The 57,131-nt window shown below is 60.8% G+C and carries 51 protein-coding genes and 1 pseudogene (2 of these 52 only partly in view); 30 read left to right on the forward strand and 22 right to left on the reverse strand.

What is annotated here, in order from left to right; translation table 11 throughout:
• Together C0V97_RS00285 and C0V97_RS00290 are read right to left on the reverse strand one after the other, a co-directional pair.
• Positions 1-46, reverse strand: the 5' end (the start) of a protein-coding gene (locus tag C0V97_RS00285) for an SDR family oxidoreductase (protein ID WP_127099590.1). The gene continues 905 nt to the left of window position 1, outside the view; only the first 46 of its 951 coding nucleotides appear in the window; it begins with the start codon at positions 44-46; the stop codon falls past the left edge of the window.
• Complete coding sequence (locus C0V97_RS00290) at positions 43-627, reverse strand: DedA family protein (RefSeq protein WP_199751559.1); 585 nt, start codon at positions 625-627, stop codon at positions 43-45. Before C0V97_RS00290 ends, C0V97_RS00285 begins: the two co-directional genes overlap by 4 nt.
• A gap of 106 nt (positions 628-733) precedes the next feature.
• Between C0V97_RS00290 and C0V97_RS00295 the strand changes: the two genes are divergently transcribed.
• On the forward strand, positions 734-2,686 hold the full coding sequence (locus C0V97_RS00295; protein ID WP_233581834.1) for a S9 family peptidase: 1,953 nt from the start codon (positions 734-736) through the stop codon (positions 2,684-2,686).
• A gap of 47 nt (positions 2,687-2,733) precedes the next feature.
• Here C0V97_RS00295 and C0V97_RS00300 read toward each other — a convergent pair whose 3' ends face one another.
• The 3 genes from C0V97_RS00300 to C0V97_RS00310 form a co-directional block, all read right to left on the reverse strand.
• Positions 2,734-3,669 (reverse strand): S1/P1 nuclease, encoded by a 936-nt coding sequence (locus C0V97_RS00300; RefSeq protein WP_199751561.1) that lies wholly within the window; start codon positions 3,667-3,669, stop codon positions 2,734-2,736.
• Positions 3,670-3,794: 125 nt separating this feature from the next.
• A complete protein-coding gene (locus C0V97_RS00305; protein ID WP_127099594.1) occupies positions 3,795-4,664 on the reverse strand; it encodes an aldose 1-epimerase family protein in 870 nt (289 codons plus the stop codon).
• A gap of 98 nt (positions 4,665-4,762) precedes the next feature.
• Complete coding sequence (locus C0V97_RS00310; RefSeq protein WP_127099596.1) at positions 4,763-5,623, reverse strand: tetratricopeptide repeat protein; 861 nt, start codon at positions 5,621-5,623, stop codon at positions 4,763-4,765.
• 104 nt (positions 5,624-5,727) lie between these two features.
• On the opposite strand from C0V97_RS00310, the gene C0V97_RS00315 reads away from it, so the two are divergent.
• Both C0V97_RS00315 and C0V97_RS00320 read left to right on the forward strand, forming a co-directional pair.
• The gene (locus C0V97_RS00315) at positions 5,728-8,100 is read left to right on the forward strand and encodes a TonB-dependent siderophore receptor (protein WP_233581838.1); all 2,373 of its coding nucleotides are present in this window, start codon (positions 5,728-5,730) and stop codon (positions 8,098-8,100) included.
• Positions 8,101-8,285: 185 nt separating this feature from the next.
• Positions 8,286-9,218: a rhodanese-related sulfurtransferase gene (locus C0V97_RS00320; RefSeq protein ID WP_127099598.1), complete on the forward strand. Its 933-nt coding sequence runs from the start codon at positions 8,286-8,288 to the stop codon at positions 9,216-9,218.
• Positions 9,219-9,243: 25 nt separating this feature from the next.
• On the opposite strand, the gene C0V97_RS00325 is transcribed toward C0V97_RS00320, so the two are convergent.
• On the reverse strand, positions 9,244-9,462 hold the full coding sequence (locus tag C0V97_RS00325) for a hypothetical protein (RefSeq protein ID WP_127099600.1): 219 nt from the start codon (positions 9,460-9,462) through the stop codon (positions 9,244-9,246).
• A gap of 317 nt (positions 9,463-9,779) precedes the next feature.
• On the opposite strand from C0V97_RS00325, the gene C0V97_RS00330 reads away from it, so the two are divergent.
• The gene (locus C0V97_RS00330; RefSeq protein ID WP_127099602.1) at positions 9,780-10,700 is read left to right on the forward strand and encodes a LysR family transcriptional regulator; all 921 of its coding nucleotides are present in this window, start codon (positions 9,780-9,782) and stop codon (positions 10,698-10,700) included.
• 33 nt (positions 10,701-10,733) lie between these two features.
• On the opposite strand, the gene C0V97_RS00335 is transcribed toward C0V97_RS00330, so the two are convergent.
• From C0V97_RS00335 to C0V97_RS00345, 3 genes are all read right to left on the reverse strand, one after another.
• Positions 10,734-11,552, reverse strand: coding sequence for an alpha/beta fold hydrolase (locus C0V97_RS00335; RefSeq protein ID WP_127099604.1), 819 nt, complete (start codon positions 11,550-11,552; stop codon positions 10,734-10,736).
• Between the two features lie 45 nt (positions 11,553-11,597).
• Positions 11,598-12,017: a DoxX family protein gene (locus tag C0V97_RS00340; protein ID WP_127099606.1), complete on the reverse strand. Its 420-nt coding sequence runs from the start codon at positions 12,015-12,017 to the stop codon at positions 11,598-11,600.
• A 289-nt stretch (positions 12,018-12,306) separates the two neighbouring features.
• Positions 12,307-13,341, reverse strand: coding sequence for a CorA family divalent cation transporter (locus C0V97_RS00345; RefSeq protein WP_370264772.1), 1,035 nt, complete (start codon positions 13,339-13,341; stop codon positions 12,307-12,309).
• Positions 13,342-13,601: 260 nt separating this feature from the next.
• Between C0V97_RS00345 and C0V97_RS00350 the strand changes: the two genes are divergently transcribed.
• The 3 genes from C0V97_RS00350 (at position 13,602) to C0V97_RS00360 (ending at position 16,220) form a co-directional block, all read left to right on the forward strand.
• Positions 13,602-13,973 (forward strand): hypothetical protein, encoded by a 372-nt coding sequence (locus C0V97_RS00350; protein ID WP_127099610.1) that lies wholly within the window; start codon positions 13,602-13,604, stop codon positions 13,971-13,973.
• 145 nt (positions 13,974-14,118) lie between these two features.
• Positions 14,119-15,408: an adenosylhomocysteinase gene (gene ahcY, locus C0V97_RS00355; protein WP_127099612.1), complete on the forward strand. Its 1,290-nt coding sequence runs from the start codon at positions 14,119-14,121 to the stop codon at positions 15,406-15,408.
• A 140-nt stretch (positions 15,409-15,548) separates the two neighbouring features.
• Positions 15,549-16,220: an SCO family protein gene (locus C0V97_RS00360; RefSeq protein ID WP_127099614.1), complete on the forward strand. Its 672-nt coding sequence runs from the start codon at positions 15,549-15,551 to the stop codon at positions 16,218-16,220.
• Here the strand turns inward: C0V97_RS00360 and C0V97_RS00365 are convergent.
• Together C0V97_RS00365 and C0V97_RS00370 are read right to left on the reverse strand one after the other, a co-directional pair.
• Positions 16,206-17,582, reverse strand: a complete 1,377-nt coding sequence (locus C0V97_RS00365) for a PepSY domain-containing protein (protein WP_158625309.1) — start codon at positions 17,580-17,582, stop codon at positions 16,206-16,208. The two genes, C0V97_RS00360 and C0V97_RS00365, sit on opposite strands and share 15 nt — an antisense overlap.
• A gap of 9 nt (positions 17,583-17,591) precedes the next feature.
• Positions 17,592-19,928, reverse strand: a complete 2,337-nt coding sequence (locus C0V97_RS00370) for a TonB-dependent receptor domain-containing protein (RefSeq protein ID WP_127099618.1) — start codon at positions 19,926-19,928, stop codon at positions 17,592-17,594.
• A 232-nt stretch (positions 19,929-20,160) separates the two neighbouring features.
• Between C0V97_RS00370 and C0V97_RS00375 the strand changes: the two genes are divergently transcribed.
• From C0V97_RS00375 to C0V97_RS00385, 3 genes are all read left to right on the forward strand, one after another.
• Positions 20,161-20,382, forward strand: a complete 222-nt coding sequence (locus C0V97_RS00375) for a hypothetical protein (protein WP_127099620.1) — start codon at positions 20,161-20,163, stop codon at positions 20,380-20,382.
• A gap of 447 nt (positions 20,383-20,829) precedes the next feature.
• Positions 20,830-22,056, forward strand: coding sequence for a hypothetical protein (locus C0V97_RS00380; RefSeq protein WP_233581839.1), 1,227 nt, complete (start codon positions 20,830-20,832; stop codon positions 22,054-22,056).
• Between the two features lie 265 nt (positions 22,057-22,321).
• Entirely contained in the window at positions 22,322-24,388 is a 2,067-nt protein-coding gene (locus C0V97_RS00385; RefSeq protein ID WP_127099622.1) for a M1 family metallopeptidase, read from the forward strand.
• 56 nt (positions 24,389-24,444) lie between these two features.
• Here the strand turns inward: C0V97_RS00385 and C0V97_RS00390 are convergent, their stop codons facing one another.
• From C0V97_RS00390 to C0V97_RS00405, 4 genes are all read right to left on the reverse strand, one after another.
• Positions 24,445-24,636 carry a hypothetical protein gene (locus tag C0V97_RS00390; protein WP_127099624.1) on the reverse strand — a complete coding sequence of 64 codons (192 nt, stop codon included), beginning with the start codon at positions 24,634-24,636 and terminating at the stop codon, positions 24,445-24,447.
• A 170-nt stretch (positions 24,637-24,806) separates the two neighbouring features.
• On the reverse strand, positions 24,807-25,961 hold the full coding sequence (locus tag C0V97_RS00395) for a GNAT family N-acetyltransferase (RefSeq protein WP_127099761.1): 1,155 nt from the start codon (positions 25,959-25,961) through the stop codon (positions 24,807-24,809).
• Positions 25,962-26,138: 177 nt separating this feature from the next.
• Positions 26,139-26,603 carry a RidA family protein gene (locus tag C0V97_RS00400; RefSeq protein ID WP_127099626.1) on the reverse strand — a complete coding sequence of 155 codons (465 nt, stop codon included), beginning with the start codon at positions 26,601-26,603 and terminating at the stop codon, positions 26,139-26,141.
• 35 nt (positions 26,604-26,638) lie between these two features.
• Positions 26,639-28,198, reverse strand: coding sequence for a vitamin B12-dependent ribonucleotide reductase (locus tag C0V97_RS00405; protein WP_127099628.1), 1,560 nt, complete (start codon positions 28,196-28,198; stop codon positions 26,639-26,641).
• A 218-nt stretch (positions 28,199-28,416) separates the two neighbouring features.
• Here C0V97_RS00405 and mlaD point away from each other — a divergent pair, with 218 nt between their 5' ends.
• The 7 genes from mlaD (at position 28,417) to C0V97_RS00440 (ending at position 33,426) form a co-directional block, all read left to right on the forward strand.
• Positions 28,417-28,917 carry an outer membrane lipid asymmetry maintenance protein MlaD gene (gene mlaD, locus C0V97_RS00410; protein WP_127099630.1) on the forward strand — a complete coding sequence of 167 codons (501 nt, stop codon included), beginning with the start codon at positions 28,417-28,419 and terminating at the stop codon, positions 28,915-28,917.
• Positions 28,914-29,120, forward strand: coding sequence for a hypothetical protein (locus C0V97_RS00415; protein ID WP_127099632.1), 207 nt, complete (start codon positions 28,914-28,916; stop codon positions 29,118-29,120). Before mlaD ends, C0V97_RS00415 begins: the two co-directional genes overlap by 4 nt.
• On the forward strand, positions 29,117-29,950 hold the full coding sequence (locus tag C0V97_RS00420; protein WP_127099634.1) for a DUF2155 domain-containing protein: 834 nt from the start codon (positions 29,117-29,119) through the stop codon (positions 29,948-29,950). Before C0V97_RS00415 ends, C0V97_RS00420 begins: the two co-directional genes overlap by 4 nt.
• Positions 29,951-30,061: 111 nt before the next feature.
• Positions 30,062-30,805: a trehalose-phosphatase gene (otsB, locus tag C0V97_RS00425; RefSeq protein WP_127099636.1), complete on the forward strand. Its 744-nt coding sequence runs from the start codon at positions 30,062-30,064 to the stop codon at positions 30,803-30,805.
• Positions 30,805-32,148 carry a trehalose-6-phosphate synthase gene (locus C0V97_RS00430; protein ID WP_127099638.1) on the forward strand — a complete coding sequence of 448 codons (1,344 nt, stop codon included), beginning with the start codon at positions 30,805-30,807 and terminating at the stop codon, positions 32,146-32,148. The genes otsB and C0V97_RS00430 overlap by 1 nt, the downstream gene beginning before the upstream one ends.
• Entirely contained in the window at positions 32,145-32,645 is a 501-nt protein-coding gene (locus tag C0V97_RS00435; RefSeq protein WP_127099640.1) for a disulfide bond formation protein B, read from the forward strand. Before C0V97_RS00430 ends, C0V97_RS00435 begins: the two co-directional genes overlap by 4 nt.
• A 433-nt stretch (positions 32,646-33,078) precedes the next feature.
• Positions 33,079-33,426: a UrcA family protein gene (locus C0V97_RS00440; protein WP_127099642.1), complete on the forward strand. Its 348-nt coding sequence runs from the start codon at positions 33,079-33,081 to the stop codon at positions 33,424-33,426.
• Positions 33,427-33,437: 11 nt separating this feature from the next.
• Here C0V97_RS00440 and C0V97_RS00445 read toward each other — a convergent pair whose 3' ends face one another.
• Together C0V97_RS00445 and C0V97_RS00450 are read right to left on the reverse strand one after the other, a co-directional pair.
• On the reverse strand, positions 33,438-35,054 hold the full coding sequence (locus C0V97_RS00445; RefSeq protein ID WP_233581868.1) for an ATP-binding protein: 1,617 nt from the start codon (positions 35,052-35,054) through the stop codon (positions 33,438-33,440).
• 189 nt (positions 35,055-35,243) lie between these two features.
• The gene (locus C0V97_RS00450) at positions 35,244-35,957 is read right to left on the reverse strand and encodes a response regulator transcription factor (RefSeq protein WP_127099644.1); all 714 of its coding nucleotides are present in this window, start codon (positions 35,955-35,957) and stop codon (positions 35,244-35,246) included.
• A gap of 260 nt (positions 35,958-36,217) precedes the next feature.
• On the opposite strand from C0V97_RS00450, the gene C0V97_RS00455 reads away from it, so the two are divergent.
• From C0V97_RS00455 to C0V97_RS00505, 11 genes are all read left to right on the forward strand, one after another.
• Positions 36,218-36,820 carry a nucleotide exchange factor GrpE gene (locus C0V97_RS00455; RefSeq protein ID WP_127099646.1) on the forward strand — a complete coding sequence of 201 codons (603 nt, stop codon included), beginning with the start codon at positions 36,218-36,220 and terminating at the stop codon, positions 36,818-36,820.
• Positions 36,821-36,948: 128 nt separating this feature from the next.
• Positions 36,949-38,853: a molecular chaperone DnaK gene (gene dnaK / locus C0V97_RS00460; protein WP_127099648.1), complete on the forward strand. Its 1,905-nt coding sequence runs from the start codon at positions 36,949-36,951 to the stop codon at positions 38,851-38,853.
• Positions 38,854-39,047: 194 nt separating this feature from the next.
• Positions 39,048-40,196: a molecular chaperone DnaJ gene (gene dnaJ / locus C0V97_RS00465; RefSeq protein ID WP_127099650.1), complete on the forward strand. Its 1,149-nt coding sequence runs from the start codon at positions 39,048-39,050 to the stop codon at positions 40,194-40,196.
• A gap of 5 nt (positions 40,197-40,201) precedes the next feature.
• On the forward strand, positions 40,202-40,945 hold the full coding sequence (dapB, locus tag C0V97_RS00470; protein WP_127099652.1) for a 4-hydroxy-tetrahydrodipicolinate reductase: 744 nt from the start codon (positions 40,202-40,204) through the stop codon (positions 40,943-40,945).
• A 147-nt stretch (positions 40,946-41,092) separates the two neighbouring features.
• Positions 41,093-42,280, forward strand: coding sequence for a methionine adenosyltransferase (metK, locus tag C0V97_RS00475; protein ID WP_062165570.1), 1,188 nt, complete (start codon positions 41,093-41,095; stop codon positions 42,278-42,280).
• A 9-nt stretch (positions 42,281-42,289) separates the two neighbouring features.
• Positions 42,290-43,003, forward strand: coding sequence for a tRNA (guanosine(46)-N(7))-methyltransferase TrmB (locus C0V97_RS00480; protein WP_127099654.1), 714 nt, complete (start codon positions 42,290-42,292; stop codon positions 43,001-43,003).
• Between the two features lie 24 nt (positions 43,004-43,027).
• A complete protein-coding gene (locus C0V97_RS00485; RefSeq protein ID WP_199751563.1) occupies positions 43,028-44,671 on the forward strand; it encodes an electron transfer flavoprotein-ubiquinone oxidoreductase in 1,644 nt (547 codons plus the stop codon).
• 59 nt (positions 44,672-44,730) lie between these two features.
• Positions 44,731-45,480: an electron transfer flavoprotein subunit beta/FixA family protein gene (locus C0V97_RS00490; RefSeq protein WP_127099656.1), complete on the forward strand. Its 750-nt coding sequence runs from the start codon at positions 44,731-44,733 to the stop codon at positions 45,478-45,480.
• Between the two features lie 2 nt (positions 45,481-45,482).
• Positions 45,483-46,397, forward strand: coding sequence for an FAD-binding protein (locus C0V97_RS00495; protein ID WP_127099658.1), 915 nt, complete (start codon positions 45,483-45,485; stop codon positions 46,395-46,397).
• A 317-nt stretch (positions 46,398-46,714) separates the two neighbouring features.
• Positions 46,715-47,965, forward strand: a complete 1,251-nt coding sequence (locus C0V97_RS00500) for an allantoate amidohydrolase (protein ID WP_127099660.1) — start codon at positions 46,715-46,717, stop codon at positions 47,963-47,965.
• Between the two features lie 41 nt (positions 47,966-48,006).
• Positions 48,007-49,134: an alanine--glyoxylate aminotransferase family protein gene (locus tag C0V97_RS00505; protein WP_127099767.1), complete on the forward strand. Its 1,128-nt coding sequence runs from the start codon at positions 48,007-48,009 to the stop codon at positions 49,132-49,134.
• A gap of 36 nt (positions 49,135-49,170) precedes the next feature.
• Here C0V97_RS00505 and C0V97_RS00510 read toward each other — a convergent pair whose 3' ends face one another.
• Together C0V97_RS00510 and C0V97_RS18850 are read right to left on the reverse strand one after the other, a co-directional pair.
• Positions 49,171-49,890: a LysR substrate-binding domain-containing protein gene (locus C0V97_RS00510; RefSeq protein ID WP_233581840.1), complete on the reverse strand. Its 720-nt coding sequence runs from the start codon at positions 49,888-49,890 to the stop codon at positions 49,171-49,173.
• A gap of 27 nt (positions 49,891-49,917) precedes the next feature.
• Positions 49,918-50,157, reverse strand: a pseudogene (locus C0V97_RS18850) (LysR family transcriptional regulator); the annotation flags it as partial.
• 42 nt (positions 50,158-50,199) lie between these two features.
• On the opposite strand from C0V97_RS18850, the gene C0V97_RS00515 reads away from it, so the two are divergent.
• Together C0V97_RS00515 and C0V97_RS00520 are read left to right on the forward strand one after the other, a co-directional pair.
• A complete protein-coding gene (locus C0V97_RS00515; protein WP_233581842.1) occupies positions 50,200-52,581 on the forward strand; it encodes a TonB-dependent receptor in 2,382 nt (793 codons plus the stop codon).
• A gap of 28 nt (positions 52,582-52,609) precedes the next feature.
• A complete protein-coding gene (locus C0V97_RS00520; protein ID WP_127099664.1) occupies positions 52,610-54,502 on the forward strand; it encodes a CocE/NonD family hydrolase in 1,893 nt (630 codons plus the stop codon).
• 97 nt (positions 54,503-54,599) lie between these two features.
• Here the strand turns inward: C0V97_RS00520 and C0V97_RS00525 are convergent, their stop codons facing one another.
• The 3 genes in view from C0V97_RS00525 to C0V97_RS00535 are tightly spaced (at most 29 nt apart) and all read right to left on the reverse strand, a layout consistent with a single transcriptional unit that may run on beyond the window.
• Positions 54,600-55,052, reverse strand: a complete 453-nt coding sequence (locus C0V97_RS00525) for a MarR family winged helix-turn-helix transcriptional regulator (protein ID WP_127099666.1) — start codon at positions 55,050-55,052, stop codon at positions 54,600-54,602.
• Positions 55,052-56,596 (reverse strand): TolC family protein, encoded by a 1,545-nt coding sequence (locus tag C0V97_RS00530; protein WP_158625311.1) that lies wholly within the window; start codon positions 56,594-56,596, stop codon positions 55,052-55,054. Before C0V97_RS00530 ends, C0V97_RS00525 begins: the two co-directional genes overlap by 1 nt.
• A gap of 29 nt (positions 56,597-56,625) precedes the next feature.
• Positions 56,626-57,131 carry the end of an FUSC family protein gene (locus C0V97_RS00535; RefSeq protein ID WP_158625312.1) on the reverse strand. The gene runs 1,588 nt beyond the window's last position, so 506 of the gene's 2,094 nt are visible here — the last part of the coding sequence; its start codon lies off the right edge, out of view — the gene reads right to left on this strand; the stop codon is at positions 56,626-56,628.

The following is a 57,131-nucleotide window of genomic DNA, read 5'->3' on the forward strand; positions in this document are numbered from 1 at the left end:
CGACGGCGGTGCGACCTGCGCAGGAAGGATAGCGTATGTCGCTCATGCCTTGTTCTTCCCTGAGTGCTCTTCGGACTTGGCCTCCTTCAGGGCCTCGTCGGTCAGGCGTTTCTCGTTCTTCTTGAGAAAATAGAGGCATACCCCGAGGAAAATCACCACCAGAGAGCCGATGCCTATGGCGAGAGGCCCCGAGAGGCTGAAAATCTCCTTGCCCAGGAAATAGGTGGCCACCGCATAGCCGCCCGCCCAGACCACGCCCCCGAGCGCATTATGCCAGAGGAAGGATTTCCAGGGCATGTGGTTCGCCCCGGCCAGCAGGGCCACGAATACGCGCAAGATGGCAACGAAACGTCCGACAAAGACCACTGTCCCGCCATGACGCTTGAAGAGATAGCGCCCCAGAAGCAGGCGCTCATGAGTCAGCCCCACCTTGCCGCCGTGTTTCTGCAGCAGCTTGAACCCTATGGACCGACCGATCAGATAGCCGAAATTATCGCCCATGATGGCGCCAGTCACGGCTGCGACGACGACCCAGCGTATCTCGAGATGATGGGTCGTGGCTGCATAGAGCGCGGCACCGATGATCAGGCTCTCGGCGGGCAGAGGCAGGCCCATGCTTTCAAGCATCACAACCACGCCGACAATGCCGTAGCCATACTCCTTCAGCAGATGTTCCAGAAAATGCAGCAGGGCTCTCTTCCTTGGCGAGCTTGGCGATAAAGAGTCCGACTTGATGCCTGAAAGCGCCGCCCAGGAAAACTCGTCAGATGGTTTCAGTCCGATTATCCTGATTCCTATGACGAATCCATCATCGATCCCTTCCGGTTCCTGGCCTTCCTGGGTTTCACCCGAGCTTGTGGCCGGTCGTTCGATCTCCCTTTCCGAGCTACAGGCTCAGGCAGATCGACTGTACTGGCTCGAAGCACGCCCGCAGGAAGGCGGGCGTACCGCGCTGGTCAGCATGAAACGCGGCGAAACGCCGGAGGATTTGCTGCCGTCGACGGTCGGTATCGGCACCCGCGTGCATGAATATGGTGGCGGAGCCTACGGCGTATCATCCTGCCAGCGCGTGGTATTCAGCGATCGCAAATCCGGCGCGGTCCATCTGCGCGAAAATGATGGCACATTCGTCAGCCTCGCCAGTTCCGCCGATTGCGCCTATGCGGATTTCAGCTTCGACGCGACCGGAACTGGCGTCTTTTGTGTCCGGGAAGATTATCGCAGCGGCGGTGAGCCCAAGGCAGCCATCGTCTGGCTCGATTGCGAGCGCGAATGCGTGCTGGTCGAAGGCGACGATTTCTATGCGGCACCGCGTCCCGCTCCTGGCAACGGGCATCTCGCCTGGATCAGCTGGAACCACCCCGACATGCCCTGGGATGCGACGCAGCTCGCTGTTGCCCCTCTGACATGGGAGGACTCTCGTCCCCGGCCCGGAGCATCGCGCATCCTCGCAGGGGAAGCGTCACGATGCAGCAGCGTCGATCCCGTGTGGGAGAGCGCGGACACGCTTCTGGTCAGCCTCGATACGCCGGGTGCCTGGCACCCTTGTCGTTTCACGGTGACAGGAGAGGCCGGGCCTGAGTTCCTCGCCGATCCTGAAGGCGAAACCGGATTTCCCCATTGGGTCTTCGGGCAGAGCAGTCTGCGTGTCCTGCCCGACGGCCGTATTCTTGCGCAGATCGTGCGTGACGGGCTCAGCCATACCGCCTTGCTGGCAGGCAGGCACTGGCAGATCTGTCCGCAGATCGAGACGGCCCAGGCACCCGTGCCTTTTGGTGACGAGCTCGCCTGGATCACGGCAGCACCCGATGCCCCGCCTGCCGTCGTCATCGGCAGGAATTCGCGGATCATCCGACAGGCTTTCGATTTCCCCGAAGGAATCACACCTGAAGATTGCGCCCACCCCGAACCGTTTGCCTATCCCAGTACGGGAGGGGCGATCGCCCACGCGCTCTATTATGCGCCGGTCAATCGCCATCATGCCCTTGCCTCGAGAGAAAAGCCTCCTCTGGTGGTCATGGCCCATGGTGGCCCGACCGGTCGTGCCAGCTCGGCATTCTCGTTCAAGGTCCAGTGGTGGACGAGCCGTGGCTTTGCGGTGCTCGACGTGAACTACAGGGGCTCTACCGGGTTTGGCCGACGCTATCGCGAGGCCCTGAACGGCGCATGGGGCATTACGGATGTAGAGGACTGCGTTGCCGGGGTGCATCATGCCGTGGCGCATGGTCTGGCAGATCCGGGGCGCTGCGTCATACGTGGCAGCAGCGCTGGCGGGCTGACGGTGCTGATGGCCCTGGCCACCTCCGATGTCTTCGCCGCCGGATGCTCGCTTTACGGCGTGACGGATCTGCGCGCACTGGCTGAGGAGACGCATAAGTTCGAATCCCGCTATCTCGACCGCCTGATCGGCCCCTATCCAGAGCAGGAAGCACTTTATCTGGCACGCTCCCCCCTGACCCATGTGGCCCAGATCACGGCACCGCTCCTGTTCCTGCATGGCGACCTCGACAAGGTGGTGCCACTCGATCAGGCTCAGGCCATGAATCAGGCTCTGCATGGCCTTGGCCGCGCATCGGCGCTACATGTCTATGAAGGAGAAAGTCATGGGTTCCGGCAGGAACAGACGCTGCGCGACAGCTTCACGCGGGAACTGGCCTTCTATCAGCAGGTCTTCGGCCAGAACTAGGCACGGATTCCGATGCGCCCCCCCTCAGAGGCGCGCCGGATACCGCATCAGGGCATTGCAGGCGCCGTGACAGGCAAGGAAAGGGCTACATTGAGCACGTCTGCCAGACGCACTCCAGCCTGTTGCAGACGCGTCTCGATAACCGGGAACGCGATCTCCGTGTAGGCCTCACCCAGATCCTTGCGTTCCTTCCCCGCAGGCAGGGCGCCATAAGCAATCGAGCGCGCCAGACCATGGCTCTCATCGGTCCAGGCCACGACGTGATCATGCATCGTGTCGCCCGAAAGAGCCGCCGACCAGTAGGCAGCCTGTCCGGGGGTGATCTGGGCGTTCAGGCGATCAGCCTCCTCATGGGCCTTGGCGAAGTCGATGGTGTAGTGAGGACCGACAACGAGATGACGTTCGTGATCCATGATGCCCTCATCCCACAGGGAATGCAGGTTTTCGTGCCCGTTCCGGTCCTGACCGAAATACGAAACCTTGACCATGTTCCCGCCCTTGTCATGGTCGCGCTCAGCCGCGTGAAGCGGCTGATGCAGGTCACCTACGAGATGCACCACCCATTTGAGCGCAGCCAGACGGGCCTCAGGCGTGGCTTTCGGATCAGCCAGAATCTTTTCCATTTCCGGCAGCTTCTCGGTCACGCAGATATCGTTGCCGCAATCGCGCGCCTTCTCGTAAGTCGGCAAGGCGGCATCGGTATCGACGTAATGCCAGGGAAGAGTCTGAGGCAGGCCGCCTTTATCGGCAGGCACATGACCGATCGTATCGGGCCAGGATGCCACCTGATCCAGGGTCTGATGATGCTCGAGCGCCAGAAGCTGTGTCACCGCACTAGCCGCCTCCGGTGTCAGACGGCTCTGGGCAATATCAGCCACGATGGCATGACCATATGGCCCCCAGGCCTTGGCCGGTTTCACAGGCAGGGTCAGGGCGGCGGCAGAACACAGGACTGAAAGAGCGACGAGCGATGAACGGGTCATGAGGCCTCTGGGACGGGAACGGTATGCAGTACCGCCACCGTTTCATTCCGCAGGCAGGGATGCAAGGGATGTTATGATGACAGACCCGCCCCGTCAGGCGGTACACCGGTTATGGCGAACACCCCTCAGGTGGCGAGCCGTACCGACCATCCTGCTTCCCAGCATTCGCCGGGGGCAAGATGCAGAAGGCCGGGTTTCTCCTCAAAGGGGCCATCGAACGAGGCCGGGCTGGCATACCCCATCCAGGGTTCGAAGCAGATGAAATCCGAGCCGGGCTTCATCCAGATCCCGAGTTGCTCGAAACCATGCCACGAGAAAACCAGCGCTTCACCCCCTTGCGCATGAAAGCGCAGGGACCGGCTCGCTGGATGCATGAAGATAAGTGCGTCCTGCTCGAACAGGCTGTCTTCCAACCCAAGAATACGCCCCTCGACCGGGCTGGGCCTGTCGCCATCGACAATCAGCCCTTCTTCCAGAAGTGCCAGATTTCCGGGTTCCGGCGCCTCGAATTCCACGACATGGCCCGCTTTCGGCCTGCCGGGAACAAGCGGCCAGATAAAGGCCGGATGCGCGCCCAGAGACGCGTGCAGCACGCTCAGACTATCAGGATTGCCCAACGTGTAATGCAGATGCAGTCCGTCCTCATCAAGGCGGTAATGCAGCGCCAAACGGAAGGCGAAGGGAAACAGCGCGCGACTGGTCGGGTCATCTTCCAGAACGAGGATGCAGCCGCTTTCGCTCCGCTCGACCCAACGAAAAACCCGGTCGCGGGCAAAACCATGCTGGGTAAGCGTGTAATCCAGTCCATCGATCAATGCATGATTGTCACGCAGCCTGCCCACGATCGGAAACAGCACCGGTGAATGCCGTGGCCACGCGCCGCCGTTCCAGATCAGGTCACGCCCGGTCTCGTCGCATAAGGAGCAGAGTTCGGCCCCATGAGCCGCAACACGCGCCGTATACCGCCCGTTGCTGAAGACATGGCTGTCAGACATCACCCATCATGCTCCTCTCGTCTAGCCTACCGACACGTCGCCTTCGGAAAAGGCGCAAACCGGAGGGCCCACCGACCTTCCCCAAAAATCCGTTCAGATCAAGAGACTGTTTCGTGAGGGTCGGGTTGCATGACGGGCATCGCGCCCTGGCCGCATTCAAGTCCGGCCAGACGTTCCTCAACAGCCGATACGAGCGCAGCGTCGGCCGGCGGATCAAGAAGAGACAGGCGTGTACGCATGGCCAGAAGAATATCCGATGTCGCCTCCCCGACGGCCTTGCGCCACCATTCCAATGCCTGTTCCCGCTTGCCCTGGTCACATAGAAGCGTCGCGTAATTGTGTTGCCCGCGATAATCACCTGCCTCAGCGGAGCGCTGATACCACAGCGCCGATGCTTCCCTGTCCCGTGCAATCTCCCACCCCTCTTCGAGAAACCGGGCATAAAGATTCATCGATTTGGCATGGCCAGCCTCGGCTCCGGCCTTGAATAGGGTCAGGGCGCGCGCAAGGTCCTTTTCCACCCCAATGCCGCGCATGGTGAGGATAGCGAGATTATAGCAACCCCAGGCATCTCCCCGCAGCGCGGCCTGTTCGTAACAGGTTGCAGCGCGCAGCAGATCACGGGAACACCCCCAGCCGAATTGATAACACCGTCCCAGCATGTTCAGCCCCGGACCGTACCCGGCATTTGCTGCCCCTTCGAACCAGCGAAACGCCAGATCGGGGCGGGAAGGCACATAGACACTATCGCGCAGGATCTGCCCCCAGAGCACCTGTTCCAGCACATGGCCTGCGAGTGCCTTGAGCCGGATGGCTTCGATGGCTTCCGGCAATCGACCATACCGCGCGGCAGGCTCCAGACTGGCAATAGCGACGCTCCCGGATCGACGCCGAAGACGGCGCCGCAGGCGTCGGATGACGCTTTTTGCCCAGGTAACTGGAAAGGGAAAGTTAGACATTTCGCAAAAAACTACACATATTTCGCAACAAATCAATTGAGACTCAGTCGCGCTTTCATTATGGAGTTGCGAAATCCTCGCAACTGAATGGAGCGCCGCGCCTCATGCGTCCCCCCTCGCGCAAATCCCTGTCCCTGCTACCGATGCTTACCGGGATCATTCTCGGAGCGACTCAAACCCATGCGGCAACAGACGCGCCCCTGGATCGCAAGGACAGGAAACCTCAGCGCAAAGTGGAAAAACGTCCAGAGGGCAAGAATACGATCGGTAAGAACGGCTCAGAAGCCCACCCGGATGAGCATATCACAGTGCTCGGTAACGGGTTCAACACGCTGAAAGACCCGATCGGCCTGTCGCGCATGCCGCAGGATGCGCTGCATACGCCGCAGCAGATCAATATCGTGCCCCAGATGCTGATGAAGCAGCAGAACGTGAAATCGGTGGATGAAGCCCTGCGCAATGTGCCGGGCGTGACCTCCTCGATTGGCGAAGGCGCGGGCGGCATGAATGGCGATCAGTTCCTGATCCGCGGCTTTCAGGCGCAGAACGATATCTACCAGGACGGTTTGCGCGATTTCGGCGTCTACAGTCGCGATGCGTTCAATCTCGAGACGATCTCCGTCATCAAGGGGCCGTCATCCGAAGTGTTCGGCAATGGCACGACGGGGGGCGCCATCAACATGGTGACCAAGACGCCGACCCTGCGCGATCATTATGCCGCCGAGTTCAATGGCGGGTCGGGCTCCTATTATCGGGGTGTGCTCGACGTGAACAAGAAACTCGACGATCACACGGCCCTGCGCATCACCGGCATGGGCAACGAGAACAACATCGTCGGGCGCGATTTCCTTTATTCGCATCGCTGGGGCATTGCACCCTCCATCGCCTTCGGTCTTGGCAGCAAGGCCACGCTGGTGCTGCAGTACATGCATCAGCAGGAAAATTCGGTCCCCGATTTTGGCGTGCCTGTTGTCACGCCGCCCGGCGCGAAAACCGGCGGCCCGATTACCGAATACGGCATTCGCCGGACGAATTTCTACGGCACGACCAGCGACCAGAACGCCACAAACGACAATATGGAAACGGCACGCTTCTCGTATAAACTCAACGATCACATCAAATTCTATGACGATCTGCGCGGCGGCCAGTTCTACCGGACATTCGCGGCCTCCAAGGCCACCTGTGACGCCACCTGCGTGAACAACTACTTCCTCGGTCATGCCGGCTCGGCGCTTGTCGCGCGCTCGGGACCGAATGGCGCCGGAAACGGCAAGGGCGCCGGCACGATCATGGCACCCCTGCCCTATCAGCAAACGAGCTGGTCGGTGCAGAATGTCGGCTCAATGGTCGCCGATTTCCATACGGGCTTTCTCAGGCATCAGGTCGTGACAGGCTTCGATCTCGAACGCGTCAACGACGTCCGCTCGCAATCGACCTATCTCAAACCCAAGCCCTATGCCTCGCTGGTCAACCCCAATCCCAATGTCGGCAATCTGCTTCTGGTGCCCGGCGACCTGAACCCGGCAGGACTGGTCAGCCTCGGCGCGCTGGGGGCCAAGTCGCACTCGAACGGTTACGGCTTCGATACAGGTCTGTTCTTCTATGATCAGATCTGGTTTACGAACTGGCTGTCAATCAAGGGTGGATTCCGCTGGGATCGCTGGCAGACCAGCTACAACCTCACGGGCGGTAATGTCGCCGCCAATCCTGATATCCATTACCATCAGGTCAGCAGCGTCTTTAATCCGAATGTCAGCCTTGTTGCGACGCCGGATACCCATCAGACCTACTATTTCACCTGGGCGACGTCGACCACGCCAAGCGGCATGTATGTGACGAATGGCTCCGTGCCCATCCGTCCTGGGACGAACAGCTTTGCCAGCCCCGAAAAGGCCAATCTGTACGAGATCGGCGCGAAATACAGCGCCTTCCATGACCGCATGGGCTTCACAGCCTCGCTGTTCCGGCTGGAAAAGAACAATGCCATCAATGCCGATCCGGTCACGGGTCAGGTGCAGGGGTCGAGCGACAAGCAGCGTAATCAGGGGCTCGAACTCTCTGTGGGCGGCATGATCACACGCCACTGGAATATCTCGGCGACCTATGCCCTGTATGACAGCGACACGCTGGCCTCCGATACCGCAGCATCCGTGGGCAAGCAGGTGCAGTATGTGCCCCATAATCAGGCAACGCTGTGGTCAGTCTATGATGCGTTTTCCAACACGCCCTACAACGTCTCTTTCGGCGGTGGCATGACCTGGCGCCAGCATGTGTGGCTGAACACCACCAACACGCTCAAGGTCCCGGATAATCTGGATTTCGACGCAGTCATTTCGCATCGTCTTGGTCAACACTGGAAGATCGCGCTCAATGGCTACAATCTGGCCAATCGCCTGAACTACCAGAGCCTGTTTTCCAATCGCGCCACCCCATCCTCAGGGCGTACCTTCCTCGGGCAGATCAGCCTGAATTACTGAATGGGCGCTTCGGCAGAAGCCGGGCGGTTTTCTGCCCGGCTTTTGCTGTCACCGCACCCGATGAGATCTGAGCCGTCAAAGGTCGACCCCGAACAAGCCGCTCGGTGTTTCTTGATAGGCGTTTTCCCGTCTCCTGCGCTATGGAACCCCCAAAACCGGTTTCTGGATTTCTGGGGATAGTCATCATGTCGCAGCCACCCATCTGCATTGCCGCCCTTTATCGCTTCACCCCCTTTGCTGACCCTGCGACCATTCGCACGCCTCTGCTCGATGCCTGTCAGGGACTGGGAATCAAGGGTACGCTGCTTCTGGCGCGCGAAGGGATCAATGGCACGATAGCGGGCAGTGACGAGGCCATTACCGCCATCATCGCCCATATCCGCGCCCTGCCCGGCTGCGATGCGCTCGAATGGAAACTCTCGCGCGCGGAGACCATGCCCTTCAACCGTATGAAGGTCCGACTCAAGCGGGAGATCGTGACCATGGGCCAGCCGGATATCGACCCTCTTGCCGGTGTCGGGCGCTATGTCTCGGCCATGGACTGGAACGCCCTGATTGCCGACCCGGATACGATCCTGATCGACACGCGCAATGATTATGAAGTCGCGGTCGGTACCTTCAAAGGCGCCATCGACCCCGATATCCAGAGCTTTCGCGAATTTCCCGACTGGTTCCGCGCCCGCCGCGCTGAACTGGCGGCCGAAGGACGCACGCCCAAAATCGCCATGTTCTGCACTGGCGGCATACGCTGCGAAAAATCCACGGCTTTCGCGCTCTCGGAAGGCGTGCAGGATGTTTATCACCTCAAGGGCGGCATCCTGAAATATCTGGAAGAGGTTCCAGAGGCTGAAAGCCTGTGGGAGGGCGAATGCTTCGTTTTCGATCAGCGCGTGACCGTGCGCCATGGGCTCGAACCCGGAGCCTATGATCTATGCCATGCCTGCCGCCGCCCCATTTCGGGCGAAGACAAGAATTCAGCCCTCTATGTCGAGGGCGTCCAGTGCCCCGCCTGTGCGACTGAACGTACCGACACCCAACGCGCGCGCTACGCCGCCCGTCAACAACAGGAAGACTTGGCTCGTGCTCGTGGCACACATCATGTTGGTGGGAACGACTGAGCATAAGGTCGCGCTTCATACTTGCTTAGGAGACACCGCAATGACCGGCGAGACGGCAGACGATCACTGGGCATCGGATCCATGGTTCACCACTACCCTCGATCGTTTGAATGGGGCGCGAGAGGAGGGGTAAAGCACCCACATCCTCGATCTCGAGGCCATCGAAGCAGCGATCTTCGAGGGTGATAGCGCCGTCTATCGCCTCATGGCAGCCATGGAGAGCATCCTGCGCAAAGAAGGCCATGACGGCTTTCGGGGCGCTCCGCGGGTTCTGTTGGCCACTTTGCAGCGCCTGAGCGAGCTCAGTCGTAGCAACGTCTGACCGATAGAAAGACGGGGCGTCACTTTGCCAGAAACCGCTTCGTCGTATCCTGTCTCGCGTCCCGCCAAGGGATGGCATGCCTTCGCAAATGCTTAGCAAAAACCGGGATGAAAGGGGCTTTCCCCTTTCCGGGGGGCGGGGCAGCGCCCCGCAATATCGCGTCACAGCAGGAAGAGAATCCGATCAGCAGAGACAAGGCTTGACCTGGCCTGCGCTCTAGCCCCCTTTATCGGATCATCATGAAAAGACGCCTCCCCGATCTGGAAGCCTGGGCCATTTTCGCGCGTGTGGCGCAGTTGGGGTCGTTCTCGCGTGCTGCGCGTGAACTCGGACTATCTGATCCCACGATTTCAAAAGCAATCACCCGGCTTGAGGCGCGACTGGGGCTGACGCTCATCGCGCGTACATCGCGGCGGATTGCCCTGACCGATGCCGGACATGTCGCGCTCGAGCGGGCCATACGTATTTTGGATGAGGGTGAGGCCGTCGAGGAGGAGGCGGTGGAGCAGGCCTCCACGCCACGCGGGCGCGTACGGGTCAGCGCGCCTCTCTCTTTCGGTGTGGGGTATCTGGGACCAATTCTGCCGCACTTTTTCGAAACCTATCCCGAGATCGTTGTCGATCTGGCGCTCAGCGACCGAAAAGTCGATCTCGTAGCCGAGGGGTTCGATCTGGCCTTGCGTATTGCCAGTCTGGACGATTCCTCCATGCTGTCACGTCGGCTCTGCACCATGCGGCTGTTCCTTGTAGCAGCCCCGTCTTATCTTGAACGGCATGGAACGCCGTCTCATCCGGCCGAACTCGTCCGCCATCAGGCACTCATCTATACGGGCGGGAATCTGCGGGACACGTGGCGTTTCTCGCATCCCTTCCTTGGCGAAAGCACTGTGCAGCCCGCTATCAGAATGTGGAGCGACAATGCCGAGGTCCATAATCCTGCGCTTATTGCCGGGCAAGGCCTGGCCATACAGCCGGAATTCATGATCTGGCGTGAGGTGCAGGCAGGCAAGCTGACCACCGTCCTGCCGGAGTGGAGCATCACACCGCTCAGCCTGCATCTTGTCATGCCCCCCAGCCCGCTGCGCCCGAAACGGGTACAGGTCCTGATCGATTATCTGGCCGCCGAACTCGCCAAGGCCCCCTGGGCCATGGAAAACTGACCCGCGACGGCACAGGTCGCGACAAGGGACCGATCACAGCCTGAGAAAATCCAGCAGATCGGCTGTCAGCTGCGCCTGATGGGTCACCGTGAAACCGTGCGGCGCCCCGGGATAGATCCTGAGCCGTGCATCGGGCAGCATCTCTGCCGCAAGTCTGCCGGTTCCCTCAAAAGGCACAACCTGATCGTCATCCCCATGAATGACCAGGGCGGGCACGGTGATGGCAGCCATGTCAGGCCGGAAATCGGTTTCCGCAAATGCTGTCGCACTTTCGATCTCGGCTCGCACGCTCCCCATCAGCCCAAGCTGCAGAAACTGCGCCAGCGCGCCATCGGATACGGCCTGACCATGGTTCCTGCCGAAAAACACCGGGGCGAAATCCACCAGCACCTGCGCCCGGTCTGCCAGAAGCGCCGCCCGTAGCCCGTCGAAGAACGCCTTGTCCGGTCCGAAAGGATGATCCGCCCTCTGCATGAAAACCGGCGTGACCGCCCCGAGCAAGGCGAGGCTTCGCACCCGCGTCGTTCCATGGCGCGCCACATAGCGGCTGATATCGCCACCCCCCATCGAAAATCCGACCAGCGTGATATCGCTCAGATCGAGATGGGCGATCAGTTCGGCGATATCATCGGCAAACCGGTCATATGTGTACCCTCCCCAGGGCTGGGACGACCGACCGAACCCCCGACGATCGAAAGCGATCACCCGGTATCCGGCCTCGGCCAGAGCGATCATCTGCTCGTCCCACATATCGGCACTGAGCGGCCAGCCATGGCTCAAGAGTACAGGGCGTCCCTTGCCCCAATCCTTGTAATATATCTCGACGTGATCTGACGTGGTGAAGACGGACATCTGAATAACTCCTGTTCTTTGATGGCAGGGAGAAATTGAGCAAAATCAGCGGAGGATGCGTCTGACCGGAACGGCGTAGCGCCCCGCACCGGCGGCGGCCAAAGCCAGCAATCCACCGGCAATCGACAGATTTTTGTAGAAATGGATCGTCATGTCGTATCGCACCGCGCCCGGTGCATAGGTCCAGAAATGATGCCCGATCAGCCCCGTGACGGCCGTATATGCGGCCAGCAGAAGCGCCACTGGCGACGTCATCACACCAAGCACCAGGGCCAGCCCCGCACCGAGTTCGATGATCGTGGCTGCCAGAGCCGACAGTGTCGGGAAAGGGGCGCCTGACTGGACCATATAAGCGACGGCTCCGGCAAAATCGGAAACCTTGCCCCAGCCCATGACGAGAAACAGAAGTGAGAGGCCAAAGCGTGCGCCGAACAAGGCCGCATCGCTCAGGAAAAGAGCATTCATGGTGAGGTTCCTTCAGCGTGGTGCGGCACCGAAGTGGCTCGCCGCTGAAAGACCATTACGGTTCTTTATCGTTCATAAAAACAGAAATGAAAGAAAGGTATTCTTTCCTTTTTATAGGCAATGGAGCGCGAAGTCTCGCGTGCGAGCGTTTCTAAGACAAGCCTTCCTTTATGGGGCTTTGCCCCATTCCCCACCAAAGGACGGTCGTCCTTTGGAAACCTGTGTTATAGAAGCGGGATGAAAGGGGCTTGCTCCTTTCCGGGGGGCGGGGCAGCGCCCCGCATTCCTCTCAGAGCAAGCGGGCGAGTTTCAGGAACACCCAGGTCAGGATCATGGCGATAAAGCACACTGCACCGGCCTCGAGCGTGCCATAAGCGCCACTCGCCAGATACATCCCGCCCGTGTTCATGCCGAAGAACCCGGTCACCAGAGTAGCCGGGAACATGAGAATGGTGGCAGCCGTCAGGATATAGAGGCGTCGGTTGGTTTCTTCGGCCTGGGACGAGCCGAGTTCGTCCTGGAGAGAGCGAGCACGATCCAGTAGGGCGATCATGTCATCGAGTGCGGCATGAACCTGGCGTTCGGTTCGGTCGCGCAATTCGTCCTCAGCCCATTCTGGCAGCTCCAGATCCTCGTCGCGCAAGACACGGTCGATGGGGGTAACCACGCGACGTAATTCGGTCGCACGGCGTCGGCCCTTACCCACGATACCGCCGAGATGCCCCAGATCGGTACGTCGCTCGATCAGCAGGAGTGCGTCTTCCGCACGGTCGAGCTCGTCATCGAGCTTGCCGATCTGGCGGCGCACACTGCCGGTGAATTCGCGCAGGGCGCGATCGATCACTCCGGCGGGGCTACGGGGGATGGACTCAGCGCGCAGGGTACGAAACGCGGCACCCAGGACAGGGATGGGGTTGCGGCGCGTGGTGATGAGCAGATCGGGCCGCATGGCGAACCGCCAGGCGCAGATATCGCGATCCTCTTCCGACACGGCATCGTCAAAAGCAGGAAGCGCCCCCCAGACCAGACCCGGCAGGGCCTCCAGCATGACGCCATATTCCGTTTCGGCCAACATGGCACTGACGTCTTCAGGCAGGCAGGGCAGGGTGGCGACGTGCTGCCGCGCCGAGCTATGCACGGTGTCGAAATGCAGCCAGGCCCAGCTTTCCGAGGGTTTGGGATAGTTCGAGGGCGGCGTGCGATCATTGAGCAGGCTCTCGATCTCATGCGGTTCGAGCGGCGAGGGGTCCTCACCCGGCCGCGCCCGGATGGCCCAGACCAGCCCATTGGCAATGCCGTGGGGCAGGGCACCGGATGGCTTCATATCCTGACCGGCAACGACGGAGAACGGCATCTGTGAGCGTGTATTGGACATGCCATCCTCCATCCTGAGGAAATCTCTGTTCTGAGCGAACGCTGCTCGCTGTCTCGCATGGGCGGCGAGCCCAGGCAACCGCTTTCCAAGCTTAATGTAGCGGCAAGGAAACCGGAACGCCGCCGGTTTGTTACCAGTTCATCAAGATGTCCCGCAAAACGAAAAACCAAGCCTGACATCATTACCCCGTTTTCCGACAGGAGCCTGTCATGAAACACGCATTTAAAGCCGTCCTGACCGCATCCGCCCTGCTTGCCGCACCCACTCTCGTATCGGGCCCTGCTTTCGCGCAGGCTACAACGGCGACAGACAGCGAACAGGCCCCTACGGCTCAAAAGGCTGAAACTCTCAAGAGCCAGTCGACCCAGATTCATAACCCGACCGAGCAGAACGAGACGTTCAAGAATCAGGCGAATGAACAGCCCGATCCCAAGACGCCGAGCGCGCCCGGTGGAACGGTGGCGCCGACGGGAGAAACTTCGGACAAGATGCCCATCTCCTCGCCGCAACATGAGAAAGCAGCCAAACACAAGCACAGCATGAAGGGCATGAAGATGTCCGACAAATCGGCCCAGCAGTAACCGGTCTCTCCTTAAGGCCCAGATCCTGAGGGTATGAAAAGGCGTCCACCCCAACCCGGGTCGGGCGCCTTTTTCATGCGCGCTGGCCCAAAGCCAGAACTCGCTCTATACAAATGCCCCTCACCAGAGAAACAAGGGTTTCAGAATGACCGATTACAAGGTGCGCGACATCGCCCTGGCCGAATGGGGCCGCAAGGAAATCTCCATTGCCGAGGGCGAAATGCCCGGCCTGATGGCGCTCCGCGAGGAATACGGCGCCAGCCAGCCGCTCAAGGGCGCGCGCATTGCGGGCTGTCTGCACATGACCATCCAGACCGCCGTGCTAATCGAGACGCTGACGGCTCTGGGCGCGACCGTGCGCTGGTCGTCCTGCAACATTTTCTCGACCCAGGATCAGGCCGCCGCCGCCATCGCCGCGACCGGCGTGCCGGTTTTCGCCTGGAAGGGCCTGAGCGAGGAAGAATTCTGGTGGTGCATCGAGCAGACCATCAAGGGTCCCGATGGCTGGACGCCGAACATGATTCTCGATGACGGCGGCGACCTGACCGTGCTCATGCACGACAAGTATCCCGAGATGCTGAACGACGTGCGCGGCCTGTCCGAAGAGACGACCACGGGCGTGCATCGTCTGTGGGAAATGGCGAAGAAGGGCACGCTGAAGGTTCCGGCCATCAACGTGAATGACAGCGTCACCAAGTCGAAATTCGACAATCTCTATGGCTGCCGCGAGAGCCTCGTGGACGCCATCCGCCGTGGCACCGACGTCATGATGGCCGGCAAGGTTGCCGTGGTTGCCGGCTACGGCGACGTGGGCAAGGGCTCGGCCGCCTCGCTGCGCAATGCGGGCTGCCGCGTGCTCGTGACCGAAGTCGATCCGATCTGCGCCCTTCAGGCCGCTATGGAAGGCTATGAGGTCGTGACGATGGAAGCCGCGGCTTCGCGCGGCGATATCTTCGTGACCTGCACGGGCAATGTCGACATCATCACCGTCGAGCATATGCGCGAGATGAAGCACCGCGCCATCGTGTGCAATATCGGGCATTTCGACAGCGAAATCCAGGTCGAGGCCCTGCGTAACTACAAGTGGGACAACGTCAAGCCGCAGGTGGACGAGATCGAGTTCCCCGACGGCAAGCGCATCATCCTGCTGTCTGAAGGCCGCCTCGTGAACCTCGGCAACGCGACGGGTCACCCCTCGTTCGTGATGTCGGCGTCCTTCACCAACCAGACCCTGGCACAGATCGAACTCTGGACGGCTAAGCCGGGCCAGTATGAGACCAAAGTCTACACTCTGCCGAAGAAGCTGGACGAGAAAGTTGCTGCGCTGCATCTCGCCAAGGTCGGCGCCGAGCTGAGCAAGATGAGCACAAAGCAGGCCGATTATATCGGTGTGCCGGTTGCCGGTCCGTTCAAGCACGAAGAATACCGCTACTAAGTCTCGAGGGGCGCAGGGCACTGTCCTGCGAACCGCCAGAGGGTCATTGCCCTCTGGAAACCCTCTTGCAGGGATGAGAGGGGCTCGCCCCTTTCCGGGGAGCGGGGCAGAGCCCCGCCTCTTCTACAAGGGAGACGCGCATGGCCCGAGATCGCTCCGCCGCCAGACCCGCGCGATCGAGACAATCGACATCCCGACGCGCTGCGTTCCGCCTCTGGGCTGTGCCAACGCTTGTGATTGCCGGTCTGTTTGCAGGCGCTATCGGGTTGCAGACGCTTCTTGCCCATCGACACAAGACACCGATTGGCGGCCCCTACACCCTGATCGACAGCGCAAACCACCCGACCACCCAGGCGCGTTTCGCAGGGCGACAGACGCTCATCTATTTCGGCTACACCCATTGTCTGGATGTCTGCCCGCTGACGCTCGCAACGGTAGCGCAGGCCTATACTCTGCTTCCCTCCGAGAGGCAGCGCCCCGTCCCGCTTTTCATCACGCTCGACCCGGAGCGGGATCGCCCTGAGGATATCGGTCTCTATACGCGACGCTTCTCCCCCGAAATCATCGGCCTGACCGGTACGGCCGCACAGATCGACGCCGTAGCCAAGGCATTTCACGTGACGTCCCACGTCACCATCGACCCAATGGCGGGCCATGATATGAACGATGAGGGGAAGGGCGATTACCGGATCGACCATTCCTCAGTGCTCTACCTGATGGACGGCCAGAACCACCTTCAGGCCATTCTTCCGGCCGATTCCAGCCCCGCCGCCGTGGCGCGCGCGCTCACGCCCTATCTAGCGAAGCGCTGAAAACCGCCCGCTGAGAAACCGGTTCGCCAGCGCGAGGAGCAGAAGCGACACCCCGAGCTCCGGCAAAAGCACGCCCATGAGCCCCATGACGGCCAGCGCGCCCCAGCCAATACGGCGTGGCGAGGCGCGGGGGGCATCGAGATGTCCGGGCCGACGGCGCCTGAACCACAGCATGAGCGCCGCTATCGAGGTGAGGGTCAATAAGAGCGCGACAATCAGGTTCATAAGGAGGTTCAGAACCCCGAACAGATGCCCTTCATGAAGGGCGACACCATAGCCGATCAACCGGTCGGACAGACCCTTATCGGCAAAACGGGTGATGTGGGTGACCTGTCCCTGCGCTGTCACGCTGGCCTCGATCCGCTTCGGACGGTTCTGGGCATCGGAGCGTATGCGCCATGGTGCACCGGCCGTGGCGGGCGGCGTGATGAGCGTAGGCGCGGGGAAAGCAAGCCGGCGCGCTGCTTCGTAGACGGCGTCCAGCCCCTCGGCAGGGATCGCTGGTTGAGGCATCGTCGCTTGAGGCTTGGAGTCCATGGTCATGCCAGCCATCTCGGAGTCTGACATGCCGGGCATGGTGGCATGGCCCGAAAGCGTTGCGGCGATGGGAACAGCCCCGATTTCCCAGTCCTGTACGGATACCAGCCTGCCTATGCGGCTCTCGACCGCCGAAAAAGCCGAGCCCCAGACGAAGGACCAAGGCAGACCCGACACCAGAAACAGCACGAGTACGAGCGAGATCCATAATCCTCCAACAGCATGAAGATCGCGCCAGAACACGCGACCTTGTGCGCTGAGCCTTGGAAGAACTGTGCCGCCAATACAAGCGCGTCGCGGCCACCAGAGAAGGACCCCGGTCACGATCAGCACCAGGGTCCACGAGGCCACCATTTCCATGATCACAGAGCCCCAGTTGCCGATGAGCAATTGCCCGTGCAGCCGGAACATCAGCCGCTCGAACCGTGTCTGCTCGTCGCGTTGGGCCAGAACCCTGAGCGAGACGGGGTCGATATAGACACGCGCCACATCTGGCCCATGCGCCACCAGAACACGCGTGGCCTGGCTTTTCCGGGAGGGCATTTCCAGCGCAAGAAAATGCCCACCGGGTACAGCGGCAAGCGCTGCATCGCGCCGGGCGCTCACACTGCGTGGCGTCCCCTCCGCAACAGCGCAATCGATGTCGCGGTCAAGCCATGTCTCGATCTGGGGCTTGAAGAGATAGAGTAAGCCAGTCACGCAAAGCATGATGACAAAAGGCAGGCAGAAGAGCCCGGCAAAGAAATGCCAGCGCCAGAGCATGGCCCGATCGGGCCAGACCGGACGGGAGAAGGCAGAACGAGGGGAGCGGGAATTCTGTGTCATGGCCATCCCTCAGAACTTCACCCGCACGCCGCCGAAAAAGGCGCGTGGGCTGCCTGCGTAGATCGAACCCGTCTTTGCGGCCAATACTGAGGCGCCTGCCTGCTGACCATTGGCCAGAAGGGTGTCGCTGATAGTTGTCGCCCCTGCGGCATAGACGCTATTGGCGACATTCTGCACCTCGACATAGCTGTGCAGACGATGCACCCAACCCAGCCTTGCGGGCGGGTCGTAATGTATCTCCAGATTGAGCAGACCGTATCCGGGGATCTTGAGCAGATTGGCATTGTCGACGAAGAAGGTGCTGCGCCATGTTACCTCCGCAAATCCGCCCAGTCCCTCCAATAGCCCTGAGGGTTGGTCATAGAGCACGCGCGCATTTAGAAAATGCGGCATGACCCCGGGGATCAGCTTGCCCTTGCGCGAGAAGCTGCGAGACATCGTGCTGTTCGACAGGATCTCGGTGTACTTCGTGTAGATCTGGTTGTCATAGGTGTAGGACAGACGCAGCTTCGCCCCAGGCAGGGTTCGCGGGAGGGCCTGCCATGTGGCGGCGAGTTCCACGCCACGATGCTGCGAGGCGGGCGCGTTGAACGTGTAGCTGCCCGCCTGGGTATTGACCCCAGCCGACTGGCTGACCAGCTCGTTTCTGTAGAATTCGTAAAATCCGGTGGCCTGCACATTGACTGACGCCGAAGGGTGCCATTCTGTTCCAAGATCCACCCCAAGACTGCTCTGGCTCTTGAGTTGGGTGTTGTTGCCGTAATTGCCCTGCGGCGTGACGAAGAAGCTGGAATAGCCCGGCGTGGCATAGGCCGTGCCCAGCCGCGCATGCCAGGTCCAGGCCTTGTCAGGCGTGAAGACGATAGAGGCCTCAGGGGCGAGATTGAAGAAGCGCCGATTGGCCGTGATATCCTGCGCTCGCGTGGCGACGGCGCTCCGGCTGTAGACCGTCTGAACCGCCCCGATATCGGATTGCGTGCCGCCCAGCCCGATCACCGCGTGCCATCGCGGCGCAAACTGCCAGTCTTCCTCGAAGCGCAGACCGATATTCCACTGATGGCCATAGGAGGTCGATGTCTCGCTGCCACGCGTGGCTCCCGCCTGCGGCAACAGGGCGTAAACCTGATAGCCGTAATCCATGTAGTCGAAATTGGCCCCGACGAAGCTGGTAAGGGGCGTTGCTCCGACTACGTCATGACGCGTCAGGTCGGTCTGGACGTTATAGGAGTTGAATGGCCCCACGAAGGCCGTGGTCGAGGTCGGCTGCTCGACATGGCGCTGGTCATAGGTGAACTGGGTACGCCAGACCATGCGCGGCGTGAAATCATGCTCCCAGCGCAGCCCGACAATACTGCGCCGGTCGAAGCGGCCCAGATTGGCCTGCTGGGGTGTCACGGCGGTCTGAGCGCCATAAGCGCCGTTTCGATAAAGCGACACCGTACCGCATCCGGCGGCGCCCCCGGCAGCCGTGGTGCATCCCCGCTGATAGGGGTTAAGGCGATACTGGTTGAGCGACAGCCTCAGCGGAAGAAAGGCATCGGTCACGTTATTGATGAATTTTAGAACGAGACGGTCCTTGGGCGAAAGAGACACCCGCAGGCGCATATTTTCGGTCGAGGTCGCATATTGGCTATTGGCAATGAAGCCATCGCTACGCACGTCGCTGGCAAAGAGCATGAAATCATAGGTGCGATTGCCTGCACCTAGCGTCATATAGTTATTGAACATGCCGAAACTGCCGAAATCGGAGCCGAGTTCGAGCCCATGGATGGAAGCGCCGCTGCGCGTGCGGAAATTGATTGCACCATTGATGGCGTAATTGCCGTAGAGGGTCGATGCCGGACCTTGGAAAACATCCACCCCCTCATAGGCATGAGGGTCGATCAGATCGGCACGCGCCGTGCCATCGGGCTGGGTGACGGGAAAGCCGTCTTCTGAAACCTGCAGATTGCGCAGCCCGTAGGACTGGCGCGCTCCCGACCCGCGAATGGAAACAACAGTATCACGCGGGCCATTCCCCTGCAGGAAACTTGCACCCGGCACAGCGACCAGCATGTCGGCCACGCTCTGAGCAACCTGATTGGCAAAATCCTGGCGCTCGGCACTGTAAGTCGTCTGCCCCACGGGTGAGAGGGTGACAGGCCCCCGCGCCTGGCCCTTGACCAGAATGGCTTCGACGGGAGGCGCCTTGCGCTTTGGCCGCGAGGATGGCGCGTGGGGCGAAGACGGGGGGTGGGGAATACGCTGCACCGTGGGTTCGGCGGCAACAGCTTGCAGGCTGCCCAGGCTGACCAGGGCAGGGAGCGCGCGACCACAGAGCCGCGCGACACGAAGAAAGGATGTCATGAGAGATCAACCTGACGGGGAACAGGGCCATGAGCTCGCAGCCACGGTCAGGTGGTACGAGTACTCATGGAGCGAGACGGGTCAGGCGATGAGGGGAGGCCCTCGAGGGGAATGGCTGTTTCGTGCAGGCGCAGGCGGTCCCCGCACGGGCGGAAAGCACCAGAAATGTGCGAGAGTAACGAATGTCGCCCTTCCCCTCCCGAATAAGGAAGGGATCACACAAGGGTCATGCATGTCCGATGCGACTGCCAGAAGCATCGCGCCATCACTCAGAGCCGGTCTGTGGTGCCGATCATCGGGTAAGGAGTTCGAGGGTGGCTCACAGAGCACCGAGAGCGCTGTGAGCACATCGAGCGGGTCGTCCGACGACGCGCCGGACAAGGGGGTGGAACCGCCGAGACGGATCACCAGGGCAAGCAGAGCCATCAGCCAGAAGGCCGCCCTTGCTCCATGAGATCGCCCAGTCATTCCCATGGGCCATTTCCATAAGCGATCTGGCGCGTTTTGCCCATGGGTGTGCGCCGTCTCTTGCCGAGTGTTCACAGACAAAACCGAGAGATAACAGGCGTGCAAACAATTGCGCCTATGAATGTCGTAAAGAATAAAACGCCCCGGATCGCCCCCCTCTCTACAGACGCGCGTCTCTCACCGAGACATGAATAATACTCAAAGTTCCCGGAATGGCGAACAACCCAAAAATCGCAACTGCATCGAACCATGCATGATAGGGGGATTGTCTATTTCTAAATATTTCTATGAAATTGTTGCACACATTTATTATGTAAACCGAAATGTAGATACATCATATCTTGTTACTACCGTAATCACCGAATGGACATATGGATACAGATGTGAGATAGGGTCTCAAAGCGGTTGTCACAGAAGCGGGAACTTAAGGGCAATGGACAGCAAAAATCCGGGTTCAGACCCAATCATGGCCGATATCGACGCCTGGGATGAGCTCAGATCCGATGAGCCCGCTCAGGGAGAAAATTCCGCTCAGACGCCCATGAATTACCTCGCAGGACTAGATATGCTGAGCGAGCAGGATTTTGCAGATGACGGGCAGGCCATCGCTTTTTACCGCGAGAATGGCTGCACAACAGTCATGCAGGCCTTCACCCTAGCCAATATTCTGCATACGAGCTTTCGCGTGCAGGAGGCTTCACGCTTTTACCGCATCGCCTTCGAGCTTCATTCCAAAAGCCCGAGCGAGTACCCTCTTGCACAGTCGCTGCTGCAGGCACGCCTCCTCTGCCTGATGAAGGCAGGCAAGGAACTGCCCTCTCATGAAGTGGCCGAGTTGCGCGCCCTTTGCGCGCCTCACGCCAATTTCATCGAGAGCGTTCATCTGGCATGGCGCGGCGGAGACCCACTGGGCGCCATGCGCCTGACGGCGAATGCCTTTGAAGAATTCCACACGGGGGAAGAGATTGACACGCTCTATCTCGGCTTTGCCCTCCAGAGCAACTTCCCCTTCATCAAGGGCTGCAGCGATCATCGCGTAATCCCCAACCAGCTTTTCCTCTATTGGGACCAGACCCCCCCGGAGGAGATCCGCGCTAATTTCGATTTCCATCGTCAGATCTCCGGGCTCGATGTCCGCATCTTCGACAAGCCGGAAGCAGAACAATGGCTCTATGACGTCTATGGCGTCGAGGCGCGCTCGCTCTTCCTCTCGGCCCGCCATCCGGCAGAGGCAGCCGATATCCTGCGCGTTCATGTCATTCAGGCGCTTGGAGGCTGGTGGCTCGATGCCGATATCCGTCTCCGCGACGAACAGGCCATCCAGTTCATCCTCGACCGCAAGGAGCAGAATGTCCTGTTCCTGACTCATAACAACGTTGTGCATAATGACTTCTTCGGATCGGTCGCCCAGAGCCCGCTCCTCAATGAATGTCTTCTCAACATATATAGGAACTGCTTCCTGCATCCGGGGCTGTTCATTGCTTACAAGACCGGGCCAGGCGTATTCAATCGTGCCCTGAACCGCCTTATCCATCGTGATGTCTCCGGCATCGCTCCGATGGCGCCGACCAGCGTCCATGATCATCATGTATTCGGTCGTCTGATCGAGGAATTCGAAACCCCCTACAAGCATCAAACCAAGCACTGGCAGGCTGTCTAGAAATCTCCCGGCGCAAGTCGCGCCGAGATCGTCTCAAACCGTATTCCCTGCCGATGTAATCACCCCCTCGGCGCTTTCACCACGCTCTTCTCTCCCGTTCCCCAGACGCCGGTTTCGCTCACTGGCCAGGAACGGTATCGGTCAGCACGCTCGAGCCGATTCCCAACTGCTGGACACTTGAGTAAAAGCACCTTGTGCGTTGAGATCGAAAATGAAACGATTGACGGGAGTGTTTCTTCCTCCTGATCAATAGGGCTTCCTGCCTATGCGTTCGTTTTTTCCGTTTCTCGGCCTGGCATTATGTCTGGAGCCCGCCCTGGCGGCGCGCCCCGCTCCCAGCCAGTCCATGCCGCTCTCCATGAGACCCGTTTTCGACACGCTGGTTCTGCCTGACGCCGCCAATATCTGGCGCAGTGGTTCGGGTCGCCCCGGCCCCGCCTACTGGCAGAATCGCGCTGATTACCGCATCGAGTCCCGCATCGACCCGGACAAGGCGGTTCTGAGCGGTACCGAGACCATTACCTACACGAATAACAGCCCCGATGCGCTGGATGTGCTCTGGCTCCAGCTCGACCAGAACATGTATCGCAAGGATTCCCGCTCCTGGATCGCCTATCCCGACTGGCATCCAGCGAGTTCAGAGGGCTTCGTGATCGAGCGCGTGGCGCTTGAAGAGGGCGGCAGGGAGCATCCTGTCCCATTCCGCATCGACGATACACGCATGCAGGTCAGTCTGCCTTCTCCCCTCGCCGGATCGGGCCATGTTCTGAAACTGCGTGTGACCTGGCATCATCAGATTCCCGGCCTTTGGGGGGGGCGCACAGCCGTAACGCCAGTAAAGGATGGCAAGATCTACGAGATCGCCCAATGGTATCCGCGTATGAGCGTCTATGACGATCTGCGCGGCTGGGACACGCTGCCGTATCTGGGCCAGGAATTCTACCTGGAATACGGCACGATCGATTACGCCGTGACCGTCCCCTGGAATTTCACGGTCGTAGGCTCAGGCGCACTCGTCAACCCTCAGGATGTGCTGAGTGCGACAGAGCGCGCGCGCCTTGCAGAGGCCGCCAGAAGCGACAAGCGTGTTCTCATCCGAACGCCGGGAGACGTGCTGGACCCAGCCAGCCATCTGGCGCGATCGGGTGAAAAGACGTGGCGCTTTCATATGGAAAATACGCGCGATGTCGCCTTCGCGGCCTCGCCGGTTTTCGTCTGGGATGCCGCCAGGCTCGATCTGCCCGCCCTGCCCGCTGCCAAGGGCCAGAAGGCCCAGCCACGTCTGGCCATGTCGGTCTACCCGCGTGAGGGTGCGGGCCCGCAGGCCTGGGACCGCTCCACCGAGTATGTGAAGCACGCCATCGAGTATTTCTCGTCGCAATGGTACCCTTATCCTTGGCCGAACGCCGTCAATCTCGGCGGCCATGGGGCGGGCATGGAATACCCTGGCATCGTCTTCGACGGATGGCAGGACAAGAACGATATGCTGTTCTGGATCACCACCCATGAACTCGGCCATGGCTGGTTCCCCATGATCGTGGGGAGCAATGAGCGTCGTCACGCCTTCATGGATGAGGGGTTCAATACCTTCATCGATGCGTATGCCTCGCAGCATTTCAACCACGGGGAATATGCCCCCAAGAAGGACGCCGAATTCGCCCCCGAGACCGGAGACCCGGCAAAGGATATCGTGCCAGTGCTTACCGCCTCCGATGCACCGAGCCTGATGATGCCCTCCGAACTCGTGCCCGAAAAATATCGTCACAAAGTGACCTATTTCAAAGGCGCTTACGGGCTCATGCTTCTGCGTGAGAAAATTCTCGGGCCTGATCGCTTCGACGCTGCCTTTCGCGCCTATATCCGCGCCTGGGCCTTCAAGCATCCCACCCCGTCGGATTTCTTCCGCTTCATGTCCAGCGAGGCGGGAGAGGATCTGACATGGTTCTGGCGCGGCTGGTATTTCGAGAACTGGTGGCCCCAGTACCGTCTGGACGGCATGACCCGCATCGCCGCAAAGCCGGAAACGGGCCATATGAAGACGAGTCAAACCACACCCGGCCAGTCTGCGACTGACGCCGGCAATACCATCGCCATCGGCGTACGCAATGAGGGCAAGCTGCTTCTGCCAGTCGTACTGCGCGTGACATGGCAGGACGGCACAATGGCCGAGCGCATCATCCCGACCGAAGCCTGGGCGCTTCATGACCGTTTGAGCCTGAGCTTCCCCGATCATGGGGCAGTCAAATCTGTCGCGCTCGACCCAGATCAGGGCCTGCCTGTTCCTGATCGCAGCGCATTGACGCTGACACCGGCAGAACCCGCCCGTCCCTGACGGGCAAAGGCTTCATGCCTCGTGAGCGGGCGCCGACCTGTCCAGAGTAGAAACGCCTAGCGCGCCATCCCCTCGCTCGTCTCGCCCCACAGGCTGGTCGATGCGAGGGCCGGGACCTCGGTACGCTCGGCCGTGTCGAACCCAAAAAAGCTCTGTGCCTCGGCCCAGACGGGCGACGGCTGGGTCGCATGGCTTTGAGCAAGAAGGCGGGCAAGATCGGCAGCGCCGGTCGACAGATATCTGATCATGTGGTCTGACCCCTCACGATGGCGCCCTCTGCCACCAGGGAGGGGCAGGACCGGGCACCTGAAAACAGCGATCCGGGATCCGACTGGCCCCCCGGAGAGACGCGTCAGCCTACGGGATAAGCCCCGCACGATGACGACAGGGTCAGCCTATATGATAGTGAGAGTCGTTCTCAACAACTATTTTCATGGCGATAGGGCGAGAGTTCTGCCAGCGCCTCCTTCTCTTCAAGAATGGCCGTGCGCTCATGGACGAGATAGGGCTCCACTGCTCTTGCAAGGGCAGGATCACGGATGAAATGCGCCGAATAGGTCAGGCTCGGCAGATAACCGCGCTGAATCTTGTGCTCGCCCTGCGCCCCAGCCTCCACACGCGACAGCCCCTGGGCGATGGCAAATTCTATGGCCTGGTAATAGCAAAGCTCGAAATGCAGGAAGGGCCAGTCCCCCTCGCAGCCCCAGTTGCGGCCATAGAGCGTTTCGCGCCCCATCAGATTGAGAGCCGCCGCGACAGGTGCGCCCTCATGGAGCGCCTGCATCAGCACTACGCGATCACCCAGCTTCGTCGAGAGCCCGGTGAAAAAGGCGCGTGTCAGATAGGCCTGCCCCCATTTCCGGTCGATCGTCGCCTGATAGAAATCGTAGAAGCGGTCCCAATCATACGTGCCGATTTCGGCACCGCGCAGCACCCTGAATTCCAGACCGCAAGCCTGCGCGTCACGCCTTTCCCGACGTATGGCCTTGCGCTTGCGTGACGCCAGCGTGTCGAGAAACTGCTCGAAATCCGCGTAGCCCTGATTATGCCAGTGATATTGCAGCCCGATACGCGGCATCCAGCCATGTCCGGCGAGCGCTTCCTGCTCCTCGCGGGTACAGAAACTCATATGGACGGAAGACAGGCCAAGTTCATTGCAGGCCTGGCGCAGCGCATCTCCGAAAACGCCTCTAAGCCTATCGGCATCACCCCGATCCCGATCGATCAGCAGCCGCGATCCGCTGACCGGCGAGAAAGGCACGGCAATCTGGAGCTTCGGGTAATATTGTCCGCCAGCCTGCTCATAGGCGCGCGCCCAGCTCTGGTCGAACACGTATTCGCCATAGGAGTGGCCCTTGAGGAAAAGCGGCGCCACGGCCACCAGCGCCTGACCGTCATGAAGCGCGGCATAGCGTGGCAACCAGCCTGTTCGGGCCCCGACCGAGCCACTCTCCTCGAGTGCGAGAAAGAAATCATGGCTGAGGAACGGATTGTCATCACCTGCGCAGCGATTCCAGGCGGAAGCGCCAATTTCGGTGATGGAGGCATGGAGAGTCAGGGACCAATCCGTCATGCGCAGCATGTGGTTCGTCCCTGCACCCGGATCAACCGCCTGACCCGCGCGGACAGATAAAATAGCGCCCAGTCAGTCGCCAGATGGCGTCCAGCGGGACACTGGAAATGCTGCGGGGCAGAACAATCGACGACACCCGGCTCGACCATACGCTCACCGGGTGCAAGAGGCGCCCTGTCAGGCGATCTCGACCAGAGCTTCGACCTCGACCGGCGCGTCGAGAGGGAGGGAAGGCACACCGATGGTCGAGCGGGCATGACGACCGGCATCGCCGAAGATTGCAACCGCCAGATCGGAAGCCCCATTCATCACGGTGGCGTGCTGCGTGAAATCGGGCACGCAGGCAATGAAGCCGCCCAGCCGGACGATGCGCTTGACCCGACCCAGATCCCCCAGCTCGGCCTGAAGCTGCGCCACTACGTTCAGGAAACACAGCTCGGCGCATTCACGCCCCAGTTCCGGCGTGACATCCTCACCCAGCTTGCCCGTGGCCTTGAGCGTCCCGCCCGAGAGCGGCAACTGCCCGGAAACGACTAGAAGCGAGCCCGTACGGGCGACCGCCACATAGGTCGCCACGGGTGCCGCGGCCTTTGGCAGGAAAAGGCCAAGGGCGGCCAGACGGTCTGTCGGTGTTTCTGACATGGCAGGTTTCCTCCTTGCTGAAGGGCAATCTCCCCTCAGCTGACGAGACGCAGCTTTCCGCGCTCGCGCGGAGGGAGATCGCCGGGGATGTCCAGCGGCAGCATCGGATCCTCTTCGATCACATGAGGATCTTCCGGGGCGCTATCGGGCAATCTCTTGCCCAGATAGCTATCAGACAGCGCCCTGAAGGCATAATCAAGCAGGGACGAGGCATAAGCTGCTACCGGATCCCCCTCGACCGTACCGGCAGGTCCGAAACGGGTATGCGCAAACTGCTCCACATAGGCCGCCAGAGGCGCACCATGCTGCAAACCGATGGTCACTGCCTGGCCCACACTTTCGAGCAGCCCCCGTACCATGGCGCTCTCGCGCCCCGGCGTGAGCGAGACCTCGCCCAGCGATCCGTCTTCGTACTCGCCGGTCCTCAGATAGAGCCGATGGCCGCCAATCGAGCTGCGCTGCGTGAAACCGCCATGCCGGGCGGGAAGCGGGCGACGCACCCCACGCTCGAGCCGAGCACGGAGCGGCAGGGGAGATGCCGGATCAGGACGGGCCGGCATACGATCCACAAATCCGGTCAGGGCACGATGCATGAGGAGATGCGCATCCGGCCCAGGCTGGGGCAGGGGGTTCTCTCCCAGAACGGCAGAGGCCAGAGCTGCTTCAAGGCTCAGACCGCGATGCGCCAGTCGCGCCAGAGCGCTGGCACGCAGGGTTCCATTGGCCTGCAATGGGGAGAAGATCGGGGCGAGACCACAGGACTCGACACCCAGCAGCGCATCCACCGGCCCAGGGAGCGAGAAACCGGTCTCCACCAACGCCCTGTTGGGCAGATCGGGAAGGGTGTCTTCCATCTCGTCGCGTATCTGCCGCCCCGTGATCTCCAGCCCGGCAATGGGGCAGGAAATCGGCGGCAAGGGCACAGGACCCGCCCCCTGACGCGCAAGAGAGGTCGCAAGCCAGCTGAGATAACAAGCCGCGTCACGTCCCGTCTCGCTGTCGTAATCCAGACCCATCTGCGCCAAGCAGCTATCGAGATTAGTCAGCAGAAGCGTACCCGCCGGGCCGCCCGAGCTCTCCTGCTCCTGCATCGCGGCAGCTGGGCCGTCGAAAAGCGGCAGCTCGCCATTGAGCATGGGACCGTTCACGGCATGGAGACGACGCAGCGCTACGCAGGCAAGCCTGACCAGAAGGACGAAAGCCTCGGCATCGAAATCGCCTTCCTGAACAAAAGCGGCCAGATTGAGCACGAACCCGGCCCGACGATCGACCTGCCCCTGCCAGAGCCCCGCCATAGGCGCGATCTGCCGCGCCAGCAGCGCGTCGGCGAGCGCCGCAGCGATGGCTGGCTTCCTGCCTCCCTGCAGGGCCTCTCCCGGCAGAGCCGGCAGCCCGTTCAGGCGATCGAGCCACCGTGCGGCCTCGGTCGACAGGCGCAGCGCACCGGTCGCGCCTGAGAGCTGCAGGAGCGCAATCGCCGCCTCGTCTTCCCAGCTTGCAGGAAGGGTTACGGCGCGCAGGGCGAGTTCGTCCGGATCGGCAGCGACATGCGCAACACGCATACGCACCCCGTTCCACTGGAGAAGCGTTGTCATACCCTGAATCTAGGCATCGACTCGGCGCGCGCAAAGGGTGTTTCGGCCTGCCCGGCAGGGGATAATGGTCCGCAAAATGGGGATATGGTGGATAACATTCCGCCCCCCGTTTCAGGCGGGGGTGATGGACGCTGGCAGACGAAGCCTGTAGGACTGAAAAGAAGTATCTGTTCTGGTTCATCCTGTCCGGGGCCAAAGCCTGTGAGTACCCAAACCCTATGAGTGCGCTGTCCGGCACGCGACCCCGTCGCGACATCCTCGAACTGACAACCGGTTTTCTGGTTCTTGCCGCGCTTGCGGCGCTCCTCGCGCTGGCCGTTCTGGGGCGCAGCCATGGCGGTTCCGAAGGCTACACGCTTCGTGCGGTGTTCAATCAGATCGACGGACTTTCGGTAGGTTCCGATGTGCGTCTGGCCGGTATCACGGTCGGGCATGTCACTTCCGAAAAGGTGGACCCCAAGAGCTATCGCGCCGAGGTTACCTTCACAGTCCGGGACGGGCTTTCGCTGCCGACCGACAGCGCGGCCATCGTGACTTCGGACAGTCTCCTTGGAGGCAAATATATTGCCCTGTCACCGGGCGGTGACGAGAAGAACCTGACCCCCGGTGCGGTCGTGGCACAGACCCAGGGTGCGATCAGCCTTGAGCAGCTTCTGAGCAAATTCATTTTCTCGGTCACGGACTCGCTGGACAAGAGCCGCAAGGCCGCCACCCCATGAGTGACCTGACGCGCTGGACCGATCGCAATGGCGAGCCCATCGCCTGTGTCGAAAAGCTCAAGGTGCTTCGTGAAAACGAGGCCGAGCTGCGCCAGACGCTTCAGGACATGTTCGAAGACGCCCTGCTGATGGGCGTGGCCCCAGACTCCATGCGCCATCATCTGGTAGAGATGATCGCCTCGCTGCAGGAGCTGACACCATGACACGTGCTTTCCTTGCTTCCTGCACGCTGGGCGCTCTGCTGCTCAACAGCGTGGTTTCTGCCCCGGCTTATGCGGCAGAGGCAGTCGCGCCACCAGTCATGTATCCGGCCGATCTCTGGCAGGGTCGAGGCGAAGCCGTGATCCGTGTGCTCAACCGCACCGACTCCCATATTGAGACCATGACCATTCCTGTGGGTGGGCAGGGCCAGTATCGCAGCCTGCATCTGGGCGTGACACGCTGCGTGGAACGGCCCGAAACCCTGCCACGCGACGCTGCCGCGCTGATTTCCACGAGCGATGACACCGACCCCGGCGCGCATTATCAGGGCTGGATTCTGGCTGAGGAGCCCTCGCTCTCGGCCTATAAGAGTGCGCTCTACGATATCGCCATCGTCTCATGCTCGGGCGGCAAGACCGATCCGGCCCTCGCGCCTCTGCCGCAGGCCGTCGTACCCGTCCTCAGTAATGCGCCCCCCGAGGGTGCGGATAACCAGCCCGGCGATCTGAACGACCCGTCACACGCACCGCCAGCCCTGACAGGGCGCAGTGAAAGCCAGACTTTGCCGGGAAGCCTGCCCGCCGCTCCTCCGAGCACAGGAGGGGCCACGGGCGGTCCGACACGCCTTACCCCGCTGGGCGAGACATCATCTCCGTCTCGTGCCCAGGGCAGCGCGTCCCGCCAGACCCTTCCGCCCAATCCCGGTGCTGGCACAGCGGCGCGCCCTGCCACCAGCGCCCCGGCGGATACTGGCGGCCCGATGCAGCTTGCCCCCCTCTCAGGAGGCGGTTCGACCCAGGCCCTGCCTCCGCCGCAGCCATATAATCACTGACAAATCCTGCCAGAAGCATTCTGACCATATTCTGATCAGATTTGGGGCTGATAACGCGACTGTGCCTGTATTTCGGTGCAACCGCGTATCAATGAGGAAGTTATCAGCCCCATGACAACCCCCTCTCCCACGGCTTCGCTGTCATCCGGCCCTGTCGCGCCTCCTGTGGAGCGCGCAGCATTCCTGCTCGATTTCGACGGGACTTTGGTCGATATTGCTCCGACACCCGCCTCCGTTAAGCTCGAACCCGGTCTGACCGACACGCTTCTGCGTCTGCGGGATTTGTGCGGCGGGGCTCTGGCAATCGTCACCGGACGCCCTATCGAGCAGATTGACCATTTTCTGCCGGGCATTCCCACAGCCGTTGCCGGCGAGCACGGCCTGACCCTGAGGCGCAGCCTAGACGGCGCCGAGGAACCGGTGACTGCCGAGCCTCTTCCGCAATCCTGGATCGATGACGCGCAGAATCTGATAAGCCGCTATCCCGACACCGCCATCGAGCACAAGAAAGCGGGTCTGGTGCTGCATTACCGTGCCAATCCCGAGGCGGAAGAACCATTCCGGCGCGCCGTAGAAACCTGGCTGTCAGGCCAGGAGGCGTTCGAGATCTACCCCTCCAAAATGGCCTGGGAAATTCGTCTCTCAGGCATTCACAAGGGGAAGGCCGTTGAAGCCCTGATGGCTCAGCCTCCTTTCGCCGGTCGTGTGCCTTTTTTCGTCGGTGATGACGTGACCGACCGCGACGGCATCAGCGCTGCCAGGGCGCTTGGCGGAGTAGGCTATCTCATTCCCGATGATTTTCCCACCGCTCACGCGTTCCGTTCATGGCTCGCTCATTATGTGGAGACTGCCTGATGGGTCGCCTTGTTGTCGTTTCCAACCGTGTTCCTGCCCCCCGCGAACGCAGCCAGCCTGCCGGGGGCCTTGCTGTGGGTGTACGCGACGCCGTACGCGGGACAGAGAGCCTGTGGTTCGGCTGGTCAGGCCGTCATACCAGCCAGTCCAAGGAGCAGACGCCCAAGCTCGATACCCATGAAAGCTGCACCTACGCCACCATCGATCTGACCCGCAGCGAGTATGAGCATTTCTACGAGAAATTCTCCAATGGCCTGCTTTGGCCGCTCTGCCATTATCGTATCGGGATCATCGACTACAAGCGGATCGATTATCAGGTCTATCGCGAGGTCAACGCGCTTTTCGCCGATCAGCTCGTTCCGCTTCTGCGCGATGAGGACACGATCTGGATCCACGACTATCACCTCTTCCCACTCGGTGCGAAGCTGCGCCGCCGTGGTGTGAAGGCCAAGATCGGTTTCTTCCTGCATATCCCGTTCCCGCCCTGGAGCGTCACACGTGTTCTGCCCTGCGCGCAGGAAATGCTTCGTGAGATGGCTGCCTATGACCTGATTGGCGTCCAGACCGAGGAAGATGCCCGCAACATGGATGGCTGCTTTGAGGCGAATGACCTGCCCAACCGAGCCACTCATTTCCCTATCGGGATCGATCCGGTCGAATTCGGTGAGCAGGCCGTGCGCAACGTCATGGCGGAGGAGGTTCAGCGCCTTCACGCCTCGCTGCGTGGGCGCAAACTCATTCTGGGTGTGGACCGCCTTGATTATTCCAAGGGCATTCCCGAGCGTATCCATGGCTACGAGACCTTTCTGAATCGCTATCCTGAGCACAAGGGCGAAACGGTCCTGCTCCAGATCACCCCGGTCTCGCGGGCGGGGGTTGCCAGCTATCGTGCGCTGCGGCGCGAACTCGACGAAATGGCCGGGCATATCAATGCCATGCATGGCAATTTCGACTGGTCGCCCATCCGCTATCTCACGCAATCCGTACCGCGTGAGGTCCTCGCAGGCTTTCATCGCATTGCCGATGTCGCGCTCGTCACCCCGCTGCGCGACGGCATGAATCTTGTTGCGAAGGAGTTTGTGGCGGCTCAAAGCGCCGATGATCCCGGCGCCCTGATCCTCTCCTCCCTTGCAGGCGCTGCGCCCGAAATGGAGCAGGCTCTCATGGTGAATCCCTATGACCATGAGGGAATTGCCGATGCGATCCATGCCGGTATCACAATGAGTCTTGAAGAGCGGCAAAGACGCTGGCAGGCTCTGTATCGCGATGTGACCCAGAACACCGCTGCGAACTGGGCCGATCGCTTTCTGGATATGCTCAACGAGACCGAAAGACAGGAATGATTGCGCGACTGACCGGTGGATTGATGTTTCTCGCCGGTATGGCCGCCATCGGTATCGCCTGGTGGGCGGAGCATGTACTCGGCTACGCACCTTGTGAACTCTGCCTGATCGAACGCGCACCATGGCGTTTTATCGCTTTTCTCGGCGTCCTCGCTCTGCTCATTCCCGGTACGATCGGTTTCTGGGCCACCGTGCTGGCCCTGCCCGCACTGGCGGCCTCGGTCATGCTGGCCGGGCTCCATAACGGCGTGGAACAGAAATGGTGGGAGAGCCCGCTTCCAGCCTGCCATGCTCCCGTCTTCCGGGCGGGGGCAAGCTTTCATGATCGCATGGCCAGCATGCCGCTTCGCCCCGCCAAACCCTGCGACGACCCGACCTATATCTTCAACCTGCCCGTCTCCATGACTGTGCTCGGTGGCATCGCTGCCGCCATCCTCTTCATCATCGTCAGCTACAGCGTGGTTCTTCAGGCGCGCCAGTGGCGCGCTGCGCGCTAAAAAGCCTTGCCCTCGGGATCTGAAATCCTGCCTCGAATCGTCTGTACAGGACTCTTTCCTGCACCCACGAGGGGGCGAGCCCCTTTGATGCTCGCCTCGAGTCACTCAGATTTCCGGATAACGACCCCTTCTGAATATATCGTGCAGCCTGACGACCGGGGCCTATCGCGGGAAAATGGTCGCGCCTGAAATCAGGGCAGAACGGAAGCAGGAAGAAGAATAGCGCCAACCCTCTTAGGAAATCAGAATGAAATGGGCATATTTGCCCAGATTGGTCTCTTTCAACCACTTTATGTCTTTTTTCACCCCCATAGACTACGGTCCTTATAAAGAATCATAAAAAATCGCCGTCACAACGAGTTTGGCACGACGTTTGCATGAGAGAGATTATCCCGCCGGACAGAGGGTCCGGGGACAGTCAAGGATCTCGACCATGTTCACTTTCGCCAAGTCCTTTGCCGCCGCCGCCAGCCTCATCGCCCTGGCCGCCCAGCCCGCTCTGGCACAGGATCAGAACCCGGCCCAAACCGCCCCCAATGACAGCGCTCAGATCGATGTGTCACATGTCAGCCTGAAATCCGACCGCGACTGGAATCGGGTTGCCGATGCGATCCATGCGAAAGCCGCCGAGATTTGCGAGCGTGAAACGGGTGCCAGCGATCGTCGCGCAGCCGATATCGAAGACTGCACCCAGGCCGCGTATGAAAACGGCGTGCAGCAGATGCGTGATATCTATGCCCGCCGCATGGAGGCGAGCCAGACCCGTCTGGCACGTTCGTGAGGGGGGTCGCGCTAAAGCGCCCGAGGCAGCAAGATCACGAAGCGGGCGCCAATGATCCGACCCGCTTCATCATACCGGTTTTCGGCATGAAGCGTACCGTGCAGGGCCTCGATGATCTGGCGACTTATGGCGAGGCCCAGCCCTGAATGCTGCCCGAAATTTTCGGTTTGGGGACGTTCCGAATAGAAACGGTCGAAAATATCCTCGAGCTTGAGTGGCGGGATACCCGGCCCCTCATCACTCACCGTGATCCGTATCTGACGCTCTTCGGGGCGCATGAACAAGGTAATATGCCCGCGCGGGGGTGAGAACGAAATGGCATTGCCAATCAGGTTGCGCAGCACCTGAACCAGACGGTCTTCCACGGCCAGAACCCGCAGCGGATGCGCTGCATCGTCGTGGGAATCATCAAGGATAAGGATCGCATCTTCTGGCTTGCGCGTGGTCTGATGCATCTCCGTCAGGATCGACAGAAGCATACCCACCGCTACCGGCTCTGAACGGGTACGCGAGAGTTCCGCATCGATACGGCTCGCATCGGCAATGTCGGTGATCAGTCTGTCCAGACGACGCACATCATTATTGATGATGGCCAGCAGTCGCGTCTGACGTTCGCGGTTCTCGATACGCGGCAAGGTCTCGATGGCCGACCGTATGGAAGAAAGCGGATTCTTGATTTCATGGCTGACATCGGCGGCAAAACGCTCGATCGCATCCATGCGCGCCCAGAGCGCCAGCACCGATCCGCGCAGCGCCCGGGCCAGCACGCCGATCTCATCGCGACGCACCAGCAGGGATTCCGGCACAGTGTCGGCACGTCCGGCAACATCACGCATATCATGCGAGGCAACGGCCAGACGCAGCAGCGGACGCGCAATGGTGATCGACAGATACCAGGAGAGCAGAACCGTCACGGCCATGGCGGCCAAAAACAGCGACAGGATCGAGGAGCGCACGGCAAAAAGAGAGCGGTCTACCTCCTGCGCCTGACGGGTGAGCTGGATAACGCCAACGGTCTGCCCGTCATGAATGACCGGCTCGGCCACGGTGATCACCAGTTCATGGTCCTGTGTGCGTCGAATATAGGGAGCAGCCTCGGCACCACGATACTCCCCCGCAGAGCGCAGAGGGGGTGGGCTATCCTGCGCCTCGAGTGTAACGATCCCCTCGCGGGAAGAGAGTGGCAGCAGGGAAAGCAGCCACTCATAGGCAATTTCGATTCCGTTATTGCGCGGCGGTTGCCAGCGCGGCGGTGGGGCAGGCTCGCCCGCACCGGATTGCCCCTTGCGGTCGCGGCGCACCAGAGCTGCCTCGTTCAAACTGTCAGCCACGAGTGTCCCGTCTGGTCCTACCAGACGTGCACGCACATTCGGGCTCGGCTCGGTCAGGCGCAGGAGCAGCGGTCGAGCCTGCACCCCGTCGAGCATGAATTCGGCACCAGGAAAAGGATGACGGGCCGGATCGCGCACAACGGCAATCTGCCCCATGGCAGCGGCGTAGATATGGGCCTGCTCACGCAGGGCGTTCACATCGGTTTCGAGCAGGCTGTTCTGGAAATCGTTCAGAAAGAGCAGCGTGACGGCGAGAATGGCCAGGGGCAGCGTATTGAGCAGGAAGATCCGCCGCATGAGCGGCGAGGCAAAGCGCGGCAACCTGAACCGGCGTGCTGTTTTCCTGCCGTCGCGTTCGGCCTCAAGCGCCAGCGTATCCCCATGCCGCAGGGAGCGACGGCGCAGGCGGCGCATCGCCTGCGTCATGAAGCCGGGAGAGCCGCGTCTCGTGCGACGCCCGAGAGATTCACGCTCCGGCATGGCCGATCAGTCTTCCTTGTAGCGATAGCCTATGCCGTACAGCGTCTCGATCTGGTTGAAGTTATCGTCGATCTGCCTGAACTTCTTGCGCACACGCTTGATATGGCTGTCGATGGTGCGATCATCCACATAGATGTTTTCGCCATAGGCGGCATCGATCAGCTGGTCACGTGACTTCACCATACCGGGACGCAGCGCCAGCGCCTTGACCAGAAGGAACTCAGTGACAGTCAGCATGATGTCCTGACCGGCCCACAGGCACTGATGACGCGTCTCATCCAGCGTCAGACTGCCGCGAACGATGGCCGCTCCCGCGCCCGATGTTCCGCTCCCTTCGGCGCGACTGGCATCCTGACGGCGCAGCAGAGCCCGGATACGCTCCAGAAGCAGGCGCTGTGAAAAGGGTTTGGTGATGTAGTCGTCGGCTCCCAGACGCAGCCCCATGAGCTGGTCGAGCTCCTCGTCCTTGGAAGAGAGGAAAATGACGGGCAGGGAGGAGCGGGCGCGCAGGCGTTGCAGCAGCTCCATCCCGTCCATGCGCGGCATCTTGATATCGAGCACCGCAAGACTGACAGGGCGCGCCAGAATACCCTGAAGAGCGGCCTCGCCATCGGTATAGGTGTGCACGACAAACCCTTCGGCCTCGAGAGTCATCTGGACCGAAGTCAGGATATTGCGATCATCATCCACCAGGGCGATCGTGTGCTTTGTCGTCTCCATGCGCGATGCATCCGCCTTTAATTTCTGCCTGTTGCCAATACGAGGGGGGTTGGCATATGGCTTGTCACAGCCACCTATATCTTACCACGCGGCTGCGCCCAAGACGGGGCAGTCGAAAACGGTCGGACATCTCGGGATGGCCGATCGGTGTCTTTCGTGGCTTCCAGCGGTCACGCTCGCCCCGCCAAGGGGGAGTACGCGGGAGCCGACCCTTTGCCGCCCGGTTCGACCGGGCCCGATTTTTCGAGGTTGCGACCACGATGACGACTGAAAACGCGCAGCACGACGCCCAGAACAGCGCGCAAACCGAAACGCCCGACCCGGCAGCGACAGAAGCCGCAACCGGGACCACAACCGAGACGGGTATCCAGACACCCGAAGCCCGCATTGCGGAGCTCGAGGCCCAGGTCGAGGAATTCCGCGACAAATGGATGCGTTCTGAAGCCGAGATGCAGAACTACCGCACACGCGCCAAGCGTGAGGTGGAAGATGCCCGCCAGTATGCCGTCCAGAAATTCGCCCGTGACGTGGTCGAAGCCGCCGAGAACCTGCAGCGCGGTCTCGCTTCAATGCCGGCAAAGGTCGACGGGGAAGAAGGGCTTGTGGCCAAACTGCGTGAAGGGTTCGAGAGCACGGAGCGCTCCTTCCTCGGCATCCTCGAGCGTAACGGCATCACCTGCCAGCACCCGGTAGGCGAAGTCTTCGATGCCAACCTGCATCAGGCCATGGCTGAACAGCCGAGCGATGAGCATCAGGACGGTACGGTCATGCAGGCCTGGACCCCGACCTGGACCCTTCATGGCCGCCTGCTCAAGCCTGCCATGGTCGTCGTCGCCAAGGGTGGCAACAAAGCCGCAGAATGAGGGTTGAAACCCTCGCTGCACGCTCCTAGATTTTACGAGTAACCCGTCCCTGCCGAGGCAGGGAGACGAAAACAAGGGTGTTGCCCGGTGCCTGAATGGGCCGGGCGACGCCGCTGAAAGGACTGAGTATGAGCAAAGTCATTGGTATTGACCTTGGCACCACGAACTCTTGCGTCGCGATCCGCGAAGGCGATGAGACCAAGGTCATCGAAAACAGCGAAGGTGCCCGCACCACGCCGTCCATGGTCGCCTTCACCAATAATGGTGAGCGTCTCGTGGGCCAGGCCGCCAAGCGTCAGGCCGTCACCAACCCTTCCGACACGCTTTATGCCGTCAAGCGCCTGATCGGCCGTCGTTTCGACGACCCGACCGTGGCCAAGGACAAGGAAATGGTCCCGTACGAGATCGTACGTGGCGATAACGGCGATGCCTGGGTGCGCGCTCGTGGCGAAAACTACGCCCCGTCGCAGATCTCCGCTTTCGTTCTGGGCAAGATGAAGGAAACCGCCGAGGCCTATCTCGGTGAGACCGTCTCCCAGGCCGTCATCACGGTTCCCGCCTACTTCAATGACGCCCAGCGTCAGGCAACGCGCGACGCAGGTCGTATTGCCGGTCTCGAAGTGCTGCGTATCATCAACGAGCCGACGGCAGCCGCTCTGGCCTATGGCCTTGGCAAGCGCGATTCCGGCACGGTCGCTGTTTACGATCTTGGTGGCGGCACGTTCGACGTCTCGATCCTCGAGATCTCCGATGGCGTGATCGAAGTGAAGTCCACCAATGGTGACACCTTCCTCGGTGGTGAAGACTTCGATAACCGCATCATCGGCTACCTCGCAGACGAGTTCAAGCGCGACCAGGGTATCGACCTGCGTGGTGACAAGCTTGCCCTGCAGCGTCTGAAGGAAGCAGCCGAGAAGGCCAAGATCGAGCTTTCCTCCTCCAAGGAAACCGAGATCAACCTGCCGTTCATCACGGCCGATGCCTCGGGTCCGAAGCATCTCGTGGTCAAGCTGAGCCGCGCCAAGCTGGAAAGCCTGGTGGATGATCTGGTCCAGCGTACGCTTGGCCCGTGCCGTGCGGCTCTCAAGGACGCCTCGGTCACCCCGGCTGAAATCGACGAAGTCATTCTCGTCGGCGGCATGACGCGTATGCCGAAGGTCATCGAGACGGTTAAGCAGTTCTTCGGCAAGGAACCCGCCCGCAACGTCAACCCTGACGAAGTCGTGGCCATTGGTGCCGCCGTTCAGGGCGCCGTACTCAAGGGCGACGTCAAGGACGTTCTGCTGCTCGACGTGACCCCGCTCTCGCTGGGCATCGAGACGCTGGGCGGTGTCTTCACCCGTCTGATCGATCGCAACACGACGATCCCGACCAAGAAGAGCCAGACCTTCTCGACGGCAGAAGACAACCAGAACGCCGTGACCATCAAGGTCTATCAGGGCGAGCGCGAAATGGCGGCAGACAACAAGCTGCTCGGTAATTTCGACCTCACCGGGATTGCCCCGGCCCCGCGTGGCGTGCCGCAGATCGAAGTCACCTTCGACATCGACGCCAACGGCATCGTCAATGTGTCGGCCAAGGACAAGGCGACCAACAAGGAACAGCAGATCAAGATCCAGGCTTCTGGTGGTCTGAACGATGCCGATATCGACCGCATGGTCAAGGAAGCCGAGGCCAATGCCACGGCAGACAAGGCCAAGCGCGAACTGGTCGAGCAGCGCAACAACGCCGAGGCCCTGATCCATCAGACCGAGAAGTCGCTGACGGAAGCTGGTGACAAGGTACCTGCTGCAGACAAGGCTGAAGCCGAGTCCGCTGTGGCTGCCGTGCGCGAGGCCATGAACGGCACGGACGTCGAGGCGCTGAAATCCGCTACCGAGCGTCTGACGCAGTCGGCCATGAAGATCGGTCAGGCTGTCTACGCCGCCGGTCAGGCAGAAGAGGGCGCCGCTGGTGGCGAGGCTCATGCTGCCAAGGATGAAAACGTCGTCGATGCCGATTTCGAGGACGTGGACGACAACAAGAAGCACTGATCACCCGGATGGGAGGGGTAGCCACCTCTCCCTGAAGGCTTGTTTCTCGCAGCGCCCGTCCTTCCCTCGGGAGGGCGGGCGTTTCGGCATTCGGATTGCGTTTTGTATGATCTGGATAGCCTGCCCCCGTCTAGATCGCCCCTCTGCCTTGCAGAGCCCTGATCCGCTGCCTCTCGACACCAGGATGGACTCCCATGGCCACCAAGATCGATTTCTACGCCGTTCTCGAAGTCTCCCGCACGGCCTCCGCCGATGAGCTGAAAAAAGCCTACCGCAAGCAGGCCATGCGCTTTCATCCCGATCGTAATCCGGGCGATGAAACAGCCGAGCACAAGTTCAAGGAAATCAACGAAGCCTATGATGTTCTGAAAGACGAACAGAAACGCGCTGCCTATGACCGCTTCGGTCATGCCGCCTTCGAAAACGGGGGCATGGGCGGTATGGGCGGCGGCTTCGGTGGCTTTGGCGGCGGAGGTCTCGACGATATCTTCGAGATGTTCGGCGACATGATGGGCGGTCGTCGCGGCGGGGGCGGTCGCCGTCGAACGGGCAACGACATTCAGGTTCAGGTCGAGATCTCGCTGAGCGAAGCCTATGCCGGAGTCAAGAAGCCGGTCGAAATCCGCACGCGCGTGACCTGCGAGAGCTGTCATGGCACGGGTTCGGCCGACAGCAATCCTTCCGACGCCACCTGCCCCACCTGTCACGGCGCAGGCGCTGTGCGGGCCCAGCAGGGCTTTTTTCTGGTCGAGCGTCCCTGCCCCACCTGCAAGGGCTCGGGCAAGGTGGTGCGAAACCCCTGCCAGAGCTGCAAGGGCGCTGGCACGACAGAGCAGACGCGCTCGCTCGATATCGCCATTCCGGCCGGTGTCGAGGACGGCACGCGCATCCGTCTGACAGGTGAAGGCGAGGCTGGTGGCAGTGGCGTACAGCCAGGCGATCTCTACGTGCATGTTGCGGTGGGCGGCAGCGACATCTTCCAGCGTGACGGGGCCAATATCTATTGCCGCGTGCCGCTGCGCATGACGCAGGCTGCGCTCGGCACCGAGATTGAGGTTCCTGTTATCGATGGCAGCCGCGCCAAGGTGAAGATCCCTGCCGGGACGCAATCGGGCGAGAACTTCCGACTGCGCGGCAAGGGCTTCTCGGTTCTGCGCTCGAGCGCGCGCGGTGACATGTATATTCAGGTCGCCGTCGAAACCCCGCATCATCTGAGCCCACGCCAGCGCGAATTGCTGGAAGAGTTCGAGGCGGAGGCGGGCGAGACACAGGATCAGGAAAAGGCCAATCCGGAACATACCGGCTTCTTCGCCAAGGTCCGGGACTTCTTCGAAGGAAAGTAACACCCATGCGTATCGGCATCGCGGGCATAACGGGCCGTCTGGGCGCACTCTGCGCCGAGGAAGTCGTGGCTTCCCGCCTCGATCTCGCGGGAGGATTGTCGCGCAAGGCAGATCCCGCCCGCCATATCGTCACGGATCCCGCGACGCTGGCGGATCGGTGCGATGTGGTGATCGATGTCAGCAGTCCGGAGGCCACCTGCACCCATGCCGAGGCCTTTGCCAAAGCAGGATGCGCCTGGGTGATAGGGACAACCGGGTTCGATGCCGCGCAGGAAGCGGCAATCACGCAGGCCGCTCAAACCATCCCGGTGCTCAAGGCCGCCAATTTCGCTCCCGGCCTGACGCTCCTGCTCGATCTGGCGCGTCAGTTGGGCGCCAAGCTGCCTGCCGATGAATATGATGCTGAAATCCTTGAGACCCACCATCGTCAGAAACGCGATGCCCCCTCAGGTACGGCTCTGGCCATTGGCGAGCGCTTTGCTGAGGGGCGCAATGTCGCTCTGGCCAATGTGACCGAGATCGATCGCTCCGGACTGCGCGGCGAAGGGGCGATCGGCTTTGCCTCACTGCGTGCCGGGCAGATCGTGGGGGAGCACAGCCTGATCCTGACGTCGGGCACGGAACAGATCACCTTGTCGCATCGCGCTTTTGACCGCCGCGTGTTTGCACAGGGTGCGGTCAAGGCGGCGCGATGGCTGGCTGGTAAACCGGCAGGGCTCTACACCATGACGGAAATATTCGAGGCCTGATCAGGCTTCACTTCCCGTACTGCAACATAACAAACGCTTGACCCCTGTGGCTCAATGCCTCTAAGGACAGCCCTCTCTTGCGGGTCGAGCGCAGGTTATCGCGCGTCCGCTCTCCTTTCTTTCACTCATTCCCTGCGAGGTCCCTGAGTGCGTAACTACGGCGAATTTCTCTTCACATCGGAATCCGTTTCTGAAGGTCATCCGGACAAGGTCTCCGACCGGATCAGCGACACCGTTCTGGACGCTTATCTCGAGGCCGACCCGGAAGCCCGTGTTGCGTGCGAAACCCTCTGCACGACCAACCGCGTCGTTCTGGCCGGTGAAGTCCGTGGCCCGGCGTCGATCACCAGCGAGCTGCTGATCGAGCGCGCCCGTCATGCCATCAAGGATATCGGCTATGACCAGGAAGGTTTCTCCTGGAAGAACGCTGAAATCACCTCCCTGCTGCACGCGCAGTCCGCCGACATTGCTGTCGGCGTCGATAGCGCCGGCGAGAAGGATGAAGGCGCTGGCGATCAGGGCATCATGTTCGGCTTCGCCACCCGCGAGACCGAGCACCTGATGCCGGCTCCGCTCTATTATGCGCAGTCGATCCTCGAGAAGGTTCGTGACTACCGCAAGAGCGGCCATGCTCTGGGCGTCGGCCTGCTGCCGGATGCCAAGAGCCAGGTCACGCTGCGCTATGTCGATGGCAAGCCCGTTGGCGCGACCTCGGTCGTGATCTCGACGCAGCATATCGAAGGCATGCGCCAGAACACCATTCGCGAAATGCTGCGCGAAGTGGTTCGTGAAGTCCTGCCGGAAGGCTGGATGTGCCCGGAAGAAGAATTCTACGTCAATCCGACGGGTAACTTCGTGATCGGTGGTCCCGATGGCGATGCTGGGCTGACGGGTCGCAAGATCATCGTCGACACCTATGGCGGTGCAGCCCCCCATGGCGGCGGCGCTTTCTCGGGCAAGGACCCCACCAAGGTCGATCGTTCGGCTGCCTATGCCGCGCGCTACCTGGCCAAGAACGTGGTTGCTGCCGGTCTGTCCGATCGTTGCACCATCCAGCTCAGCTACGCCATTGGCGTGTCCAAGCCGCTCTCGGTCTATGTGGATCTCGATGGCACAGGCAAGGATATCGACGAAGCCCGTCTCGGCAAGCTGCTGAATGAAATGGTCGATCTCTCGCCGCGCGGCATCCGCAAGCATCTGCGCCTGAACCGTCCGATCTACGTGCCGACCTCGGCCTATGGCCATTTCGGTCGCGTGCCCGATCCGGTGCTGGACAACTTCACGTGGGAGCAGACCGATCTGGTCAGCTCGCTGCGCGGTGCCCTCAACCGCTGAGGTCCCCAACTGTCTGACACCTCTCTCAAGTCCCAGCCTGAGCGGCTTTATGGCCGCCAGCGCGGGCACCCGCTCCGTGCTCGCCAGCAGCGCCTTCTCGATGAGGCACTGCCCAGGCTCCGTCTGAATCCCGATCAGGCAGCCAACCCGCAGGCCGCCTTCACCGGCGCTCCTGTTCAGGGCGTCTGGCTTGAAATCGGGTTCGGCGGAGGCGAGCATGCGCTCGACCAGGCGCAGCACAACCCGGATGTCGGCTATATTGCCTCCGAGGTTTTCGAGAACGGGCTGTGTTCGCTCATGTCCCGCATCGTGCCGGAAGGCGAAGAGGACACGATCACCCCGCCGGATCATTTCCGTATCTGGCCCGATGATGCGCGTCAGCTTCTGAAATCCCTGCCCGATGGCTGTCTCGACCGCGCCTATCTGATGTTCCCCGATCCGTGGCCCAAGGCACGCCATGCCAAGCGTCGCTTCATCCACCCGGAGAATATTCGCGAACTGGCCCGCCTGCTGAAGCCCGGCGCCGTCTGGCGCGTTGCAAGCGATCATCCCGTCTATCAGGACTGGGTGTTCGAGATCATGGGCGCGCAGGATCTGTTCGATGCGCCCCCGCCTGCCAAAGGCGAGCGCCCCGAAGGCTGGTCACCCACACGCTATGAAGCCAAGGCCTACCGCGAAGGCCGCGTGCCGTTCTACTGGACGTTCACGCGCCGCGGTGCCTGATACCGAGTTGGATCGGAACACCGCATGAGCACGCAAATCGAACGCGAGGAAATGGAATTCGACGTGGTGATCGTCGGCGGAGGGCCAGCCGGCCTTTCCGCCGCCATCCGACTGCGTCAGCTCATGCCGGAAGCCACGCTCTGCCTCGTTGAAAAAGGCAGCGAAATCGGAGCGCATATTGTCTCGGGCGCGGTGATCGAACCCCGCGCGCTGGCCGAGCTCTTCCCCGACTGGCAGGAACGCGGTGCACCGCTGAAAACCCCGGTGACGGAAGAAAAAGTGCTTTTCCTGACCGAAAAGCGTGGCTTCGCCATACCCTTAATCGACAAGCTCATGCCTGCCATGGCCAATCACGGCAATTATGTCGTGTCCCTGGGCGAGGTCTGCCGCTGGCTCGGCGCACAGGCCGAAGAAATGGGTGTCGAGATCTACCCCGGCTTTGCCGCCGCCGAGCCCTATATCGAGGATGGCCGCCTGTGCGGTGTCATCACCGGAGATATGGGCGTGAACCGTGAAGGCGAGCAGGGGCCGAACTTCGCACCCGGCATGATCCTGCGGGCTAAACAGACCATCCTGACCGAGGGCGTGCGCGGCTCGATCAGCCAGCGCGTGATGAAGCAGTTCAATCTGCGTCAGGGTGTAGACCCGCAGACCTATGGGCTGGGTATCAAGGAAGTCTGGGAAATCCCCGCCGAGAGGCACAAGCCTGGCTTCGTGCAGCACAGCTTCGGCTGGCCGATGGATGACGGCACCTATGGCGGCGCCTGGCTCTATCATTTCGGTGAGAACCTCGTCTCCTATGGTTTTGTCACCGGGCTGGATTACAGCAATACTTGGCTCTCTCCCTTTCAGGAGATGCAGCGCCTCAAGACCCATCCTGAATTTGCGAAGCATCTCGAAGGCGGTCGCCGTCTGATTTATGGCGCGCGCGCGCTGTCAGAGGGTGGCTTCCAGTCCCTGCCGCGTCTGTCTTTTCCGGGTGGCGTTCTGGCGGGTGATTCCGCAGGCTTCCTGAACATGCCCAAGATCAAGGGCACGCACACAGCCATGAAATCCGGCATGCTGGCCGCCGAAGCCGTGGCCGAGGCGCTGGGGGGTGAAGGCCCCTGCGAGGCCACTAGCTATACGCGCCGTTTCAAGAGTTCATGGCTGTTCAAGGAGTTGTTCGAGGCCCGCAATGTGCGCCCCGCCTTTGCCCGCTGGGGCAATCGCCTTGGCGCGCTCTATGCCGGGATCGACAGCCTGATTTTCCGTGGCCGCGCGCCTTGGACGCTGCATTTCCGTCATACGGATCATGAAGCGCTCAAGCCTGCCGGGCAGTGCAAGCCCATTGCCTATCCGAAGCCGGATGGCACGCTGACCTTCGACCTCACCTCATCGGTGTTCCTGTCGGGCACCAATCATGAGGAGGACCAGCCGGTCCACCTGAAGCTGCGTGACCCGTCGAAATGGCTGCCCGTCAACTGGGGCATTTTCCGCTCGCCTGAAAGCCGCTACTGCCCGGCCGGTGTGTATGAGGCGCTGGAGGAAAACAGCACCATGCGCTTGCAGATCAACGCGCAGAACTGCGTGCACTGCAAGACCTGCGACATCAAGGATCCGACGCAGAATATCGACTGGTGTGTGCCTGAAGGGGCCGGTGGACCGAATTATCCTGTCGGTATGTGATTTTGAGTCGCAATAAGGTATGAACCCTGACGACAAATTCCAGGATCGGCGAGAAACAGATGAAGATAGTGGTCCCGGTCAAGCGGGTGGTGGATTACAACATCAAGCCCCGCGTCAAGGCCGATAACAGCGGCGTCGACACGCAAGGCGTGAAGATGTCGATGAATCCCTTCGATGAAATTGCTGTCGAAGAAGCTGTCAGGCTTCGAGAAAAAGGCGCTGCCTCCGAGATCGTGGTGGTGACCATTGGCGTTGCCGAGGCGCAGCCCGTTTTGCGTACGGCCATGGCCATGGGTGCCGACCGCGCCATTCTGGTGCAGACCGACGCCGAGCTGGAGCCGCTGGCTGTCGCCAAGCTGCTCAAGGCCATCGTGGATCGAGAAAATCCCGGTCTGGTCATCATGGGCAAGCAGGCCATTGATGACGACATGAATGCGACCGGCCAGATCCTGGCGGCACGTCTCAACTGGCCGCAGGGCACGTTTGCCAGCTCAGTCGCTATCGAAGACGGACGCATCACCGTGGTCCGTGAAGCCGATGGCGGACTTGAAACCGTGCGTCTGGCACTGCCTGCCGTGGTGACCACCGATCTGCGCCTCAACGAGCCGCGCTATGCCACCATGCCCAACATCATGAAGGCCAAGAAGAAGCCGCTCGAAACCATCGCTGCCGATACGCTGGGCGTGGACATCACGCCGCGTCTGGAGACGATCAAGGTGGTCGAACCGCCCGTGCGCCAGGCGGGTATCAAGGTGTCGAGCGTTGCCGAGCTGTTCGGCAAGCTGCGTGACGAAGCGAAGGTGATCTGATCATGACAACTCTGGTTCTGATCGAAGCCGAAGGCGCCGCCATCAAGAAGGCAAGCCTTTCCGCCGTTGCCGCCGCCCGCCATTTCGGTGCTGTCGATGTGCTGCTGATCGGCGCAGAAGGCGCCCAGGAAGCCTCAAAGATCGAAGGGATCACCCGCGTTCTTCACGCGGAGTCCACCCCGCATCTGGCCGAGTGCATTGCCGCCCTGATTGCAGATCGCGCCAAAGATTACGATCACATCGTTTCCGCCGCGACCGCCTATGGCAAGAACACCCTGCCGCGCGTGGCTGGTCTGCTGGATGTGCAGCCGATCACCGAGGTGGTCGAGATCATCGACGCCGATACCTTCGTGCGTCCGATCTATGCCGGCAGCGCGCTTTCCACCGTGCGGTCGCGCGATGCGATCAAGGTGCTGACCGTGCGTAACGCCAATTTCGAGGCTGCCAAACTGGGTGAGGCATCCGCCCCGATCGAGTCCGTCTCGGCGGCTGTCGAGGTGCCGGATGCCGCATATGTCGGGATCGAACTGACCCATTCCGACCGCCCCGAACTGGAATCGGCCCGTGTGGTGATCTCTGGTGGGCGCGGCCTGAAGGACGCGGCCAATTTCAAGCTGCTCGAGCCTGTGGCCGACAAGCTGGGTGCTGCCATCGGTGCGTCGCGCGCGGCGGTGGATGCCGGATTTGCCCCGAACGAGATGCAGGTCGGTCAAACCGGCAAGATCGTGGCACCTGATCTCTATATCGCTGTCGGTCTCTCCGGAGCCATCCAGCATCTGGCAGGGATGAAGGACAGCCGCGTGATCGTGGCGATCAACATGGACCCCGAAGCCCCGATCTTCAGCGTGGCTGATTACGGTCTCGTGGGCGATCTGTTCGAAATCCTGCCGCAGCTCAAGGCCGAGCTGGGCGCCTGATCAAACAAGGCTCCTGCTTCGACAGGGGCTTTACCTGAATGCCCATCGGGTTGCCTCAGGGTACCCCCCTCCTGCCGGAACTGGGCGCGATAGCCCCCTTTTCCGGCCAGGTCCCTGCCCGAATGGATGGCAGCACCTTCCGGAAAATCCTTCGTCGGATCGCCATATCCGAAAAGAAGCGACGGACGCTCTTCAGTCACGCCGCGAACGAGATGATGGGCCGCTGCCATGCTGAAGCCCCCTGCCCGCCCACGTGAATGATCAGCCTGTGCAGCTTTCGATTGTTTTTCCGCGCTGCATGGGACATGCTTGTATACATGACCCAGATCATGGACATTCAGGCGGGCGGCGCACGGGCCAGGGCCCGTTGCGACGAACTCGGCGTTGCTCCCTATAGCGACCAGAGCGACGGGCTTTTCCGCCCCTATCTCGGCCCTGCCCACAGGGCAACGCTTGGTCGTCTGGCCCAGTGGATGGATGAGGCCGGGATGAGCGTCGAGACCGATGCTGCCGGGAACATCATCGGCCATTATGCCGGGGCCCATCCGGATGCTCCCGTGCTGCTGATCGGCTCACATGTCGACAGCGTGCGCGATGGCGGGCGCTATGACGGCATGCTCGGCGTGACGCTGGGCATCGAGACCGTCGCCTATTTCCATAGTCGCGGGTTGAGACTTCCCTTTGCGCTCGAAATCATTGGTTTCGGTGATGAGGAAGGCTCGCGTTTCCCCACATACATGATGGGCTCACGCTCGGCGGCTGGGCTGTCACAATCCGTCGATGACAGCGTGACCGATCGCGACGGCACGACACTAGGTGCAGCCCTGTCGGACTGGGGACTCGACACTTCCCGTTTCGACACGGCGAAACGGCACAATGTCCTGGCCTATCTCGAAGCCCATATCGAGCAGGCGCCGCATCTCGAGCGCGCCGACCTGCCTCTGGGCCTCGTACGTGGTATCGCCTCGCAATACCGCTATCGCGTGACCCTGACCGGGCAGGCCGATCACGCCGGTACCGCCATGCATGAACGCCGTGATGCCCTTGCCGCCGCGGCCGAGGCCATTACTGCCATCGAGGCCATCGGCCAGCAGGACCCGGTCGATCTGGTCACCACGGTCGGGTGGCTGAGCGTCGAGAATGGCGCCCCTAATATCGTGCCAGGGCGCGTGGTCCTGACCGTCGATATCCGCGCCGTAACGCCCGGCGTCCGAGAAAATGCCGCCCAGGAAATCGGCGACATGCTGCAGGCCCTGTGCACACGACGTCATGTCCGGCTCGATATCGAGCGTATCCAGGACCTGACTGGCGCCCTCTGCGACGACCATCTGACTGAAATGTTGGGGGAAGCCGTGGAAGAGAGACTGGGAAACACGCCCCCCATGCTTCTCAGCCAGGCTGGTCATGATGCGATGATCATGGCGCATCTCGCCCCTATGACCATGCTGTTCATCCGTTGCAAAGGCGGGATCAGCCATAACCCGGCGGAATCGGTCGAGGATGCCGATGTCGAAGCGGCCTTTCAGACCATGGTAACTTTCGTGACGCGACTGGGAGAAACGATGTGAGCAGTTTTTTCGGTGAAATCGACCCGCCGCAGCGCCTGCTGATGGGGCCTGGCCCCATCAATGTGCACCCGCGCGTGCTGCGCGCCATGGGCGCTGACATGCTCGGACAGTTCGACCCAGAGATGACCGATTACATGAACCAGACGATGGCGCTTTATCGTCAGGTATTCATGACAGAAAACCGATGGACCTTCCTGATCGATGGTTCGGCCCGTGCTGGCATCGAGGCCGCGCTGACCTCGCTGATCGAACCGGGAGCCAAGGTGCTGCTCATCCGCTCTGGCCGGTTCGGCATGTTGCTGGGCGAGATTGCAGAGCGTCTGGGCGCCGAGATTGCCACGATCGATCTCGAATGGGGCCAGGTCGCCACCCTCGAGCAGATCGAAGCCGCCCTGGCGCAACATCGTCCAGCCGTGTTCGCGGCCATTCATGGCGATACCTCCACCACCACAGCCCAACCGCTCGAAGGCGTGGGCGCGCTATGCAGCCGGTACGGCACGCTTTCCTATGTCGATGCCACGGCGACCCTTGGCGGCATGCCCGTGCGCACCGATGAATGGCAGATCGATGTGATATCGGCCGGGCTCCAGAAATGCATGGGCGGCCCGCCGGGCAGCGCGCCCATCACCATTTCCGACCGCGCTGCCGAATTCATCTTCTCGCGCCGCAAGGTCGAAAGTGGCATTCGCCGTGATGATATCAGCGACGGCACGCGTCCCTTCATCCGCTCCAACTATTTCGATCTGGCCATGATCATGGATTACTGGTCCGAAAAACGGCTGAACCACCATACCGAGGCGACCTCCATGCTCTATGCCGCGCGCGAATGCGCCCGTCTGGCGCTGGAAGAGGGTCTGGACAACCGCTTTGCCCGCCATGTCGCGGCTGGCAAGGCGATGGCTGAAGGGCTGCGCGGCCTCGGCCTCACCCTTTACGGGCAGGACGCCTATCGCATGAGCAATGTCACGGGGGTGTATATCCCCAAGGGCGTCGATGGGGAGCGGGTACGCGCCCGTATGCGTGACGAGTTTCAGATCGAGATCGGCACTGCCTTCGGCCCACTCATGGGCAAGATCTGGCGTCTTGGCGCAATGGGATACAACGCCGAGCAGCACAAGGTACGCCTTACCCTCGCCGCTCTGAAGACCGTTCTGGAGAGCGAAATCTGATTCCGGCGCACCCCCTGTCGAACCGACAGGCAAGGGTCAGACTTCAGAGGATGCGCACCACCAGGACTGGAGCTCCAGAAGGATGGCCCGCCTCAACCACTCTATCGCAGTATCCGCGGCAGAGCGCGCGGGGACAAGCAAGCGGATCGTCATTCGGTCCATGATAGGGGGAACCTGCGCTCTCTGAAGCGAGGTCAGGTCGCAATACGCATGTGCGATGTAATGCGGTACGATGGCAACGATTCCTGGGTGATTCAGTAGAGGAGGGATGTGACCAAAGCTCGGCACCGTCACGCTGACCCGCCTCTCATAGCCGAGCCCTCTGAGCGCATGATCGAACCGACTGAAGCGCCGAGCATGTTCGATCAATACGTGATCGAAAGCACAAAGCTCACTGATGCTCATCGTAGGACTGGAAAGGTTTCCCAGATTCGATCCAACGCATTCCATGATCAGTCTCCCTACCGGATACGCGATGCTGTCGGGATGGGCTCCCTGATTCGCTGTGACCCCTAGATCGATTTCACGCCTCTGGAAGGCGGCCTCTAGGCCATCAGGGGGAATTGCCCTGAATACAAGGGACAGTCCCGGCGCCATACACCGTAGCGTGTGCGTCATAGAGGGAGCCAGCCGATAATCAAGCCCGCTATCGCAGCCGATCACGAAATGACGTCGGCTCGTCAAGGGATCGAATGCCTCCGAATGCCCCAATGCCTCGCGCAGACGCCTGAGACTCTCTTCAATAACGGGAGCCATGGTGATCGCCCTGATCGTCGGCTGCATCCCCTGGGGAGTTCGTATGAAAAGAGGATCATCCGTTAGAGCACGCAGGCGCTTTAACGCAGCACTCAGTGCAGGCTGAGTGAGCGATAGACGTGAGGCTGCCTTACTCACACTGCGTTCATGCCAAAGCGCGAGAAAAGACTGTGCCAGATTGAAGTCTATCCGGGGCATATTCATGACATTTATAGGTAAACAAAAATAAACCAATTTGACAATGTGTTTCTCAATCGAAACGATCATCGGGAAAAAAGGCGCCTGAAACCCTGTCCGATGAGGTTCGTCATGATGCCACGCTCAACTGCATTTGCGGGGCTTACCCTGCTCGCGCTCGCGGTAATCCCGGCCATCGCCCATGCTGCACCCGCCAAAGATCATGAAAAGCCCCGCCACAGAAATTCCATCCCGCCTAAGACCATCGCCCCGGTAAACGGGCCGGCCGAACCGGAAGAGGTCTCGGTGCGTGGTGGCATACGCAGCGCCAATGGCGTGACCAATACGACACCGGGAGGCGGGCTTATGGCCCGTCAGACGAAAGCTGGAGCGCAAAGTGCCATCACACGCGATTTCATCGCCAAACAGGCGCCCACAGGCAACGCTATCGCCATGATTTCCGCCCTCCCCGGCGTGATCTCCGCAAGCACTGATCCGCTCGGCCAATCGAGCACAGCCATGTCCATACGGGGATTGCAGCAGGCAGAAATCGGCTTCGTGTATGAGGGCATACCGATCAATGACTCGATCAATTATACGCCCTATGTGCAGGCGATGGTGGATACCGACAATATCCAGTCCGTGACCGTGGCGCAGGGAGCACCCGATATCGGCGCACCGGTCTATAACGATGTCGGCGGTCTGGTCACGATCGGCCTGCGCGGCCCGCTGGACAGGAGAGGTGGTACGGCAAGCCTGAGCTACGGCTCGAAATCGCTCGAACGCGAATTCGTCCGGTACGATACGGGCGAGATCGGCCATAGCGGTATCAAGGGCTTTGCCTCGTTCTCATCCACGACAAATGACCAGTGGCGCGGATCAGGTGATTTCCGCAAATTCCACGTGGACTCCAAGCTTATCAAGAACTGGGGGGAAGGCAGCAGCGCCGGGCTGACCTTCTCCTACGATAACTGGCAGCAGGCCAATTATCGACCCATGACGCTGGCGCAATGGAAGCAGTACGGCAATTCCTTCAACTACGACAAAACCTACAGCCCTGGAAATACGAACTGGGTCGGGCTGAGGCAGTACCAGCGCCGCTCAACCGTGCTCATTGCTCCAGTGAAGCTCAGGCTCAGTCATGAGCTCACGCTGGAAGTGACACCCGCTTACATGAACTACTCGGAGTTCTATTTCGGTGGCGTCTCCATCGCGAACAAGGGCTCCTATTTCGGTAATCAGCCCATCACGAATTTCAATCTGCCCGACCAGATCAACGGACGCACGACCGCGCTCAGCATCAACCCCGTTCCCCAGAAGACGGGATTCCTCAATACCGCACTGAGCTGGCATCGCGGCCATAACACAGCGCGTCTGGGCTATATCTATAATTATATAGCCCTGGAGGAACCGATCTATTATGCCCCCGTCGACAGGCAGGGCAATATCGCGAACTACTATAACAAATATACGATCTCTCTGCCTGGCGGTCGGCAATATCGAACCTTGGACATGAATTTTGTTCATCAGATGAATGAGATATTCATCGAGGACACACTCAATCTGCTTGACGACAAACTGGTTCTCGAAGCCGGGCTGCGGTACCTGATGATCACCCGCGCCGCCACGAATCTTATCCCCGGCGTCACGCGCTACCGCGTGGGTGCCAGCTACGCTCAGCCTCTCCCCCAGGTCTCGGCGAGCTATCAGATCACGCCGCATGACCAGATCTATATCGATGGCACGACGGCTTATCGCGCACCGGCTTCCGTGCAGGTCTATGGCGAAGTCTTCTCGACCTCAAGCCCGATCCCGGCTTCGCAGCAGCGCTCTCTAATGGGTGAGTACTCGATTGGAGAAGAGATCGGCTACCGTCACTATAGTCTCGTGAATATCTCCGTGTCCCTGTTCAATTACAATATTACCAACAACCAGATCACCTCGTCGCAGTACATCAACGGCATCCCGCTTCCCTCACCCATCGAGGCCGGAGGCAAGACCTCTCGCGGAATACAGGGTGAGATCGGCCTCCGCCCTTGGCATCACTGGAGCCCCTATGTCTCGGCGCAATATCTCCATGCCACGACAGACAACAACATCGCCGTGGCAGGTGATCTTCTACCGACATGCGGCAAGCGTGCTGTTCAAAGTCCGGCATTTTCGGCAGCTCTCGGGCTTTCCTACGATGACGGCACGATATTCGGCAATTTTCTTTTCTCCTATGTCGGCTCCCAATACGCGACGATCATGAATGACGAGAAAATCCCGGCTTACGAAACGGCAAATATCACGCTGGGCTACCGCCTGCGTCAGCTCTGGTTCGCGAAACATCCGCAGCTACAGCTCAATGTCGTGAATCTGGGGGCTAAGAACTATCTCTCCGGATTCCAGAGCATCTCGAACAATGCGAAGCCGACAAAAGGCATCTACGGCACCACGATTGCGGGCTCCTCCCCGCTGTATCTCAGTGCGGGCGGTATTGCCGCTATCGCATCCCTGACCACCGGTTTCTGATTTCAGCCTTTCAGGAGTTTACCTTCCCATGGCCAGACCGTTTCTCGCCCGGCTTGCTGTATCCACCATCCTGTTTCCTACCATCGTCATCAGCGTGTCGCAGGCTCATGCCGCCTCATGGCCGAGCGGTCCGGGGAGCGGTCAATGCAAGGTGACCAAACGCAGCGATGTCGCGGCAAAAATGCGCGACGGCACGATCCTGCGTGCCGATATCTACACACCGATGACTGATAAAAAGGTACCGGTCCTCCTCATGCGCACACAATACGGCAAGGAGGCAGCTCAGGTTCAGCCCTCACGGTATGAAAGCCCTCAATGGTTCGCCTCTCACTGCTATATCGTGGCTATCCAGGACATACGCGGCCAGGGCAAGTCTTCCGGCGTTTTCTATGAATATCGTTACGACCGTGATGACGGCTACGACACCGTGCAATGGGCCTCCACCTTGCCCGGTGCCGATGGCCAGGTCGCGATGTATGGGTCCTCTTATGTAGGGGCCACGCAATGGCTTGCAGCAACCGCAAGCCCTCCGGCACTGAAAGCCATCATCCCGTCCAACACGGGCGATGATTACTATGACGGGTGGAGCTATGAGGACGGTGCTTTCCGTCTCGCCTTCATTGAACCATGGATGCTGGATACGATCGCCTCATCGGCTGCTGCAAACCGGGGTGACATAGCCTTGTCCAAGGCCCTCTACGCCGATGGTAAGAACCCTTCGACCTGGATGACTTTCCTGCCTTATGGACGTTTTCCTCCCCTGCATCCCGACGATCCGAAGGTCGCACCCTATTTTTTCGATACGGTCGCCCATCCCACGCGCGATGCCTACTGGAAGGCATTCGAGATCAGAACCCATTACGACAAGGTCAAGATACCGGTACTCGCGTTCGATGGGTGGTATGACTCGTTTCTGACCGGGGCGATCAACAACTTCAATGGTATGCAGCAATCCGGTGGCTCAGAGCAGGCCCGCCATAACCAGAGGCTTGTGATCGGCCCCTGGGAACACATCGCCTGGGGACGTCCCGAAGCGATCGTGAGCCCGCGGCTCAAGGATATCGGTCCGGTAGCCAATAGTCCCGTCAATGAGCTGACCGTGCAGTTTCTGGACCATGTGCTCAAGGGTCAGGCAAATGGGTACATCGACGGCCCCCATGTCGATTACTTCACCATGGGGGAAAATCGCTGGCATGAGGCTGACAGTTTTCCCGTTAAGGGAACAGCCTATACGACTTGGTATCTGGGGAGTAAGGGGCGCGCCAACGCCTCAATGGGTGATGGAACGCTGACCCTCCAGAAGGAGAGCAAAGCCCCGAACGATCACTTCCTCTATAACCCGGCCAACCCGGTGCCGAGCCTCGGTGGCCATTCCTGCTGCTCGTGGACAGGCGGACCGCAAGGCCAGTTCGACCAGTCTGCAATCGAGCAGAGGCCCGACATCCTTGTCTACACAAGTGCACCTCTGACCGAACCTCTGAATGTCACCGGTCCGATCACTGTCACCCTGTTCGCCGCGACAGACGCCAAGGATACCGATTTCACCGCGAAACTCGTCGATGTGTTCCCGGATGGGCGGGCCATCAATCTGAATAACGGCATCATCAGAGCCGCCTATCGACTGTCACTCGAGCATCCGACGCCCATCACGCCCCGCGAGATCACTGAATATCACATCAAGATCTGGCCCACTTCCAACCTCTTCAAACTCGGCCACCGTATCCGGCTGGAGATATCGTCCAGCGACTATCCTCAGTTCGCACCTAATCTGAACACGGGTGAACCATTGGCGACTGCCGCCAAAGGCGTGATTGCCAATCAGATCATCTGGCACGACCCGAAACATCTCTCGTCAATCACTCTGCCCGTTCTCTCCACCGCCCTTGCAGGGCCGGGCCTGGATCACGCCCCGCTTCATTAAGATCCTCACGAGGTTATTTTCGTCAGGCGACGTGCTCGAGTGGCTCGTCGCATCGCAGCCAGGCTAGACCGTGACCTGACAGGTCAGGTCAGGTCAGTCAGCTGGCCGGATCATGCACAGCGTTCAAACGGGCGAGGATCTGGCCAATCACGCGTCGGGAAGTCGCGAGATCCTCTTCGGGGATGCCATGCGTAGCATCCTCCTCGATCCCGCGCGACAGACGCAGCACCTCGTCGAGGCGTGCGAGGCCGAGATCGGTGATCTTTACATAGAATGCCCGACGGTCCTCCTCATCGGGCTCCCGGGTGATGAAAGCCTTCTCCTCCAGCATACGCAGGATACGCACCATCGAGGATTTATCGAGCAGCAGCGCTTCCGCAATCTCCTTGGGATGCATGGGGCGACCATGACGCTGCAATTCGAGCAAAGGCTGCCAGGTCGCATCGGTCAGATCATGGGGCCTCAGCCCGGTATCGAGGATCTGGCGCCAGCGTCTGGCAATCAGCGCCATGAGGCGCCCCATCGTCATGCTCTCGATCTGGTCGGTCATCAGGGAGCAGCCTCCGACAGATCGTCGGGGGCGTCATGGGTCAGATCGAGCTGCCCTGTGGCATGCGCCAGCGCCGCCGCCTTGGTGAAGGCCTGGGCAATGCTGACAGCCAGTGCTGCCTGAGCCTCGAAAAGGGCCGCAGCAGCAGTCGAGGCATCGGTCATGGTCCCCACGCCATGGCCGTAGGCCTGGCTCGCCCCCTCATTAGCCGTACGCGCCGCGTCGTTGAGCACCTGCGCCGATTTGACCTGGGCCAGGGCGGTCTCGAGCGCATCCTGGCTATCGGCAACCTGACGCTCGACGCTCAGCCGATCCTTCAGAAGTGTGGCCTTCGCTGCCTCGCGCTGGGATTCGGCCATATGAATGGCGTTGGCCCGCAATCCGCCCTGATAGATCGGCCAGCTCACCTGCAGGAAAGCACCCGCCTCAGGCTGGGCAATGGCAGAAGCCGGGGCGGAGCGTCCCGTACCATAGGTCTTGAGTGCCCCCAGATAGCCCGACATCGTCCCGGCAAAGGAAACGCGCGGCATCAGCGCGGCTTTTGAGGCCAGAAGCGCCTCATCGGAAGCCCGCAATCTGGCAATATCGGCCAGCAGATCGGGACGCGAGGCCAGAGCCTGATCGACCAGATGCCTGATCTGCTCCGGTGCGCTATGAGGGAGGCTCTGCGCGGGCATCGGGGCCACGCCGAGCGCCAGCGTGGCGGGCAGACCTGTCACCTCCAGCAGGGCGTGACGCGCGCCATGCTCTGCATCGATTGCCTTGTCGAGGTCGAAACGCGCCTGGGCCAGGTTACGCTGGGCCGTCGCCACATCCACAATCGTGGCCTCGCCATGGGCGTGACGCGATTGCGCGGCATTCAGGAGCAGCGTCATGTTGTCCACTGCGTGATGCGAAGCCACGACAATGGCCTGTGCGGCCTGCTGGCTGTGATAGGCGCTGATCACATCAAGGATGAGTTGCTGGTGAACGGCCGAGAAACCGAAATTGGCTGCCAGATTCTGGTATTTCGCCTCATCGATCTGGGCGCGTGTCCTGCCGAAATCGAGCAGCAGGTAATCGAGCTCGAGTTTGGGAAAGGCCGCAGCCCCATTCGAGGTCAGGTAACCGCGCTCGGAAAGGTAGTTGGGCAAGGGCAGCGCCATACGCTGGAATCCCCCCATGGCGGAGAAGGTAAGCTGCGGAAGCATGGCCGCGCGTGACATGCCTACCGAGATGGCCGCCTGACGCGCGGATTCCCAGGCGATGCGTGTGCGCGGGTTGTTGCGCTCCGCCAGATCGATCAGCAAGGGGAGCGACAGAGCGTGATCCTGTGTCTCGGGCAACGCAATACCGACACGACCCGACGGCGAAACACTCCCCTGACCCTCGGTCCGGGCACCGGCTTCCATCATGGGGTCGCGTATGTCGGGGGGCAGGCTCAGCCCCGTCGCGCTGCGTGGATGCCAGGCGCGGTCGGCCCGCTCCGGCGCCAGATCACGTGTGTCATTGCACCCTGACAGAACGGCCGCGACCAGAAAGAGAGGGAGAACATGTCGGGTCATCAGAAAGCGCAATCCTGCATATCGGGTCATCATCCCTGCCTCACAGACAGGGTGGAATCGGGGTCGTAGCTCCGGACAATCTGCCTCAGCCGCTCATCGAGCAGACCGAACCAGACCATGCGCTGCGGATCATGGGCCATCAGGGGCAGGGCAGGCAGGCGCAGTTGCAGATCGAGCCCGTCACGACCGTCTTCGAGCCATTGCGCCAGTTCGTCGAGCCAGAGCCTCAGGGTTTCCATATGGGCGCGCGCTGTCTCATCCGGGTCACGCCGCACATCGGAGATCACCGCAACCGGGATCGACAGGAGCTGGATATCGCCCACCAGTGGCAGGGTGATATCCGGAATGAAGGCATTGCCCTTCAGGCGCTCTTCCTCGAAGGGTGCATTACGCAGGGCGGTACGCGTCGCGGCGATGGCGCGTCCGAACTTCTCGCGCTCCATCTCCTGAGCAATATCGACCGCCCCGTCGGGATGCGCGCGGCGCAGCACGATCAATTGACCCAGTTGCCGCACTGCCCCAACAAGATGGGCGC

This window comes from Asaia sp. W19, assembly GCF_003994335.1.
Taxonomy (GTDB): domain Bacteria; phylum Pseudomonadota; class Alphaproteobacteria; order Acetobacterales; family Acetobacteraceae; genus Asaia.

Coding starts and splice junctions, on each gene's coding strand:
- C0V97_RS00435 (WP_127099640.1), top strand. CDS start 32,145: ATGATTGCGCGACTGACCGGTGGATTGATGTTTCTCGCCGGTATGGCC.
- C0V97_RS00485 (WP_199751563.1), top strand. CDS start 43,028: ATGAGCACGCAAATCGAACGCGAGGAAATGGAATTCGACGTGGTGATC.
- C0V97_RS00385 (WP_127099622.1), top strand. CDS start 22,322: ATGCGTTCGTTTTTTCCGTTTCTCGGCCTGGCATTATGTCTGGAGCCC.
- C0V97_RS00400 (WP_127099626.1), bottom strand. CDS start 26,603: ATGTCAGAAACACCGACAGACCGTCTGGCCGCCCTTGGCCTTTTCCTG.
- C0V97_RS00430 (WP_127099638.1), top strand. CDS start 30,805: ATGGGTCGCCTTGTTGTCGTTTCCAACCGTGTTCCTGCCCCCCGCGAA.
- C0V97_RS00295 (WP_233581834.1), top strand. CDS start 734: ATGCCTGAAAGCGCCGCCCAGGAAAACTCGTCAGATGGTTTCAGTCCG.
- C0V97_RS00450 (WP_127099644.1), bottom strand. CDS start 35,957: ATGGAGACGACAAAGCACACGATCGCCCTGGTGGATGATGATCGCAAT.
- C0V97_RS00440 (WP_127099642.1), top strand. CDS start 33,079: ATGTTCACTTTCGCCAAGTCCTTTGCCGCCGCCGCCAGCCTCATCGCC.
- C0V97_RS00325 (WP_127099600.1), bottom strand. CDS start 9,462: ATGGCCTTCTTTGCGCAGGATGCTCTCCATGGCTGCCATGAGGCGATA.
- C0V97_RS00515 (WP_233581842.1), top strand. CDS start 50,200: ATGATGCCACGCTCAACTGCATTTGCGGGGCTTACCCTGCTCGCGCTC.
- ahcY (WP_127099612.1), top strand. CDS start 14,119: ATGACCGATTACAAGGTGCGCGACATCGCCCTGGCCGAATGGGGCCGC.
- C0V97_RS00370 (WP_127099618.1), bottom strand. CDS start 19,928: ATGACATCCTTTCTTCGTGTCGCGCGGCTCTGTGGTCGCGCGCTCCCT.
- mlaD (WP_127099630.1), top strand. CDS start 28,417: ATGAGTGCGCTGTCCGGCACGCGACCCCGTCGCGACATCCTCGAACTG.
- C0V97_RS00520 (WP_127099664.1), top strand. CDS start 52,610: ATGGCCAGACCGTTTCTCGCCCGGCTTGCTGTATCCACCATCCTGTTT.
- C0V97_RS00365 (WP_158625309.1), bottom strand. CDS start 17,582: ATGACACAGAATTCCCGCTCCCCTCGTTCTGCCTTCTCCCGTCCGGTC.
- C0V97_RS00360 (WP_127099614.1), top strand. CDS start 15,549: ATGGCCCGAGATCGCTCCGCCGCCAGACCCGCGCGATCGAGACAATCG.
- C0V97_RS00505 (WP_127099767.1), top strand. CDS start 48,007: ATGGGGCCTGGCCCCATCAATGTGCACCCGCGCGTGCTGCGCGCCATG.
- C0V97_RS00300 (WP_199751561.1), bottom strand. CDS start 3,669: ATGACCCGTTCATCGCTCGTCGCTCTTTCAGTCCTGTGTTCTGCCGCC.
- dapB (WP_127099652.1), top strand. CDS start 40,202: ATGCGTATCGGCATCGCGGGCATAACGGGCCGTCTGGGCGCACTCTGC.
- C0V97_RS00395 (WP_127099761.1), bottom strand. CDS start 25,961: ATGACGGATTGGTCCCTGACTCTCCATGCCTCCATCACCGAAATTGGC.
- C0V97_RS00390 (WP_127099624.1), bottom strand. CDS start 24,636: ATGATCAGATATCTGTCGACCGGCGCTGCCGATCTTGCCCGCCTTCTT.
- C0V97_RS00525 (WP_127099666.1), bottom strand. CDS start 55,052: ATGACCGACCAGATCGAGAGCATGACGATGGGGCGCCTCATGGCGCTG.
- C0V97_RS00500 (WP_127099660.1), top strand. CDS start 46,715: ATGACCCAGATCATGGACATTCAGGCGGGCGGCGCACGGGCCAGGGCC.
- C0V97_RS00320 (WP_127099598.1), top strand. CDS start 8,286: ATGTCGCAGCCACCCATCTGCATTGCCGCCCTTTATCGCTTCACCCCC.
- dnaK (WP_127099648.1), top strand. CDS start 36,949: ATGAGCAAAGTCATTGGTATTGACCTTGGCACCACGAACTCTTGCGTC.
- C0V97_RS00345 (WP_370264772.1), bottom strand. CDS start 13,341: ATGAAGCCATCCGGTGCCCTGCCCCACGGCATTGCCAATGGGCTGGTC.
- C0V97_RS00510 (WP_233581840.1), bottom strand. CDS start 49,890: ATGGCTCCCGTTATTGAAGAGAGTCTCAGGCGTCTGCGCGAGGCATTG.
- C0V97_RS00420 (WP_127099634.1), top strand. CDS start 29,117: ATGACACGTGCTTTCCTTGCTTCCTGCACGCTGGGCGCTCTGCTGCTC.
- otsB (WP_127099636.1), top strand. CDS start 30,062: ATGACAACCCCCTCTCCCACGGCTTCGCTGTCATCCGGCCCTGTCGCG.
- C0V97_RS00375 (WP_127099620.1), top strand. CDS start 20,161: ATGTCCGATGCGACTGCCAGAAGCATCGCGCCATCACTCAGAGCCGGT.
- C0V97_RS00530 (WP_158625311.1), bottom strand. CDS start 56,596: ATGACCCGACATGTTCTCCCTCTCTTTCTGGTCGCGGCCGTTCTGTCA.
- C0V97_RS00415 (WP_127099632.1), top strand. CDS start 28,914: ATGAGTGACCTGACGCGCTGGACCGATCGCAATGGCGAGCCCATCGCC.
- C0V97_RS00335 (WP_127099604.1), bottom strand. CDS start 11,552: ATGTCCGTCTTCACCACGTCAGATCACGTCGAGATATATTACAAGGAT.
- C0V97_RS00490 (WP_127099656.1), top strand. CDS start 44,731: ATGAAGATAGTGGTCCCGGTCAAGCGGGTGGTGGATTACAACATCAAG.
- C0V97_RS00445 (WP_233581868.1), bottom strand. CDS start 35,054: ATGCGGCGGATCTTCCTGCTCAATACGCTGCCCCTGGCCATTCTCGCC.
- C0V97_RS00310 (WP_127099596.1), bottom strand. CDS start 5,623: ATGTCTAACTTTCCCTTTCCAGTTACCTGGGCAAAAAGCGTCATCCGA.
- C0V97_RS00455 (WP_127099646.1), top strand. CDS start 36,218: ATGACGACTGAAAACGCGCAGCACGACGCCCAGAACAGCGCGCAAACC.
- C0V97_RS00405 (WP_127099628.1), bottom strand. CDS start 28,198: ATGACAACGCTTCTCCAGTGGAACGGGGTGCGTATGCGTGTTGCGCAT.
- C0V97_RS00380 (WP_233581839.1), top strand. CDS start 20,830: ATGGACAGCAAAAATCCGGGTTCAGACCCAATCATGGCCGATATCGAC.
- C0V97_RS00340 (WP_127099606.1), bottom strand. CDS start 12,017: ATGAATGCTCTTTTCCTGAGCGATGCGGCCTTGTTCGGCGCACGCTTT.
- dnaJ (WP_127099650.1), top strand. CDS start 39,048: ATGGCCACCAAGATCGATTTCTACGCCGTTCTCGAAGTCTCCCGCACG.
- C0V97_RS00350 (WP_127099610.1), top strand. CDS start 13,602: ATGAAACACGCATTTAAAGCCGTCCTGACCGCATCCGCCCTGCTTGCC.
- C0V97_RS00290 (WP_199751559.1), bottom strand. CDS start 627: ATGCTTGAAAGCATGGGCCTGCCTCTGCCCGCCGAGAGCCTGATCATC.
- C0V97_RS00315 (WP_233581838.1), top strand. CDS start 5,728: ATGCGTCCCCCCTCGCGCAAATCCCTGTCCCTGCTACCGATGCTTACC.
- C0V97_RS00330 (WP_127099602.1), top strand. CDS start 9,780: ATGAAAAGACGCCTCCCCGATCTGGAAGCCTGGGCCATTTTCGCGCGT.
- C0V97_RS00305 (WP_127099594.1), bottom strand. CDS start 4,664: ATGTCTGACAGCCATGTCTTCAGCAACGGGCGGTATACGGCGCGTGTT.
- C0V97_RS00495 (WP_127099658.1), top strand. CDS start 45,483: ATGACAACTCTGGTTCTGATCGAAGCCGAAGGCGCCGCCATCAAGAAG.